We start from the raw sequence: 57,671 nt of genomic DNA on the forward strand, positions 1-57,671 counted from the left end.
TCCCGCGTTCTTGGCCATCGGTTCCGACCGTCTTCCCTGTAAATGAGTATTCGAAGACCCGTCTTTTTTATTCAAAGAAACGATATGTTCTCGGCATTTTTTCCATGGCTACCCTATTTCTCTGATGCCGTTTCGACTCTATGGAGATAACGGCGGAATGCTTCTCGTGAGGAATGTCGTAGAGCAGCCGCAGGGGCTTCTCGGCCGTTCCCATGAGGCTCAAGGTAGCTTCTTTCGTGGAAAAATAAGCCACCAGCCGCTTCTTGGAGTTTGTCAATAATTTATCATAGCTCGAACGACTCTCATAATATTTATACGACACATACGACGGATAATAGGCCTCACCCCGCCGCTCAAATCGGATGCTGGTGTCTATCGTCCAATCCTCATAGCGCAAGCCGACAGCGGCCCTGACCACAGAAAGGACAAGGGAGTTCATCTTCTCGTCAAGGTTACACCGCAAGCCTGTGGAGCGCGAGACTTCGAGGACGGCGCAGCGAGCGGTGTCCATCGTCAGCGTTCCACGATCGTCGCCGTACTTCGGCGACCAGAAGACCAACTGTACGATATTTCTGTCTGCACCTCCGTAGGTCTCGTTCACCCTAAAGACATGCCGCCGAACAAACTTCCGGTCGATGGATGCCGCCGCATTCTCATAGAGCATCAGCTGCATGTCATAGAAATCCACGCCCGCGGTAGTGTCTTTATAGGACACCACATTGCTCTCCGGACACACCTGATACATGCTGTCCCTGTCTAAATTACGGAGCGAAGGCACATACATGATTCCCCTGCTTCGAAAGGCATAGGCCGCGGAGTCGCCGATGTTGCGCTTGTCATAGTCGTAGGCGGCATAGCTGTCTGCCGGCTGATACAGTCGCGATCGGACTTTCAGGAAACGCATAAGCTTTTCCTTTATCCATTCGGGCTCCTCATCCCTTACCGTAACCTCCGACAGAAACTGAACCTTAGGCTCCAGGAAAACGGTGTCCGTAAGGCTTCGCAGCACCACGGAACGATAGCTCAGATGGGATATCGTCAGCCGCTTGAAGGGAAACCGCACCACGGCCACGCCGTTGCTGTCCGACGAAGTGGCAAGAACGCCTTTCCCGTTGATCGTGTAAAGGCTCGCATGAGATACCGGAGTGCCGTTCACCTTGTCCCACACCACGCACCTCTCCTGTGCCGCGCACGAAACCGTGAAAAACAAACAGACCGACAGAATTCGGAAAAAACGCATTTAAATTATTTCTTTGAATACAAAGATAGCACATTCACGGCGATTTTGAAAATTATGAGCCTTATTTTAAAATTTTATCGTGAAATTAATGTATCTTTGCACCTAATTAATAAATAGTGTACAGAAAATCATGGGACAGACTTTGCTTATCTATAATACCCTTACCCGCCAGAAGGAGGTTTTCAAGCCCTTGCACGCACCGAATGTGGGCATGTATGTCTGCGGGCCTACCGTCTATGGCGACCCGCACTTGGGACATGCCCGGCCGGCCATCACCTTCGACATCCTCTTCCGCTACCTGAAGCATCTGGGATACAAGGTGCGCTATGTGCGCAACATCACCGATGTGGGCCATCTGGAGCACGATGCCGATGAGGGCGACGACAAGATAGAGAAGAAGGCGCGGCTGGAACAGCTCGAGCCAATGGAGATCGCGCAGTATTATACCAACCGCTACCACAAGGCGATGGAGCTGCTGAATGTGTTGCCGCCTTCTATCGAGCCACAGGCCACGGGTCATATCATCGAGCAGGAACAACTGGTGAAGCAGATTCTTGCCAACGGCTATGCCTATGAGAGCAACGGCAGCATCTACTTCGATGTGGAGAAGTATAACCGAGACCATACATATGGCATCCTCTCCGGCCGCAACCTGACTGACATCATCAATCATTCACGCAACCTCGCGGGAACGGAAGAAAAGCATAACCAGGCCGATTTCGCCCTCTGGAAAAAGGCGCGGCCGGAGCATATCATGCGCTGGCCCTCGCCCTGGAGCGACGGATTTCCCGGTTGGCACTGCGAATGCACGGCCATGGGAAAGAAATATCTCGGCAGCCATTTCGACATCCACGGCGGTGGCATGGACCTCGTTTTCCCGCATCATGAATGCGAGATAGCCCAGGCCGTGGCCTCACAGGGCGACCAGATGGTGCGCTACTGGATGCACAACAACATGATTACCATCAACGGACAGAAGATGGGAAAGAGTCTCGGCAACTTTATTACGCTGGAACAGTTCTTCACCGGCAACCACGAGAGCCTCGACCAGGCCTATTCGCCGATGACCATACGCTTTTTCATCCTGAGTGCCCACTATCGAGGAACCGTCGATTTCTCCAACGATGCGCTGAAGGCAGCGGAGAAAGGACTTGAGCGCCTGATGAACGGCATCGGCGACATGGAGCGCATACAGCCATCCAAAGAGAGCGATGCGACAACCCAGGCGCTCGTAAAAGACTTCGCCCGGAAATGCTACGAGGCCATGAACGATGACTTGATGACCCCGCTCGTCATCAGTAATCTATTCGAAGCCTGCAAGCTTATCAATACGATCATCGACCACAAGGCCTCGATCAGCGCCGAAGACCTCGACAAATTAAAGTCCACTCTGAATCTCTTCGCCTTCGACCTGCTCGGTTTGAAAAGTGAAAAGGGCGACAACAACGACGCCCGAGAAGAAGCTTTCGGCAAGGTGGTGGACATGGTATTGGAGCTTCGCGATAAGGCCAAGGCCGACAAAGACTGGACGACAAGCGACAAGATACGCGACGAACTCGCTGCCGACGGCTTCGAAGTGAAGGATACCAAGGATGGCGTTACCTGGAAATTGAACAAGTAATCTTATCAAGCTGATAATACGGAACAGAAATGGAATATAACTTCAGAGAAATAGAAAAGAAGTGGCAGAGGAAATGGGAGGAACAGCACACCTATCAAGTAACGGAGGATAAGCAAAAACAGAAATACTATGTGCTCAACATGTTTCCATATCCTTCAGGGGCAGGACTGCATGTTGGTCATCCGTTAGGCTATATCGCCTCGGACATCTACGCACGCTACAAGCGGCTCCAAGGCTTCAATGTGCTCAACCCGATGGGCTATGATGCCTATGGACTGCCCGCCGAGCAGTATGCCATACAAACAGGACAACACCCTGCCATCACCACCGAGCAGAACATCAACCGCTATCGTGAGCAGCTGGACAAAATCGGATTCTCATTCGACTGGAGCCGCGAGGTGCGCACCTGCGACCCTGTCTATTATAAATGGACACAATGGGCATTCCGGAAAATGTTCAATTCCTATTACGACAACGACCTGAAGAAAGCCCAGCCCATAGAAAACCTCATCCATCACTTTGAGGACAACGGCACGCTCGGCATGAATGTGTCGTGCTCTGAAGAACTTGTCTTCTCTGCTCAAGACTGGAGAAGCATGAACGAACACGAGCAGCAAAAGACCCTGATGAACTATCGCATAGCCTATTTGGGCGAGACTATGGTGAACTGGTGTCCAGGTCTTGGAACGGTGCTTGCCAATGATGAGGTCATCGATGGCGTTTCCGAGCGCGGCGGCTATCCGGTAATCCAGAAGAAGATGCGCCAGTGGTGCCTGCGTGTGAGTGCCTATGCGCAGCGCCTGCTCGATGGTCTGGACGAAATAGACTGGACTGATTCCCTGAAAGAGACACAGCGTAACTGGATAGGGCGGTCAGAAGGTACGGAAGTGGAATTTGCGGTAAAGGACAGCAATGTCAAGTTCACCATCTTCACCACCCGTGCAGACACCATGTTCGGCGTAACCTTTATGGTGCTGGCTCCAGAGAGCGAATATGTCGGAAAGGTAACAACGCCGGAGAAAAAGGAAGATGTCGACAAATATCTGGAGTATGTAAAGAAGCGCACCGAACTGGAGCGCATGTCAGACCGAAAGGTTACCGGTGTCTTTACAGGTTCCTATGCCATCAACCCATTTACGGGTGATGCCATCCCCATATATATATCAGAGTATGTGCTTTCAGGCTATGGAACAGGTGCCATCATGGCTGTTCCTGCCCACGATAGCCGCGACTATGCTTTTGCCAAGCATTTCAAGCTTCCCATCCTTCCATTGATTGAGGGGGCTGATGTGTCGGAGGAGAGCTACGATGCGAAAGAAGGCATTGTGATAAACAGTCCCGTTATGGGCAAGCAGACACCGTTCTCACTAAACGGACTTACCGTTCAAGAGGCCATTGCCGCTACCAAAAAGTATGTAACCGAGACCGGTCTTGGTCGTGTGAAGGTGAACTACCGTCTTCGTGACGCCATCTTCTCGCGCCAGCGTTACTGGGGTGAACCGTTCCCAGTATATTACAAAGAAGACATGCCCTACATGATTCCGGAGCAGTGCCTGCCGCTGGAACTACCGGAGATAGACAAGTATGAGCCCACGGAAACCGGAGAACCGCCATTGGGAAGAGCCAAGAAATGGGCATGGGACACCGTCAATAACAAGATTGTAGAGAAGAGCCTCATCAACAACGAGACGATATTTCCGATCGAACTCTACACCATGCCTGGTTTCGCGGGTTCTTCGGCTTATTATCTGCGATACATGGATCCAAAAGACGAGCATGCTCTCGTTGCCAAGAACATCGATGAATACTGGCAGAATGTAGACCTCTATGTAGGTGGAACGGAACATGCCACGGGCCACCTGATTTATTCTCGATTCTGGAATAAGTTCCTCCATGACTACGGCGTAAGCTGTAAGGAAGAACCATTCCAGAAACTCATCAATCAGGGTATGATACAAGGTCGTTCCAACTTCGTGTATCGTGTTAACAGCAATGATCACGATGCAGCTCCTGTATTCGTGTCTCTCGGCCTGAAAGATAAATATGAAACCACCCCCATCCATGTAGATGTCAACATCGTACATGCCGACATCCTCGACATCGAGGCTTTCAAGACATGGCGCCCTGAATACGAAAATGCGGAGTTTATCCTTGAAGATGGCAAGTATATATGCGGATGGGCCGTAGAGAAAATGTCGAAATCGATGTTCAATGTCGTTAATCCCGACATGATTGTAGAACAGTATGGGGCTGATACGCTGCGTCTCTACGAAATGTTTCTCGGCCCTGTAGAGCAGAGCAAACCTTGGGATACCAACGGTATTGACGGTTGCCATCGCTTCCTGCGGAAACTTTGGAACCTCTTTTATGACAACCGCACCGGCGCATTCCTCGTCAAGGAAGAGAATGCTTCGCCGCAAAGCCTGAAGAGCATGCACAGGCTTATCAAGAAAGTTACGGGTGATATTGAGAACTTCTCGTACAATACCGCCATCTCAGCATTTATGATTTGCGTAAATGAAATGGGTCAGCAGAAATGGCATAATCGTGAACTGCTCACCGATTTGATCATCCTCATTGCCCCTTTTGCACCACACATTGCCGAGGAACTCTGGGAAACCTTGAATATGAAAGGCAGCATATGCGATGCCCAGTGGCCTGCATGGAACGAGCAATACCTTGTGGAAGACAAGGTGCAACTTACCATTTCCTTCAACGGAAAGGCCCGGTTTCAGATGAAATTCCCAGCAAATACTTCTCATGAAGACATTCAGAAGGCTGTACTTACTGATGAAAAATCACAGAAGTATATGGACGGAAAGAATGTCGTTAAGGTAATTATTGTTCCTAAGAAAATCGTAAACATCGTGCTTAAATGACATTAGAGAGACAATATCTGTGGAGAGAAGCCAAGGATTATATTTTTATTACCTTGGGATTAATCCTCTATACTTTTGCCTGGACGGTATTTCTCCTACCCTACGAGATTGTAACGGGCGGTGTAACGGGAATGTCGGCCATCATCTTCTATGCTACCGGATTCCCCATTGAGAATACCTATCTCTTCATCAATATCGCCCTGTTGGGCGTAGCCTTGAAAATATTAGGTTTCCGATTTATGATGAAAACCATCTATGCCATCATCGCACTCTATTTCATGCTGATGTTTGCACAGATGCTGATGCCGAAAGACGCAGCGGGACACTTCATCAGAATACTCGGCGAAAATCAAAACTTCATGTCGCTCATCATAGGATGCTGCCTGACCGGAACTGCACTTGCCATTGTCTTCCTGAATAACGGAAGTACCGGAGGGACGGATATCATCGCGGCCTGCGTGAACAAATATCACAACTTCTCAATAGGACAGGTTCTGATTCTCGTGGATTTCCTCATTATTGGAAGCTGTTTCTTTTTCCCACAATTCGGAGAGATATTCGACCGGGCGCATAAAGTGGTGTTCGGCTTCTGCACCATGGTCATCGAGAATTTTATGCTCGATTATGTGATGAACCGCCGTCGCGAGTCTGTCCAATTCATGATTTTCTCAAAGAAATATCAGGAAATAGCCAATGCAATCGGTACTGAAATGGATCACGGAGTTACCATTCTTGACGGACACGGATGGTATACAGGACAAGAGATGAAGGTGCTCTGTATACTTGCCAAGAAAAACGAGAGCGTAAATATCTTTCGCCTCATCAAAATGATAGACCCAAATGCTTTCGTATCACAGAGTTCCGTCATCGGCGTATATGGTGAGGGATTCGATGAAATGAAAGTAAAAGTTCCGAAGCAATATGAAAATAGTTTTCGCGACGAACAACAAGAATAAGCTTCACGAGATTCGTGAGATATTGGGAAACAATTTTGAAATTGTATCCCTAAACGACATTGGATGCCACGAAGATATTCCCGAAACAGGCAATACACTCGAGGAAAATGCTCTTCAGAAGGCCAGATATGTCTATGACAAATATCATATTGACTGCTTTGCTGATGATACGGGACTCGAAGTGGAGGCTCTCGGCGGAGCACCGGGTGTACATAGTGCCCGCTATGCAGAAGGAACCGACCATGATAGTGAGGCCAACATGCGGAAACTACTATATGAACTGCGTTACGATAAAAATCGAAAGGCACAGTTCCGAACAGTTATCGCATTGATACTTCATGGTGAATTACACGAATTTGAAGGCTTGGTAAGAGGAAAAATCGGAACTGAGAAGCATGGCACGGAAGGCTTCGGATACGACCCGCTCTTCATTCCCGAGGGATATGACGAAAGCTTTGCCGAACTGGGAGATGATGTGAAGAATAAAATCTCTCATCGGGCAAGAGCCGTAAGGAAGTTGGCCGACTATCTTGTAAAAAGCCACCTTAAAACATAAAAACCGCAACGCTGAATATGAAGAAAATTATCCTGTCAATAATCCTGACAATCAATGCATCGCTTGCAGGTGCAACCGCCATCGGAACATGGAAGGCTTACATGGCCTATCATGATGTTACGGAGATTGAAAAAGGTGGGAATACGCTATATGTGCTTGCCTCAGGTAATTTATATTCATATAATGAAAACGACCAGAGCGTTCGGACTTATGACAAAATAAACCTCCTTTCCGACTGTGATATTGCGCACATTGCATGGTGTCAAGGTGCCAAACGGCTCGTCATCGCCTATCAGAATCAGAATATTGACTTGCTGGAACAGCAGGATAAAATTATCAATGTATCTGAATTCCATAGTAAAGCGATGACTGAAGATAAAACCATCCACAGCATAGACATTGACGGAGAGTATGCTTATATCAGCACGGGATTCGGAATTCTCAAGCTCAATGTCAGTAATGGTGAAATTTCAGATACCTATAACCTTGGTTTCCGGACAGATTATAGCTATACAGATGGTGGATACCTTTATGCGGCATCATCTACCAATGGTCTTTATCGTGGTAATCAAAGCTCTAATCTACTAGACAGAAACAATTGGAGCAGGGTAGGGGATTACATGGCAAAAAACAAAAATATCGATGCCAAGATGCTCAAGATGGTACAAAGCTTGAAACCCGGAGGCCCTAAATATAACTACTTCGGATTCATGAAATTCACCAATAACCGACTCTATACCTGTGGCGGAGGATATTATGTAACGAGCGATCTTATGCGGCCAGGATGCATTCAGGTGCTTTCAGACAATGACGAATGGACTGTTTATGAAGATGAACTAAAACAGAAGACAGGCGTTTCCTATGTTGACCTTTCCTGTTTAGACATTGATCCGAATGATAACAACCATGTCTTCGCAAGTGGAAGAACCGGACTCTATGAATTCATGAATGGAAAATTCGTAAAGTTCTGGAATAATGAAAATAGCCTTCTTGAATCTGCCATCTCAGCTTCCGATAAGGAATACATTCTTGTTTTGGGACTTGGATTTGACAAATCAGGCAGTCTCTGGTGTCTCAATAGTCAGGCTCCGCACCAGTCGTTACTAGAGTATACGAACGAAGAGAAGTGGATCTCCCACAGCAAGGAGGACCTGATGAAACTAAACGAGAAAAGCCTTGGAAAACTTACAAATATCTTTCAGGATAGTCGGGGGCTCATATGGTTTGGAAACGATCACTGGATAGTACCATCACTCTATGCCTACGAGTCTCTAAGTGATGATCTTAACGCTTTTACCTCTTTTAAAAATCAAGACGGAGAAACTGTCGGTGTAGCTTCCGTTCAATGTATTACTGAAGATAAAGAGCAGAACATATGGATAGGAACAAGTCTCGGTCCTCTCGTATTACAATCTTCCGAAATCACTGCCAAAAACTATATATTTCAACAAGTAAAGGTTCCTCGTAATGATGGAACGAACTTTGCAGACTATCTTCTGGATGGTGTCAACATCTCCGCAATCGTTATTGATAAAGTTGGAAGAAAGTGGTTTGGCACCAAAGGCGACGGCATTTATCTCATCAGTACCGATAATATGGTGCAACTGCAACACTTTACCACCGAAAACAGCAGGATCCTATCTAATAACATAGAGTCGATGGCCATCAATCCAACGACAGGAGAACTGTTTATAGGTACTGATAAAGGACTTTGCTCCTATATGAGCGACGCATCGGTAATGAATGAAATTATGACTACGGAAAATGTCTATGCATATCCTAATCCTGTAAGACCTGAATATACAGGTCCAATTACAATCGTAGGACTCAGTTATGATGCTGATGTAAAGATAGTAACTTCAAATGGAGTACTTATAAATGAAGGCAGGAGTAACGGCGGAACTTATATTTGGAATGGATGCGATCAAAAGGGAAGAAGGGTGGCCAGCGGTGTCTATATGGTTCAGACTGCAACACAAACAGGAGCAAAAGGAACTGTATGCAAAGTAGCTATCGTAAACTAACCATATTGTTTTTCCTATTCCTGGTTGCCATCCTGGCGATTTTCGGATATACTCCAACAAACGATGGTGCTGGATATATAGAATACGCAGAAACCTGTATTGAAACCGGAGAACCTTATCCATGTACCAATCTTATTAAAGGATATCCATTTATCTGGAATATTGGCGTGGTTAACCTTACGGCTTTATTCCTTTGGATATATCATTCCGTGTATCCTATCCTTCTGTTTTTCTGCCTCTTGAAAGCGCTAACAGGTCTTTTGATAGCCAAAATTGCAGAATCTATCTTCAATTCAAAAGTCGCATTAACTGCGTTTATCCTATATATTCTCTATCCGAACAACTGGGGCGAAGTTACTATGTTAAATTCAGAAACCCCGATGATATTCCTTGCCTTATTCGCATTTTATATCATATTGAGGAATTCAGAGAACACTCGATGGCTATTCCTTGGAGGAATGCTCATGGCACTGGCCAATTGGTTTCGTCCCATTGCTCTTATTTTCTTAGGATCAATAATCCTATATTATATTTTTCTTGAAAGAAAGAATATCATCCGAAAGACCACAGGAATCTTATCGGGATATATCCTCATCATTTTCCTTTTCGGTATAGAAAGTTATTCCAGGACCGGGTATTTCATCTACCAGGCAGAGTCATTATGGTTTAACATGGCTGAAGCTACTTATGAAACAAGCGTAAAACCACATTATAATACAGAGATGTATCCTGCGGGAACGGCACGATATATTGATAATATGAAGAACAAGACAGCCATAGAATGCGATAAGATTTGGAAAAAGAGAAGCCTTGATTGGCTTGAAAACAATAAGCTTAACTATCTGAGCAAAGTGCCGGGAAGGCTGGTCTATATGTATTTTAACGACATAGACAACATGACTTTCCTAATAAAGGATAAGTCAAAAGCAGAAAATAACTATATCACCCTGCCTTATAGAAATATTGTTTCTCAAATGAATAAGTTGAATGGTACACAAATAGCAGCGCTTATATGCATGCTTTTATATTACATCATCTTGCTTTTTGCTATATCAGGTACTATTACGCTATTAAGGAAAAAACATCTTAAGGACGCTTTTCTGCCACTTATCATCATTATAGGTGGGTCATTGGCCATTGTACTGGCTATTCATGGAGAGACTCGCTTCAAGGCTCCTTTTATGCCATTTATCTTTATGCTTGCCGCAATAGCTTTGTCGGAAAAAACAAAATTATCATAAAATGAATGCGATAAGATATAGAGATTCGAATATGGAACTGCTCAGAATCACGGCAATGCTTCTCGTGGTTCTCTTCCATATAGACTTTATTAACTTCAATTTTCCGGAAAACCAGCTGGATATCTTCAATCAGCCCCTCTCTGCCTACTTGAAGATATGGGGAGTTTGTGCTACTTATACCTGTGTTGATATCTTCATATTATTGTCCGGATGGTATGGAATACACCCTAAGAAGAGCCGTTTTCTGGAGTTTATCTTTCAGGTTTTATTCTATTCCTCAATATCTTATGCGCTGTTTCTGATATTCGATGAGGATGTAAAGTTTTCCTGGAATTTCTTAATACACATACTCATCACCGACGACTACTGGTTTATACCTATTTATATTATACTGTATTGCTTTGCCCCAGTACTCAATTATTTTGCGGAAAATGCCTCCAAACAGCAATTCGCCATTACGATCATCGCATGTCTTATCCTCCAATCCCTGTATGGATGGATAAGTCCTAAGGAAATGGGATTCTTAGAAGGCAGAAGTCCTTTCTCTTTCTTTATCCTCTATCTCCTTGCCCGTTATATACACCTGCATGCTGAACACCTGCGAAATTTGAACAAAAAACGATGCTCTGTGTTCTTTGTCCTTACTGTGTCAATTACGGCCGCAATCGCCTTCGTCGGCTATTTCAAAGGCATACCCTATATCATTGATACGATATTCAAGTTTTCCTCGCTCCTTACCATTGCCGCATCGGTTCTTGTCGTAGTGTTTTTCTACCAATGGAAAATAAGGTATAGCAAGCTTATCAACTGGATTGGCAGATCCTGTTTTGCGGTATTCCTCATCCATTGTTTCCCGTATTTCAGCGACAACATATTCCATTCCACCATCATGAATCTGTATAATCAGTTCACAGGAATTACATTTGCAGTCTTGGTCGTCCTTTTCGTCATATCCATTTATATACTGTCTATACTGATGGATCAGCTTAGGATTCTGATATGGAATAGCATTTATAGGCCAGATTTGAAGAAACAGGTCGGATAAGCAGCAATATATCACTAAAGTCTGACAGCATTTTTATAAACTTTCTAGTTTTCAATAGCACATCATCTATATATTTTTTATTTTTCTTTTTAAAAAAAAAGATGGATATGATGATAATGCGTGGAAAAGTGCAAAACTTTCTTTTAAAATATTTGGTGTTTCAGTTATTAGACTCTTTTGTGGTTTTATTGACCGGTTCCTCTCATTCTATAGTATTGATAATAACGAATTAAGAGCGGTTATCAACAATTTTTATTATTATGGATAGAGTCGATAATGGAGTTTTATTTTGTTTCTTTGAAACTGTGGAAAATATAAGAACAGCGTGTGGAAATCTCTTTGGATATTCACATTTGAATTTTCTTATCTTACATATTGTGGATATATAAGCAGTTTTCAACCGTGTTTTTCAGAGTTATCAACATAGTTTTTCACAGGTCGATGCCGTCATCCTATATGTTACAAACGGTGTGTAATGTGATTACAAGTTGCGTGTAATGCCATTACACGCTGCTTGTAATTTGTCAGTTTATCTCTTTTCTATGAATCCGGAATAAAAGACTTGGAAGTAGGAAACCATTTATTGGTTTAAGACAGATATCACTCTGTCGCAGATTTGCTTGGGGGGAATATCATTCATGCAGGCATAGTCTCCTCGCATACATGGCTTATTTCCATAGATGGAGCAGGGACGGCATTCCATATCTACCTGCACCGCGTTTTCACTTTTCTGATTCCAACCCATGAATCCGGCATAAGGATGAGTGGCTCCCCAGATGCTAATGACGGGTGTATTCACCAAAGAAGCCAGGTGCATATTGGCGCTGTCCATGGAAATCATGGCATCGAGATGGCTCATCAGCCGTAATTCATTTTCCAATCCCCCAAGCATGGCAGATGCATTCATACATTGCTCATACTTTTCTGCCAATGAGTCGAGTATTTGTTTTTCCTCCTTTCCGCCTCCGAAGAGGAAGATTTTGCAGTTAGGCTGTTTCTTGATGATTAGCTGAATGGCCTCTTCCATCCGGCTGATGGGATATATCTTCCCCTTATGTGCGGCGAACGGGGCGATTCCTAACCACTTGTAACCCTCTTTCTTGCAACCTGTGATATTGTATAAATCGTCTATTTGCGCATATCCTTGCGGATAGATGGATATAAAGTCGGGCTCTACCGGATAGCCGAGTTTCTCTATTACATCGATATAATTTTGGAATGAGGTGGGTTGCTGAACGCATACCTTATTATATTTACGCGCGAGGAGATGCTTTCCACGACGATGCTTATTGATATGGGTAACCTTGTAACCTCCTAAGACAAATCTCAATCGCAGGTATTTCGTTCGCAATACATCATGGCAGTCGGCGACAGCGGTAAAACGCTTGGATACCAGTCGGCGGTAGAGCACATTGAGTCCGTGCAAACCCTTATATTCTTTCTTTAGGTCAGCTTCCATGAATCCTACATTTGGAGCCAGGTTTTCGAAGAAGCAGCGGGCAAACGGACGGCTCAGCACGGTGATGTGCATATCAGGATATTGCCGTGCCAGCGATGCAACCACGGGAACAGTCATGGCCACATCACCCATTGCCGAGAACCGGATGATGAGTAAATGCTCTGTCTTCACCTGAAGTTTTTACTTTTTTCCGTAAAGAATTGGATTTGTAGACGGGTCGTTATACATCTTCATTTGGCGGTAAACCTTCATGTATTTGCGACCCGCCTCAATATCTTCCAACAGCTGGTCGATGGCCGTACTCAAGTCTACTTGCTGTTCCAAGAGTACATTGAGCTTGTTCTGACATTTCTCACGATGCTCTTCAGATGCGTCTTTGCGCTCAACCTGTTCATTCATGTGATAGATTTTAAGGGCAAGTATGCTCAGGCGGTCAATGGCCCATGCGGGACTCTCTGTATTGATTCGAGCGTCTGGAAGAATACTTACCTCGCTGTATTTTTGGCGGAAGAAAGAGTCAATCTGCTCCACAAGGTCGGTGCGGTCTTGGTTAGAGCGGTCAATTCGGCGTTTTAAAGCCAGTGCTTCCACGGGGTCGATATGCGGATCTCGTATGAGATCCTCGAGATGCCACTGTACAGTGTCAATCCAGCATTTTAGGTAAAGCCGATTATCAATGGAGTCCCGATCGTAAGGATTGCTAATGGGTGTGTCCACATCGTTTTTGATGTGATAATCACGAATTACCTGATTGAAAATCTGATTGCATTGTTCTGTGAAAGTCATAATGTATGATTTGTTTTTAAAATGTTTTCAGAGCAAAGATAATTTAAATAATAGAAAAAGCAAAATAAAACTCAACGATTTTTCAATTTGTCTTCAAATAATGGGCAAAAAGGCTATATTTTTAGTTTAATCAGAACTTTAAAAAATGCACAGTTGCAGTGGTTTGTGCAACCAAAAACGCTTTTTTTATTAAAAAATTTGTGCATTTGGTAATTTTTTCGTTCCTTTGCATCCAGATTTTTAATTTGATTCCAATTTAGAAACTATTTATAAACATTTTAAAAGTTACAATTATGTCAGAAATTGAAAGCAAAGTAAAGGCTATTATCGTAGACAAACTTGGTGTTGATGAGGCTGAAGTTAAGCCAGAAGCAAGCTTCACAAACGATCTTGGCGCAGACTCTCTGGATACCGTAGAGCTCATTATGGAGTTTGAAAAGGAATTCGGCATTTCTATCCCAGACGATAAGGCTGAGACCATCCAGACTGTTGGAGACGCTATCAACTATATTGCGGAGAACGCTAAATAAATGGAGTTGAAGAGAGTAGTTGTAACAGGGCTTGGCGCCGTAACGCCATTAGGAAATTCACCGGAGGAAACATGGGAGTCCATGTTGGCTGGTAAGAGCGGCGCTGCTCCTATTACACAATTCGACGCTTCCAAGTTCAAGACACAATTTGCCTGCGAGGTCAAGGATCTTAATGTAAACGATTGGATCGATCGCAAAGAGGCTCGCAAGCTCGATCGTTACACCCAGTTGGCCATGATCAGTGCCATTCAGGGTGTGAAAGATAGTGGTATTGATTTGGAGTCGGAAGACAAGAACCGCATTGGAGTAATCTATGGTGTAGGTATTGGCGGCATTCGTACATTCGAGGATGAGGTAACCTATTATGGGCAGCATATCGATGACGGACCTAAGTTCAGTCCGTTCTTCATTCCCAAAATGATTGCTGACATTGCCTCCGGACATATCTCAATCTATTTCGGATTCCGCGGACCTAACTTTACCACGACCAGTGCCTGCGCATCTTCAAGCAATGCACTCGCCGATGCTTTCAATCTGTTGAGGTTGGGCAAGGCGAATATCATCGTTGCAGGTGGTGCCGAGAGTGCGATCTGTGCTTGCGGCGTAGGTGGTTTCAATGCAATGAAGGCTCTGTCTACCCGTAATGATGATCCCGAGCATGCTTCTCGTCCATTCAGTGCAAGTCGCGACGGCTTTATCATGGCTGAAGGAGCAGGTTGTCTCATTCTCGAGGAACTTGAGCATGCCAAGGCTCGCGGAGCTAAGATCTATGCGGAGATGGTAGGCGAGGGCGAGAGTGCCGACGCATATCATATCACGGCATCTCATCCGGAAGGCCTGGGAGCCAAGCTCGTTATGGAGGCTGCGCTTGAGGATGCAGGCTTGAAGCCAGAGGATATCGACTATATCAATGTGCACGGCACTTCCACTCATGTGGGTGATATCAGCGAGGCCAAGGCTATTAAGGATGTATTCGGTGATGCAGCTTATAAACTGAATATCAGTTCTACAAAGTCAATGACTGGTCATCTTCTCGGTGCGGCTGGTGCCATTGAGGCCATGGCTTGCGTATTGAGCGTAAAGAACGACATCATTCCTCCAACCATCAATCACGAGGAAGGCGATGACGACCCAGAGATTGACTATAACTTGAACTTCACATTCAATAAGGCACAAAAGCGCGAAGTTCGTGCCGCCCTCAGCAATACCTTTGGTTTTGGTGGGCACAACGCATGCGTAGTATTTAAGAAATATGCTGAGTAATATGATTGACAGAATAAGGCTCCCTTTCCGCAAGGATAAGGAGCTTTATTTGTCTTTGTACCCCATTATTGGTTTCTATCCGCACGACATCAGCTACTATAAACTGGCGCTGATGCATAAGAGTGTCATGCATCGTAACAAGAAGGGAAAACCCGTAAACAACGAGCGGCTTGAATTTCTTGGAGATGCCATTCTCGACGCTGCTGTAGGAGACATTGTTTATCATCATTTCCCCGGTAAGAGGGAGGGATTCCTCACTAATACCCGCTCAAAGCTCGTACAGCGTGATACGCTCAATAAGCTTGCACAGGAGTTGGGTCTCAACCAACTCATCCTTTCAAGCGGACGCAATTCCTCTCATAACAGCTATATGGGAGGAAATGCTTTAGAGGCATTGGTAGGAGCCATTTATCTTGACCGTGGATATAATGCATGCATGCGGTTTCTTAAAAACCGTATCCTGGCACAAATGATCAATATTGACAAGGTGGCTTATAAGGAAGTAAACTTCAAGAGCAAACTTATTGAATGGAGCCAGAAGAATCGTGTGAAACTGGAATTCCGCATGCTTGATCAAAAATCTGATAAAGGTGGGTCGCCGGTGTTTAATTTCCAAGTGGTTCTCGAAGGTGTAGAGGGTTGTTCTTCAAGTGGATACAGCAAGAAGGAGGCACAGCAGCAAGCCTGTAAGCTTACGCTTGAGAAACTGAAGAAAAAGCCCCAATACATTGATGCGGTCTTTGCTGCTAAGGCCGACCGTACCAAGATGGAGGAGGAGCCTGTAGAGCAGGTGCCTGATACGGAACTTAAAAATGACTTCATTATTGCACAGAGTGAAAAGAAACCAGTTGTGAAAAAGCATGAAACGCTATTTCATGAGAATGTGTTCGATGAGCATCAGAGTGCCATAAGTGAGTGCCATGAAGACATTATAAGTAATGAAGCCGCCCTCAAAGAGGATGATAATGAGTTCGACCTTAGTGATATCAGTGCCAAGGCACAAAGTCGTGAGGAAATCATCGCTGCCGCTGAAGCTGCTGCCTTCACCGAAGCGCAATGAGGATATTTTTTTTGAATGAGATTAAGGCAGTCTTGATAAGAGACTGCCTTTTGCGTTATCAGGAATAGATGCTTAAGGGAAAAGTGGATGCGGTTGCTGTCTGATGGTTTGCAAACAGCTGCGGGACAGGATGCGGGAGGCAGGATTATCGGGTCAGATGCCAATGAAAGACATTCAGCTTATAGAAGGAAAACAGGTCAAGCTCCTTTTTCAATTGCGCTATAGGTTTAAAGTTTCTTCCCGTGTTGTGCATAAGCCTCGGATAGGGTATAGCCGATATAGTAAACAACAGCCATAAGCATGGTTATATCCGACATTTATTCATTTCGCTTTTCATATTTTTCTTCATATCAACTGGTTGTTTAACTATAAACGAATACTCCCCTTTAATTTTATGTTTTCTGATGAAGAACCTACTAGTATATCAAAATTACCCGGTTCCAAAACCCATTTGTGCAAGGACGCGTCATAATACTCGAAAGCTTCTTTGCTCAAGTGCATCTCGATGGATTTCGTTTCACCGGATTTTAGATATACCTTTTCAAAATCCTTCAATTCTTTATAGGGTCTTTCTACTTTACTTTTAGTGTCATGTACATACAGTTCCACTACTTCGGCACCATCCCTCTGGCCTGTATTGGTAATGTCCATGGTTACCTTTACACATCCGTTTTTCTTATCAATAACTTGAACTTTCAAGTTGGAATAGTCGAAATTAGTGTATGAAAGACCATGCCCAAATGGGAATAAAGGCTTTATCCCCTGATGCTCATAACCCCTATAGCCGACAAATATTCCTTCACGATAGTAAACTTTCCGCTCCTTTCGTGTTTCATCATAATTGCCATAGGCAGGAGAGTCTTTCCATTCCTTCTCTATGGTAAATGGCAGTTTGGCCGAGGGATTTACCTTGCCAGACAAAATGTCGCCGAATGCAGTTCCGCCTTCCTGCCCGGGATAGAGCAAATGAATAACCGCCGCCACATGGCCTATCCAGGGCGTCATTCTAAGACTTCCACCACCATGAAGGGCGACGATTATGTTGGGGTTGACTTTAGCCAGGGAATTAATCAATTCATCCTGCCCATAGGGAAGCTCAAATTGACGATCTGTTCCTTCGAATTCCAGGCTGGCATCGAGGCCGCCACAAAATATGACATAGTCGGCCTTGGAAGCTATCCTGAGTGCTTCGGAGGTGTCTACTGAGGAAGCATAGTCCCATGCGAAACGAATCTCTGCAGGATTGGAATTCTGGTTCCAGTATTCCAGTCTGACAGATATTCTCTCATTTCTTTTAGAAGCAACCCTTACATATTTGTTGGCAAACGACTGCGAGTTCCTCTCGTCGATGACAATCCTGCCGTCGACGGTCAGTCGGTAGCCGCCTTGAGCATCCACGAAGAATATAATGGAATCGTCTTTTTCCGGAGCGATACACCCATCCCACTGTATCTTGTAATTCTTTCCCAAGGCCTTGACCTCGTTAGAGCCCTCTGCCCAATTGAAGTCAATGGCAGCATCCACTCTTTGAATGCTTGGCTTAAGCACCTTTTCAGGACTCTGTTCGTCCAGCATGTAGTAAGATCCCGTAAGTCCACGACGACCTTCTTGTGTCTGGAAAGAAGAGTGTTTGAACAAATTACGCTTATAGGCATTTGAGATACCTTCGTGATATAGGATTCTTGTATTCGGGAAAGCACGGCGAATACCTTCCATGTCATTGACTACATACCAGGGGTTTACCTTAGAGCTTCCCCCTCCGCCATAAGATACTCCTTTTACATCGTATACATTATCATCGGCAATATTCGGATTGGCGTTAGGGCCGATGACGGCAATTGTATTTGGTGAAGCCAAAGGAAGTATATTTCGGTCGTTTTTGAGGAGAATGATTCCCTCGCACGCTTCTTGGTAAGCAGCTTTGTTTGCCTCTTCGTTAAATGTGGGAATCGATGTGTCCTTTATGGTCTTTCGGTCGAAGATACCCAGCTCAAAGCAGGGTCGGAAGATATGAGTTACCATAGAGTCAATCAGGCTTTCTTTTATTTTCCCGGCTTTTATGAGTGGCAGGAGTTTTCCCTTGTTTAAGTAATCAAATGTCCCTAGCTCCATGTCCAATCCCGCTTCGACGGATTCGTATGCAGCATGAGTAGCTCCCCAGTCTGAAATAATCGTTCCTTTGAAGCCCCAGGAATCTCTAAGAATGTCTTTCATCAGATATCTGTTTTGGGCACAATAAATGCCATTCACAAGGTTATATCCCATCATAACAGCCTTTACATCCGCTCTTTGAACAGCTGCCTTAAAGGGAGGGAAATAGATTTCATGCAAAGTCCGTTCATCTACTTCACTGCTCACTTTATACCGATCAAACTCCTGATCATTAGCAGCGAAATGCTTGACGGTTGCGATGACTCCCCCCTGTTGTATGCCTTTAATAAGCGGTACTGCCATTTCTGAGGCAAGATAAGGGTCTTCTCCCATGTACTCAAAATTCCTGGAGTCTTTTGACGATCGGTAGATGTTCACTCCCGGGCCATAGAACACATTGATGCCTCTGGCGCGCCATTCCTTTGCATACAGATTCCCGATATGACGAGCCAGGTTGCGATTCCATGAGGCGGCCAGGGCTAATTGGCATGGAAATGCCGTAGCTCGGCCTTTAAGTCCCCATGACGCAACTCCGGAAGGGCCGTCGGCAGTCTCAATGCGGGGGATTCCCAGTCGTTCGCATCCCCTATAGAAGAAATCACTTTCGAGCATATAAATTTTCTCTTCCAGTGTCATCTGTTTAAGCAAGTCATAGACACGATCCTTAGGACATAAAGTGGCATTATATACCTGGGCTTTCGTGGATATGGGCATAATCGCCAGAAACAAGAAGGGGAGGATTCTCTTTAATCTCTTCATACTGATATCTAAATTATTTAGTTAAAGTTGTAGCGATTACATCATCTACCATATCTATATAGTTACCACTCGCTTCCGTAGGGTAAGCGTCGGTCTCCAAAGCCCATTTCCGTTCCATGGCGAAAAAGTCTACATTCTCTACTTTATCAGACGACAATCTTGACTGAAGGTTCTCGAAGAAAGCTTTCCAGCGTGGAGCATAATAATCTTTCAGAAGCCCCGCCCATTCTTTATTTGCATAGTCATGAACACGGGTAGTACTGTCGTTGGGTCCCCAATAGGTTATCTGCATTCGTGCATTGAGAAGAGATTGCTTTTTGTCAGTATCTGTGTTGCCATATGATGCAGCTTGCTTGAGCCAATTTCCTAAGAGAAAATGACAGTCTGTCTGTAGAAGACGGTCTTGTAGAAGGATAAGGTTAATGAATCTTCTTGATTGAACGGACAATTCTTTTTTATTTTTATCGTTGTAGGCGTCTATTACCTTCCTATAAGCTATGCGACCATAGTTTGCCATGACTTGTCTGGTCAAGTCTACGAGGTCGTATTTATAGGTTTCTGATTCTAGAAAACCATTCGCGGCCTTCCTGAAAAGCAACAGGGCCCGCTCCAGCATCTTAGGGTCGTATTGCATTCTTTTAGGTCCCCATGTCGAAACGCTCGTAACATGAAGGCTTGGTCGAGCACAATAAATGGATTCAAAGGTGCCTTCTCCTTTTATCTTGAATTCTCCGAAGACGGAACTATATAATAATTTCCATGCCTCGTATAAGTCTTTATTCCACTTGCCATACCGATAGAGTATGTAGTTGTGGATAAGCATGTCCAGATTTGGGGTATCTTTATACCATGCTGTTTTTAAAGCAAGGTCATACACGACCGGGTTAGTGAGGATGCCTTCCGGAAGGATTCCTATTCCCTGAAGTAGATGCCCGACGGATTTTTTATAAGCCCGGTGAGGCTCGTTTATTAAAACGGGCAGCTGTCCCCCCATATCAGTTTTGCCTCCGAAATGATTCACGCTGCCCCAAATCCATGGAGTCTTACCGAACTCATCTGAGTTTTCCCAAGACATGGAAATCTCTCCTGACAGGTTGATGAGGAGTACATGCCTCTTGTCAAGTCTGGAGAGAAGAGAGGGTTTAGGATTGTTGTTCCATCCTTGAAGAACCCATTTGGCCTGTGGGAAGAACTCCAGCATCTTCTGCTGGATAAGCTGGGCGGTCTTTGCCAGATCCACACCTTCGGAATTTCCTCCCTCATGAAATAAGTCTCCACCAAAGAACTGGAAATTCTCTCCGTAGAATTTCTTCATGCATCCGTAGTATTCTTTAGCTACCTTATCGAAGATTTCATTTCCAGGAAGTAGTATATGAGGGCGTTGGAATGCACCCCAGAGTCCTTGCGAGACAACTTGTGCAGATGGATATTTGTCCCTGAAGAACGATGGAACGATGCCGGGGAATCCTTGTAAGACAGGTTTAATGCCCAGTTCCTTCATTCTCTGGAGGATTTTCAGTTGCAGTTGGTATCGGTCTTCTATCATTTCTTGGCTCATCGGGCCGCCCCATCCTTCTAGGTTTCCCATCAGCCACCATGCCGTATAGGCGGGTCCTGGGATGAAATTGGCCACCTCTTCTTTGCTAAAGCCTAGCTTCAGTAAGGTTTCTTGCCACACAATCTCTGTGCCAACGGGTGCCAACATGAGGTTGATTCCGTTGAGCGACATCCAGTCTAGTTCTTTTTCGAAGTCTTCCCAGTTATAAAACGGGTAGCTATAGCTATAGGTGCAATAGTTCAGAGCATACCTATATTTGAATGGTGTGGAGACTTTAATGGGCTTCCGGAGCCTTGTAATTTTCTTCAAGGCTCTGATGTTATTGCCACAATGTGAGAGACTCATGTGGCAATAGCGGTTTAGGTAGTAGGTTACGGCCTCTGATGCTGCCGATGGCGAGTTGGCTTGAACTACGACCTTGTCTCCTTTGGTGGAGAGAATAAAGGTTTCGTTGCTTTCGCCTTTTAGCGTTTGGAAAACGATGTGCTCCTTCAGAGCGGGCAACCTTCTGGCCACGAGTTCTTTTATTCCGTTGAGGTCTTGGGCAATACAGCCATAAGGCAGCCCTATCATAGCTACCAAAATCAAGGTTTTAAGCAACTGAGTCATGTCGTCGGAGTTTTATTTTATCTTCATGTCTACATAAACGGGGTAATGATCAGAGATGGTGGAGATGTTCTTTGCCTCTCCGTCTATGAAGAGTCTCTTTACTACATGGGTTTCTGATACGGCCACCTTGTCCTTATGCGCGGTGCTGAGGAGGATGTAGTCGATGGTTGTTCCCGGCTGTTCGGGCAAGCTTCCTTCCGTGGCGCTGATGATGGTGAATGCTTGGGCAAGCTGTGGGAATGCTGATTGCGTGGCCTGCCATGCGGGCGAATCGTTCAGATCTCCGGCGAGGAAGACGGGTACGGTACTTCCGTTCATCTTGTTTTTGATGATTTCTGCGGCATCTTTGCGTTTCTGGTTGTTTAGGTCTAGGTGCGTGGCGAAGAAGGAGAATTTGGGGAAGGTTACCTTAATCAGTTTCCTGCTTTCGTCGCCTGGGAGTTCTACAAACTTCACTTTTACCGTGTTCATGTTTCTTTTCGTCATCACGCCGCATCCAATCGTGCCTCCGTCATATTTGGCTGCTCCCTCGAAGAATATATCGTAGTCTAGTCCGGTAGCGTTCTTTATTTCTTGCAACAGGTATCTATTGCCCCTTCCGATGCAGTTGCTATCCAGTTCTTGAATGGCGATGACATCGGGATTCAGAGACTTTATGACGCTTGCGAAAGCCTTGATGTGTTCATCTGAGAAGGATGGGGTGCCAGTGTTGCTCTTGCAATAGAATGCATTATAGGTCATCAGCCGGATGTCTCCAGCGGCCTTGGTGTACTTATACTCGTTTACTGCGATTGGTGGAGTCCCTCCTCCGTTGCCGTTTCCGGAGCCTCCTCCGCTTCCTCGGTTGTCCTCTTGGCCGCATGTGGTCAGGGTTACCATTGATAGTCCAGCTATGAGGAGCAGGTGGGTAAGTCTATGTTTCATGTTGTTGGATGTTTTAACTTGACGATGCGTCAGCGGTGTCCCCAGAGTCAGCATATAGCTGTTGATGTTGTTACAAACGGCTTGTAACATCGTTACACAGCGTCTGTAATGCTGTTACTCGCCGTTTGTAATATCTCGGGAGGCCGCTTAACGCATCGTCATAGATGAGTTATGAAGTTCTTACCAGTTAGGATTCTGTGTCAAGACACCGCCGTAAAGGGTGATCTGATCTTGTGGAATGGGGTAGAGATAATCTCTGTTCTCGTTCCAGCTTCTTGCCTTAGTCCTAATATCATGTACGATGACGTTGCCTCCTGCGGCTCCATTCTCTAGCGAAAGGTTGTCGTTCAGTTTCAAGAAGACATTAACTCCCGCCAACTCAGGATAGGTGGCAGCATTCGGCGCGGTGTTTCCAGAATAGATGCAGACATCCTTGGAGTCGTTCACGCCATTGCCGTTCAAGTCTAATACGACAAAGTTCTTAACTGGATCTAGCGCCGGAACATACATTCCCTTGAACTGCTTCTCGAAGGTCTTGCCCTCTTTCCATCTCATTAAGTCGTCATAGCGGAAACCTTCATCGAACAATTCGATGGTGCGCTCACGGCGTATCTCGAGGATAACACCCTTGTTTGTGCCGTTCACATTGGGGTATCCGGTCTCCGAACTCATGAGATATGGGTCTGGATTTGCATTTGCCTGTGCCATGTTAAGCGCTGGCATGCCTACACGGGCGCGGATTTTCGTGATCGATTTATCCAAGTCGTTTTGCGTCAAAGTTCCCAATTCGGCCTTAGCCTCTGCAAAGTTGAGGTATACTTCGGCGGTGCGGAATAGGGAGATGTCATTGTCTGATTTATGCCATCCATCTGCATCCTTTCCTTCTAGACCCTTGATGATCTGGTAGCCAGTGGTTGTTGAGGAGAAGTCTGGGGACAGCACTTCAGATGAGCCGATTCTCTTATATCCGGGAGTAACGATTGTTTGGGCGAGTCGTGGGTCTCGGTTCTGCATCTCATCATAGTATCCCAAAGTCTTGTAATTCGGGTTATCCGTGAAGCGAGAACCGTCGTTCATGAGATAACTGTCAACAATCTTCTTATTCATGCCAGGTTTTGTTCCTGCAGTAAGGAAGTATTGGTTCCTGTTATGTATGATGTTGAGGCTTATCTTATGGTTAAGGGCTAGGATTACCTCGCTGTCAATGGCTGATTCCGATGCGAAGAGGTTCAGATAGGGTTCGCTGCCCGTTGCATAGATGCTATATGGAGCAGTGTCTATAAAGGTCTGACTTGCATCTACAGCCTGTTGCAGATAGGTTTCATAACCGGCTATCCCGTGGTATTTCCGATACACTCCCTCAAACAGGAAAATTCTCGACTTGAGAGCCAAAGCCGTCCATTTATTAACCTTGTAGACGCTCTTTGTCGCTGGAAGGTTCTGGATAGCATCGTCTATATCAGCAAGGATGTTTGCCATTAGGGTGTTCCTGTCTGTGCGGGCCTTATACAATAGTCCGTCGGTTGAAGAAAGGGGATGGTCGAACCATGGCACTTCGCCGAAGCGCTTGACCTTGTTGAAGTAGAAATAGGCTCTAAAGAAGTGGGCCAACGCATCGTATTCCTTTCGTGCACTTTCGTCTTTGCACTGTGCGGAATATGTTAGGTATGTATTAATCTCGGACAGAGCGGTCCAAGACCATCCCCCGCCACTCGTGGGAACGGTGCGTATACCTAGGACCTCATCGGTTAGCGAGGTAGGGATAATGATATCCGATGTTTCTCCGTAGAGCTCTTCGGCCTTGGGAAATAGGGAATAGAACTTATTGGTAGCAGTTGCTAATTCCTCTCTGGATCCATAGAAGTTCTCTGGCGCAATAGCGTCTAAAGGAAACCTGTCGAGGTCGCAGGAAGATAGCAATAATATGGGTAGAGCTATATAAATTAACTTTTTCATAATCTATCTTAATCTAATTAAAATGTAACATCGAGTCCAAATGCAAAGGTTTTAGAGTAAGGATACACATTACCGCTTCCTCTTTTTCCAGAGACTTGCTCAGGATCAAGATAGTTGCTATCTAGCTTAGAAGTGGTAAGTAGATTCTCTCCACTAAAATAGATGCGAGCCTTTTCAATCTTCACCTTGTTGGTTAAGAAGCGAGGCAGCGTGTAGCCTATGGTAAGATTCTTAAGGCGGCAATAGGCAAGATTCTGCAAATAGCGGTCGTTAACCTTCGTCAAGACTCCGCCATTTCTAGCAATCTCGCCCGCTGCCCGTGGGAAATACGAATTTGGATTGTCTGTAGACCACACCTTGTTTCCAAAGTCTGCTGGAATAAATGATGTGTAGACTCTAGAGAAGGGACCCCAGAATGCAAAGTTCTCAGTGCTCGGATAGAAGTTTTGCTTGCCAATTCCTTGTAGGAAAATAGAGAAGTCGAATCCATTCCAAGCTGCATTTGCAGAGAGGCCATAGTGGTATCTTGGCAGGCTATTGCCTATTTTTACCAAGTCTCCATGGTCGTCTAATGTTCCTTTTCCATTATTAATTTTCTTATTTCCATCGATATCAGCGAAAATCAGATCACCTGCTGCATTCGTAAAACGAGAACTGATGAAGCTCTGGTCAACGCCGCGATTGGTAACTTCTTGATTGCTTTGATAGATTCCCTCAATGTGGTATCCCCAGATTTCGCCCCATTCCATGCCTTCATAATTGCTTCCAAGAACCTTGGTTTCATTGCCGGCGAATTTTATAAGCTTAGATTTACTGTCGGCCAAAGAGACAGAGACGCCATAGTTGAATGGTTTTCCTTTCAGCATAAACCGGTCGTTCCATGTCAAGGCTATTTCATATCCTCTGGTTCTAAGTTGTCCATTGTTCTCCAGGGGTGCAGCATAGCCGTATACATTTGGCAATGTGAGAGATGCTGCGAGCATATCTTTTGTATTGCGCTGGTATAAGTCAAGGGTAGCGATAAGTTTATTATTGAAGAAACCAAAGTCCAATCCGATGTTTTTGGTTACAACGGTTTCCCATGTGAGGCTTCCTGAAACAGGTGCATTCAGCTGTGCGTAATAGAAATAATTATTATCCATGATATAATTAATCAGGTTAGACTGCTTAATGTCTGCTGTACGAATATATGGATAATAAGGGTTAGAATAACCATCGGTAACCTGATTTCCTAATGAACCGACGGACATTCTTAACTTCAAGTTGCTTATCACAGGCTTGATGGGGTCAAAGAATTTCTCGTCGCTAACTCTCCATCCCAATGCAAGAGACGGGAAGAATCCCCAGCGATTGCTAGAGGGGAAGCGAGAGGTGCCATCGTAACGCATATTGACTTCGGCCAGATATTTGCCTAAGTAATCATAGCTGATACGTCCAAAGTAGCCTAGCAGGGCAAACTCATGCTGTCCTCCTTTCACGCCTCGGTTTCCTGTTCCTAAAGCTAAATCATTTAGAGACATGGTTGGCAGGTCTTTCACATTTCCTTCTACATTCTTGTATAGTTCAGTTTCGTGATTTATACCAGCCACAATATTTAGGTTGTGAGCGTCCAGGAAGGTTTTCTGATAGTTGGCATATAGGTCATATACCCAATATTCATCGGTCGTCCTTATTTCTTTTAATCTATTTTGGAAGAAAATAGTAGTAGCTTTCTGGAAGACATTAGGCTTTTCTGAGTAAGTCATATTAGCCTGACGCGTCATCTTTTCTTTAATATAATAACGGTAGCTAACATTTCCTATAATATCTAGACCGTCCATTATATGAAGACTAGCGTTAACGGAATATGTTGTTTGAGTCTTCTTATACTGTCCCAAACCATTTCCTTCGCGCAGCATGGCTATAAATCCATTAGTGGGGGCATGAGATGATGGCGCATAAGTATATACGTTGCTGCCGTCTGGATTGTAAGGCAATACATAAGGCATGGCGTGCTGCCATAGGTTATCGAAGTTACCTCCGTCCTCATAATCATAGCCAGGGCAGGTATAGTCTGACTTAAACAGCATGGCCGAAGCACCTAATTTAAACCAAGGCTTTACCTGAGTCGTGATCTTCGCTGTAAAGTTTCCTTTCTTATATTTATCAGGATTTACGGCAAAAATACCTGTTCTCTGGTTATAGTTTGTGCTTACAACATAGTTGAGCTTCTCTGTTCCGCCGATGATGCTGAGGTTATGATCCCAGGTTGGTTGCTTCAAATCGTAGATATAATTGTACCAGTCGAAGTTGCCATAGTAACGGTATTTGCCATCGCTCCCAGTGGTAACCCAAGGGCGACTAGGGTCTTCCACAGCATCGTTCCTGCGCGCTTTTAGTTCTGCATAGTCTGCTTGAGAGAAGTTGGTATAGCTACTGTTGTTCATTGCCATATTGAAAGAATCCACCAGTCGTGCTGCTTCGTAGCCATTCGTGATAAAGTCGGTGTTTGTGGTAGAGGCTGACCAACTGAAGCGGCCATTATAATTAATGTGTGTTTCGCCGTCTTTATTGTTCTTTGTAGTTACCAGAATCACTCCAAATCCGGCACGAGCACCATAGATGGCAGCGGAAGCCGCGTCCTTCAGAACGGAGATAGACTCGATGTCGTTGGGGTTAACGAGGTCGATATTACCTTCTACGCCGTCGATCAACACTAGTGGTGCGCCACTATTAACGATAGAGGTTGCACCGCGGATGTTTAATTTCGTGGATTCACCTGGTGTGCCTGATGCGAAGGTGATGTTCAAGTTAGGAACCTGTCCTTGCAGCATCTGTCCGACACTACTTACTGGTCGGTCTTTTATTTCATTAGCTGTTACCATACTCACGGCACCGATTAGGTTAGCCTTTCTCTTGGTTCCATAGCCAATCACGACGACTTCATCCAGAGCTTCCGTGTCTTCGATTAAGTTCACGGAAACTTGCTTGCCGGGCGACTTGACGACTTGCGTCTGAAAGCCCACATAAGATATTTCAAGGTCGGACCTGTCGGGCACATCCATGGAGAAGTTTCCGTCAAGATCCGTTACCGTTCCGAGGGTTGTGCCTCTAACCTTTACGGATGCTCCGATGATGGGTTCTCCGTTTTTGTCGGTGATTTTCCCGACCACGGTATGCTCTTTACCATTAGAAGCGGAAGGGCTTTTCGAGGCTTTATGAGATACTATGATATTCTTTCCTTGTATTCTGTAGTCCACATTTTGCCCTGCCAGAATTTGTTCTATAGCCTTTTCCAAGCTGGTCGCGTTAACGGTTACTTCCCTGGATGTATTAAGATCGGCGGCTTCATAGACAAAAGAGTATCCCGTCTTTTGATACAATTCCGTCATGGCTTTCTTAACCGAAACATTCTTCAGGTTCAGATGAAGGCTTTGGCCTAATGACACCATGCCATAGCTAAAGACGACAGCCAATAGAATGATTTTCTTTAGATTCATGTTAAAACTGTAATTAATGTTATTAATTTAAGATTAAGTTGTGCCTATCAAAGAAAAACATTAATTTTGTAGAAATTCTCAATAGACAATACTGTACACGGTTGTTTAGGGAGATTACTACGGCAGAAAGAACTTCTACTTCTTTCTGCTTTTTTCATCTCCGGATCAGGTTACTGCTCTTATCAGTTTCATATCTGCGGTTTTAAGATTAACATAATGATAGAGTTATTAATAGATTTAGTAGAGGATTACATTTTTCCCGTTTATCTTGTAATGGAGTTTCCCTGTTCCTTTCAGGGCCTCAAGGATATCGGTGAGTGATTGTTCCTGCCGGATAAAGTCGCCATAGAAATGGTATTGTTCCAGTGTCTTCGAAGAAACCGTAACCTTTACGCCGTAGAATCTTTCCAGTTTCTTGGCAATGGTATAGATGGATTCCCCGTCCAGAATCAAGAATCCTTGTGTCCACATGCGCGATTTCCTGGCATCGTATTCGTCAAGTTCAAATTTTCCGGTCTTTTTGTTGAGCACTGCTCGTTGCCCGGGAATCAAGGTTTTGGACTCGTGGTTGCCTGCCATCAGGCTCTTCAGGAATACGAAGCCTTCCGATAAGACAACCTCAGCTTCGGAATCGTCCGGGTAGTCGCGGAAGTTGAACTTAGTTCCCAATACATTTACCTGCAGGATTCCCGATTTGACCGAGAAGGGGAGGTTCTTGTTCTTGGTAACTTCAAAGAACCCCTCGCCCTCCAAGGATACTTGCCTGTCTGTCAGGCCGAACCCTTGTGAGTAAGTGAGCTTTGAGCCGGAGTTGAGCCAGACGGATGTCCCGTCGGGCAATATGGCTTTTGTCCTTGACCCGAGGGCGGGTTCGATTACGATTTCGGCAAACTCCTCGCTTAGCTGCCTTTGTCCATGTTGGTATGCAAAGAATGAAACCAGGCCGACAGCTGCGATCATTGCCGCATAGCGGAGCAGACGGTGAATCCTGTTGGAGAACTTCTCCTGCTTGTCGGCCCGCGCTTCAGCTATGTGGCTAAGGAAAGATTCAAATGCTTTGGAGGCGTCATATTTCGCAAGTTCCCCTTTGTTTATGGAAGAAAACCAGATTTCTTCCTGGGCTTGGACATAGTTTCTGTTCTTGTCAGAAATCGCAATCCAGTTACGAAGTTCTTCTTGTCCTTCGTGGTCCAACTCGCCGCAAAGCGACAGAATGATCAGGTCGTCGATGTGGTTAATAGTCTCTTTCATATAAGATTTCTTCCCGTAAGACGAAAAAAAAACTCCTTGGGGTAGTCGCAGGAGCTTGTTTTTTCTTAGTTTTGAATAAATGTGAAGAATAATATCACTAGGTATTTTTGCAGATTGGAGCGCAGAAGTGCTAGTGCATGCTTGATATGATACTTCACGGTATTGATGGAAATGCCTAGCTCGGAGGCAATCTCTTCGTTCTTCTTGCCTTCGAATCGGCTGAGCCAGAACACCTTGCGACATTCATTCGGGAGCCGGTTGATGGCATTCATGATCTGTTCTTCTAGCTCTTTCTCTAGCAGTTTGCCTAGAGGATAGTCGTCGTGGCTGATATATTGAACAAAGGGTAATTGGGAAATTCCCACTTCTCCGGTAACCTTTTCTTTCTGCGACAACTGCGATTTCAGGTAGTCAAGGCATCTGTTCCTAATGCTTTTGACAAGATAGCTTCGCAGCGAGGTCGTAATTTGGAGGTTGGAGCGAATCTCCCAAAGGTGGAATATGACATCGTTGACGATCGTTTCTGCAAGGAAATCGTCTTTTACATATTGGTTGGCAATGTGGCAGAGGACGGCATAATGCTTTTCATACAGCATCCTGTATGCCTTTTCGTTGCCCTCCATGAGTTGCTGAATGATTAATTCCTCTGTCCGTTCCACAACCAATGACTATTTGGATTTTATACTGAGTAGGTTTTTAATGGTTTTCTGCAATCGTTTGCCTTGAAGAAGGCGTTGGCTCTTGTTCTCTGGCACTCTTGTCTTTTTTTAACCATATATATTACAAAGATATTAAAAAATAGTGCTCTCTCCATTCCTTTTAAAGGATTTTAACACGCAGACGCTTTGAATATCAGTTGGATTCCTGTACTTTTATGCTGAATGATCATCTTCCTGCAGGAACATTCTTACATGCGAATGGAGGAAGAGTAAGAATTGGATAGAGTGGCAAATTCTGTGGTCTGACCATAGCGTCGACCTCTTTCTAGGAAGCTTTGAGCTAGAGGAGCGAGAAGTGGAGTGGGCCTAATAAAAAGGCAGCAGCCATCTTTCGTCGCATTACACGCCGTTTGTAATCACATTACACACCGTGTGTAATGCCGTTACACGCCGTTTGTAACAAGACTGGATGATGACTGCCGCCTTTCTGTTGGCAGTAGCAGGCTTTCCTGTTTTATAGGTTTCCGATCTTTGGGAGCTTCTTTAGTGCGTCAGCAATGGCCTCGTCGCTAGGCGTAATGTCGGCCATTGTGCCTTCGTTGTACTGTTCGTAGGCTTTCAGATCGAAGTATCCGGTACCGGTGAGGTTGAAGACGATGGTCTTCTCTTCTCCACTAAGCTTGCACTTCAGAGCCTCGTCGATGGCTACGCGAATTGCGTGGCTCGATTCAGGAGCGGGCAGGATGCCCTCGGTGCGGGCAAATTGCTGAGCCGCTTCAAAGACCGGTGTCTGTTCTACGGTGCAGGCTTCGAAGAGTCCGTCGTGATAGAGTTGTGCGAGGACTGGGCTGATTCCATGGAAGCGGAGTCCTCCGGCATGGTTGGCCGAGGGGATGAACTGGCTTCCCAGGGTGTACATCTTGGCGAGGGGGCAGATCATGCCTGTGTCGCAGAAATCGTAGGCAAACTTACCACGAGTGAAACTCGGACATGATGCAGGCTCCACGCCGATGATGCGATAGTCAGCCTCTCCGCGGAGCATTTCACCAAGGAATGGGGCTGCGAAGCCTCCGAGGTTAGAGCCTCCACCTGCACAGCCGATGAGGATATCGGGCTTTATGTCGTATTTCTTCAGCGCTGCTTGTGTCTCTAGACCAATGATGCTCTGGTGGAGCACCACTTGGTTGAGTACTGAGCCGAGCACATAGCGGTAGCCGGGAGTCTTCAAGGCCGTTTCCACAGCCTCTGAGATGGCACAGCCGAGCGACCCGCTGGTTCCTGGGTGATCGGCAAGAATCTTGCGCCCCACCTCTGTGCTTAGGCTTGGAGACGGCGTTACGGTGGCTCCGTAGGTGCGCATCACCTCGCGGCGAAAGGGTTTCTGCTCATACGACACCTTCACCATGAACACCTTGCAGTCGAGTCCGAAGTAGGCGCAGGCCATACTTAGGGCGGTGCCCCACTGTCCGGCACCCGTCTCGGTGGTTACTCCCTTCAATCCTTGAGCCTTTGCGTAGTAGGCCTGAGCAATGGAGGAGTTGAGCTTATGGGAACCACTGGTGTTGTTTCCCTCAAACTTATAGTATATTTTTGCTGGCGTACCGAGAGCTCTTTCGAGGAAATAAGCTCTGACCAGAGGCGACGGACGATACATTTTATAGAACTCCTGTACCGGCTCTGGAATGTCAAACCAAGCGGTGTCGTTGTCCAATTCCTGACGGTTGAGCTCTTCGCAGAAGATGGGGTTCATGTCTTCCGCGGTAAGAGGATGGCCGTCGGATGGACTGATGAGTGGTGCCGGCTTGGTCTTCATGTCGGCTCTTACATTATACCATTGCGTCGGAATCTCATCCTCGTGCAGGTAAATCTTGTAGGGAATTTTCTTTTCCATGATTCTTGCTTCTATATTCTTTTATGGTTAAGGTATGTCGGTCGCGCGGTTTGCGTGGCTTGCTTATATCTTTTTCAGGGCTTGTTCGAGGTCCTCGATGATGTCGTCTACGTTCTCAATACCTATCGACAGGCGTATGAGATCGGCTGCGATGCCTGCCTCGCGGAGTTGTTCTTCGCTCAATTGCCGATGGGTATGGCTGGCTGGATGCAGCACGCAGGTGCGGGCATCGGCCACATGAGTGGCGATAGAGATGAACTCCAGGCCGTCCATGAAGCGGTTGGCTTCTTCTCGAGTGCCCTTCAGACCAAAGGCGATGACGCCGCACGAGCCGTCAGGCAGGTATTTCTGTCCAAGCAGGTAGTATTTGTTGGAGGGTAGTCCGCAGTAGTTCACCCATTCCACCTTGGGGTTTTTCTCAAGCCATTCGGCCACTTTCTGGGCGTTCGCACAATGTTGCCTCATGCGCAGGGCGAGCGTTTCAAGGCCTAGGTTGAGGATATAGGCGTTCATCGGAGCTGACATGCTGCCGAGGTCGCGCATCAGTTGGCTCACAAGCTTAGTGCTGTAGGCCAACTTCCCGAACGCCTTGGTATAGGTGAGTCCGTGGTAGCTAGCATCGGGAGTGGTGAGTCCTGGGAACTTTTCTGCATGGGTATCCCAATCAAAATTGCCGGAATCTACAATCACGCCACCTACCTGCGCGGAGTGTCCATCCATATATTTTGTGGTGGAATGGGTAACGATGTCGCATCCCCATTCAAATGGGCGACAGTTGATAGGAGTAGCAAAGGTGTTGTCAACAATTAGCGGAACGCCGTGCTTATGGGCCATCTTGGCAAACCGTTCGATGTCGAGGACTTGGCAACCGGGGTTTGAAATCGTCTCACCAAAGAAGCATTTTGTGTTGGGGCGGAAGGCTGCTTCTATTTGATCGTCGTCCCATTCTGGGTCTATGAACGTGCATTCGATGCCCAACTTCTTCATGGTTACACCGAAGAGGTTGAAGGTTCCGCCATAGATATTGTTGGAAGTGATGAAGTGGTCGCCGGCTTCGCAGATGTTGAATACGGCATAGAAATTGGCAGCCTGTCCGCTCGAAGTAAGCAATCCACCGATTCCGCCTTCAAGGGCGGCGATCTTTTTAGCTACGTTATCACAGGAGGGATTGGCCAAGCGGGTGTAGAAGTAGCCGCTATCTTGTAAGTCGAAGAGGCGTGCCATTTGCTCGCTGGTATCGTATTTGAACGTGGTGCTTTGGATGATGGGCATCTGCTGTGGCTCTCCCTTTTGCGGCTTATAACCTCCGTGGATGCATAGAGTCTCGAGATTCTTTTTCATTTATTTTCCTGTTTGTTGATACGTTCTTGATGACAAAGGTGTTCTAGAATCCATCGTTGTAGTATGACGGCATGGTTGCAGACAGGGCTCTTGGCACCAAAGACGAGGGTTACGTTGCCCTCTTTCAGCAACTCGCCTATATGTTGGGCAAAGAGCGGGGCTGCGGGATTGGCATCCAGCTCCCTTGTATAGCCTTCGGAAAATCTACTGAAGTTTTCTTCCTTGTGCCCAAACCATTTTCGGAGATCCGATGTTGGGGCGATTTCTCTGTGCCATTCGTCTACTGCAGCCTTGTCTTTGCTGAGACCTCGCGGCCAAAGCCGGTCTATGAGGATGCGATATCCATCGGTATTCCCAGCGGCAGAGTAAGCTCGTTTGATAAGTAATTGATTCATCTAAAATACATGCGTCTACCTGTCGAATTCATGCAAAAGTACATAGATTAATTGAAATGGGCAATTTTTGGGGAGGGAATATGTGTCTCAGATCTTGTCCTTTCCTGTTTTTATTTATTTATGAGGAGACTTCCCTTTGCTAGGAACTCATCATCTCATTGGTCTTTGAAGTGAAAACGGGCTGAAATTGGGCTCTCATTGTAGGCTTTGCCAGAGGTTATACTTGTGCCTTGTCGTCAATGTTGTCTGCGGCAATCTCTTCTACGCCTCGCTTGACATCTCCCTCATAAGTAACGAAATAAAATCCTTTGCGAGGTGTCCATTCCATGCAGAACAGGTCAGCGGGACTCTCGAAGCCGTTGCGTTTGATCGTACGTAGCACCCATGCTTGCGATCGGTTGCATTGGGCGAGGCTGCTCTCTATGATTTCACCATTGTTTACAAGCAGGAAAGAGTTCGTCGCTTCTCCAGGTGAAAGTACCGTAACGGCTCCGTTCGCCTCAAACAGAACATCTTCTACATCAAACATGGAGAATACCCCTTTCTGCCTTAGAAGCAACCGAAACTGCTCCATTTCAAGGCTGTTTCGCTTGAAGTTATTGAAGTTAATGACACCGCCTTTTACAAGGAATACGCTCTCTCCCTTGATAAGATGGCGCAGTCGGGCAGATCGCATGGCAAAGCGTACAAGCATATTGAAGGCTGTCCAAACTGCCAAAGCAAAAAGAAGGTGTCCTGTGGACATGTCCGGATTATAAAGCACGCCACCGACCAAAGCACCAATCACGAACGCGCTTACGGTGTCGAGCGGCGAAATCTGCCCCATTTGTGCCTTACCTGTTATGCGCAGGAAGGCCAGGATGCCAATCATACCCGTGATAAGTTTCAGGGCAATGCCGAAATAAGGCTCTAATGAAGCTATTACCATCTTTATCAAAGATTTATATTCTGTGCTGCAAAAATAGTGCTTTTTTCTGATATATACTAAGGTTTAAACAGAAAATAACTATTGATCTGTTATCTTTCATTCGCTAAGAATCCTTTTTCGAAATAGATAAAAAAAGAATGAAGTTTCTTTGCTCTTTATAAAATAATGTATAAATTTGCAGCGGATTATCGTTTGAACGAAGACGGAAGAGTCCATTTTCTAGGTACGGGCTCGCGGTTTCCGCTGAAGTGCAAAACTTGTTTGGTAGGAGGAAGAGCCCTTGGTGTGAATCTTGAAAAAAAGAATTGCTCGTATTATAGAAAAAGATTGTATATATTTTCATTATTAATTAAATTAGTAGAAGTATGAAAAGATTGTTCTTAATTGGAATGATGGTATTATCGGCCGCTGCTGCTTTCTCTCAGAATGCAGCTACGGTTAGCAACCTGAAGGAACGGCAGAAGGCGCTGGCCTTAGCCTCTAAGTTGAATAAACTGCAGCTCGATTATGAGAAAAAGAAAGCAGAACACAATGCACTCATTGAAAAAGTTGCCGCTCTCAACGCTGAGGCAGACATAACCGCGACGAATTTCAACACATCGGATGCGGCCGGAACGGTGAAAGATGTGAAGAGTACTGTTAAGAAGCTAAAGGCTGCTAAGGCTGCCAATAAGAAGCTGGCTAAGAGTCAGAAGACTCTGAACAAGATGGAAAAGGGCATCGTTAAGCTTCAGGATCAGATCGGTGATTTAGACAAGAAAGTTCGCTTCGTTGACCAATAATACTCAATAGACAGCTTAAAAAATATCGGGGGCATATCATCGTATGCCCCCGATATTTTAGCAATTCTTTATCTAAGCGTGCTTCATATACCTTTTAAGAAATCGAAATACAATGGCAAAGAAGATACTTTTTTTATTATTAGCCTTTTCGTTTCATCTCTCGATACATTCGCAAATGCTTTTTTCTGAGAATCTTACGATGGATATAGACAGTACGAAAACGATACAAGGATCTCTGCTGCCCGTATTAGATTTCAAGACAGAGAAGGAGAATATACTCACGCTTAAGAATACAACCAATCTAAATTTGTTGATTAAACGCAGAAGGGTTATCAACCTAATTAACAAATTGGAGTTCTCTACCTATGGCAAGAAGATAACTGTGAGTGGAGGATATGTACATGCCGAATACCGATACTTGTTGCATCAGGTCTTTGAAATTTACCCTTATGCAGAGTCGCAATGGGCAGAGAGTCGAGGCATGGAGTATAAGATTTCTGCCGGATTGCAATCGCGTTATCGGATCATAAACAAAGAAAAGCTCCTCATGTTTGCGGCAGTTGGATTGTTCTATGAATTTGAGAAGTGGGAAGATCCCACACCCAGCCCGGTTGATTTACATGCTTATAGTCGTAGTATCAAGAGTCATTTTTCGGTTAGTATGAAGCATCACATCGGCGATCATTGGGCATTAACAACGACCGCCATTCATCAAGCGAAGCCCGACAGCTACTTTAAGAAGGCGCGATTCGGGGGCGCTGTCGACCTAAAATATAACATCACGCCTACAATTGGTGTAAATGGAGCCTATCGTCTAGTCTATGATACCGATCCAATAGTTCCCATAAGGAAAACATATACCACGATCGAAGCAGGTCTTGCAGTCTCTTTTTAAATAGCTCTAGGCCTTCTCGCGTAGCTAGGAATATATATGCAGGCCAGACCTTCGAGCTAACTTTTTATCGGCATTTTTACTGCATCGACCGGCGAGATATAAGAGTTGAGTCTCTTGAAAGTTTTTTAATGGATTGCATTGAGTTTCGGAAAGGAATTCTGTCAGCGATCCCCTCAAAGTAAGAAGGTATTAGAGCGATTGAATGTGAGGATGTCTAGGAGAAGATGCGTGCTGCCAATAGGTTTATGGCAAACGATTTCTCCAGTATTTGTAAATGTGATCATATAGAGACAAGCACATCATCCGTCTGCCTTTGTGCTTCTTGCTCTCTTTTAATTCTATTAAAATTAGTAAATTTCCCCTTTTTGTTGAAAGATTAGGTTACCTTTGCAATCTGAAGTGATAGACTGATAAAATGAGTTTGACAAGCATAGCGGGCAGGTTTTTCCGGCCCAGGCAGAAAGAGTTGGAACGACATATCGACCATGCAGAGGAAATGCAAGGGGAGGTGTTGAGATACCTTCTTAACAGAGCCGAGGGAACGGAATACGGGCGAAACCATCTTTTCGGAGCGATGAAAGGATATGAGGATTTCGTGCGCAACGTGCCCGTGAACACCTACGAGGAGCTAAAGAGCGACATCGATCGCATGCGCCATGGCGAGCGTGATGTGCTTTGGCCAGGACAGGTAACCTGGTTTGCTAAGAGCTCGGGCACTACCAACGACAAGTCGAAGTTCATCCCCGTATCGCGCGAGGGGCTTCAGAACATCCATTATCAGGGCGGAAAGGATGTAGTAGCCCTGTATTTGAGAAACCACCCAGCAAGTCGTATCTTCGACGGAAAGAGCCTCATTTTAGGCGGAAGCCATTCGCCGAACTACAACCTGCATGGCTCGTTGGTGGGAGACTTGAGTGCCATTCTCATCGAGAACATCAATCCGCTGGCCAACTTGGCCCGTGTCCCCAAGAAGTCGACGGCCCTGCTTTCCGACTTTGAGGTGAAGCGCGACCGCATCGCACAAGAGACGATGGGCAAAAATGTTACCACCCTGTCGGGCGTTCCTTCGTGGATGCTCAGCGTGCTGGTGCGTGTGCTGGAGCTTTCCGGCAAGCAGCGTCTGGAGGAAGTGTGGCCCAACCTGGAGGTGTTCTGGCACGGCGGCATCGCTTTCACGCCCTACCGCCGGCAGTATGAGCAGCTCATCACCTCGCCACACATGCACTATATGGAGACCTACAATGCCTCGGAGGGATTCTTCGGCATACAAAGCGACCCGGCGGACAAGAGTATGCTCTTGATGCTTGACTATGGCGTCTTCTATGAATTCATCCCGATGGACGAATACGGGACGGATAACCCCACTGTCATTCCTATCTCTGGCGTGGAAATAGGGAGGAATTACGCCATGCTCATATCCACCTCTTGTGGTCTCTGGCGCTATCTGATCGGCGACACAGTGCAGTTCACTTCCGTCAATCCTTATAAGTTCATCATTACGGGTCGTACCAAATACTTCATCAATGCCTTTGGAGAAGAGCTGATCATGGACAATGCCGAGAAGGCGCTGGCCTATGCCTGTGAGCAAACAGGAGCAGAGGTGAGGGAATACACGGCCGCTCCCGTGTATATGGATGCCGATGCTAAGTGCCGCCACCAATGGCTCGTGGAGTTTGCCAAGGAACCTGCCGACCTGCAGGAATTCTCTGATCTGCTCGACCGGAAGCTGCAGGAAATCAACAGCGACTATGAGGCCAAGCGATCGCACGACATCACTCTGCAGCCTCTGGAACTCATCAAGGCGCGGCCAGGACTCTTCGACGACTGGCTCAAATCGAAAGGAAAGCTTGGCGGACAGCATAAGGTTCCGCGCCTCGGCAACTCTCGGAAGAATATCGAAGAGCTGTTGGCAATGAACAAATAATGCCTTTCACAAGAACAAGATGCTCATGAAAAGAAAGAAAACGATATGTGCAGCCCTGTGGAGTCTCTGCCAAAACATTCTTCCAGGAATGTTAATTCTCTGTCTGACAGTCACCTCCTGTGCCCGTATGGGCCAGCCCGATGGCGGTTGGTATGATGAGACACCGCCACGAGTGATCAGTGCTTCGCCCGCAGAGCGCTCTGTTCAGGTGAAGAGCAAGAAGATCTATATCAATTTCAATGAGTATATCAAGATAGAAAACGCGACCGAGAATGTGGTGGTCTCACCTACCCAACTTGAAGAACCGGAGATCAAAAGTCAGGGAAAGCGTATCGTTGTAGAGTTAAAAGACTCGTTGAAGCCGAATACTACCTATACCGTCGATTTCTCAGATGCCATCACCGATAACAACGAGGGCAACCCTCTGGGAAACTATACCTACACGTTCTCCACCGGCGAGGTCATCGATACCATGGAGGTTTCAGGCTATGTGCTCGAAAGTGAGAATCTAGAACCTGTGAAAGGAATCCATGTGGGCCTCTATGCCAATCTCTCAGATTCCGTCTTTAAGAAAGAAGCCTTGCTGCGAGTGTCGAAGACCGACTCCCGTGGACGCTTCGTCATCAAGGGCGTGGCACCGGGAAAATATCGGGTCTATGCCCTTCAAGATGCTGATGGAAACTTCTTCTACTCGCAGAAAAGCGAGAAGATAGCCTTTCAGCACGATATCATCGTGCCCTCGTCGAAGCCCGATATCCGACAGGATACTGTGTGGAGAGACTCGTTGCACATCGACTCCATAGCACGCGTTCCTTACACCCACTTCCTCCCAGACGATATTATGCTGCGAGCTTTCACCGCTACGCTCACCGATCGCTACCTCGTGAAGAACGATCGCAGAGAAGCTGAGCGATTCACGCTCTATTTCAGTTATGGCAGCGACAGGCTCCCGGAGATACGCGGACTGAACTTTAATGCCGCGGGCGCATTCCTCGTCGAGCCATCGGAAAGGAAAGATACCATCACCTATTGGCTCCGAGACACGGCACTGGTGAACCAGGATACGCTCCGCATGGAGGTCAGATACGAGATGACGGACTCGCTGGGAAAGCTGCAGCCGCAGACAGATACCCTCGAGATTCTCTCCAAACAGCCTTACGAAAAACGGCAGAAGGCTCTGGCCAAGAGGCTAAAGGACTGGCAGAAGAAACAGGAAAAGCGGAAAGATAAGGGTGAGCCTTACGACAGCGTCATGCCCCGTGAGACCTTGATGCCTAAGTTAAGCGTAACCTCACAGCTGGATCCCGACCGGAATGTGCGGCTTTCCTTCGATACTCCCCTTGACCGTGCGGACACCGCGATGATACATCTCTACTCGAAGATAGACACCCTCTGGTATCAGGCTTCCTGTGAAGTGAGGAAAGCGGAGAAGGTTCCCCGCACCTATGAGATTGCTGCCGAATGGCGTCCCGGCGTAGAATACAGCCTCGAAATAGACTCTGTCGCCTTCCGGGATATATACGGGAAGGTTTCCGGGAAGCTCAAACAGGGCTTCAAGGTGCGCTCGCTTGATGATTACAGCTCACTCTTCATTACCTTGCAGGGCATGTCCGGTCGGCCTGTCGTATGCCAGTTGCTCAACGGACAGGATCATCCGGTAAAGGAGGTGAGGACCACGAGCGGAACGGCAGAGTTCTTCTATGTGAGTCCGCAGACCTATTATCTTCGCATGTTTGTTGATGAGAATGAGAATGGAAAGTGGGATACGGGCGACTATGACAAGGATTTACAGCCGGAGCCGGTGTATTATTTCTCGGAGGAAATAGAATGCAAGGCCAAGTGGGATGTGTCGAAAACATGGAATCCGACGGCAAGACCTCTCAACGAACAGAAGCCTGCGAAGATCATGAAGCAGAAGGCCGACCGGAAAAAGACCGTTACCCGCCGCAATGCGGAGCGTGCAAAGCAGTTAGGAATACCCTATAATCTACAAAGATGATGAAGCGATTAAGATATTTTATGGCAGCTGCCATGTTCACCATAGGCCTCAATGCCACGGCTCAATGCTCGTTCCACAACGACGCGTTCAAGTCGGGAGAGTTTCTTTCCTACAACCTTTATTACAACTGGCAGTTTGTTTGGGTGAAAGCCGGAACGGCTTCCATGTACACCGTGCAAAGCAACTATAAGGGCAAGCAGGCCTATCGGGCAAGCCTGACCACAAGAGGCAACAGCAAGGTGGATAACATGTTCGTGCTCCGCGACACGCTGCTGTGCTATTCCTCACTCGACATGGAGCCTCTTTATTTCCGCAAGGGAGCCCGTGAAGGCAAGCGGTATACGGTGGATGAAGTGTTCTATAGCTATTCAGGAGGCAAGAGCAACATCAGCCAGCATCGGATAAACAACGACGGGGAGCATAGCTGGGAAAAGCACAGTTTCAGCTATTGTGTCTACGATATGCTGAATATCTTCCTCCGCGCGCGCTCTTTCAACCCGGAAGGATGGAAGAACGGATACGACATCGACATTCCTATCGCCGACGGAAACAGCGTGAATCCTGCCAAGCTTCGTTACCTGGGCAAGGAGAAAATCAAGGCAGATAACGGAAAGAAGTATCGTTGCTTGAGGCTTGCTTATATGGAGAAGGATGGAAACAGGTATAAGCATATCGTCGATTTCTATGTGAGCGATGACCAGAATCACATTCCCGTGCGCCTGGATATGTTCCTGAAATTCGGCTCGGCAAAGGCCTTTCTCGTAGGGATGAAAGGCATCCGGAACCCCATTACGGCGCTGGTAAACTGAAGTCTTCCGCTATCTTTCCGTGCGGGAAGATAGCGGAAGGATGATTCCTATTCGGCGATTTCCTTGATTTCCTTTAGCGTCAGGCTGCCAAGAATATTCACGATGGTGAGCTCGTCCTTCTCGGTAGTGAGGATTACGAACTCGTTCTGCTTGCCTCGCTGCTTCTGATAGATATAGGTAACCTCGCCGTCGTCGGTGGTGCGCATAATCTGTTCATACTTGTCTTTCTTGAAAATGCCCAGCGCATAGTCGCGGATAGCCGGCATGAGAGAAGGCCGCTCGCATTCCAGCACCTGTATCCGGTCTATCTTCTTGGCAACTTTGCTCACATTCAGGTCGCCTATGTCGGCCACTCCCGCCATAGAGAGCAGGCTTTTCGAGATGTATACGGTCTCTACGCCTTTCGTGTTCTCGTACTTTTTAAACAGCTCGTCCTGCGCACGGAGCGCACCGCAAGCCGCGAGGATCATCGTTAATAATATCAGTCGTTTCATTGTTTTATTTCTTTTCTTTACGGTTTAATGTGTTTAATCCTTTGTTCAGGTTCTCCGAGAAGAGCATGAGCACCTTGCGCGTTTTCTTGTAGGCATCCTCCGGATTGGTATAGGTGTCCTCCTGGAGGGCGAAAGAATTGGCATCTTCCTGCTGATTCAGGAACACTCCGAGGGATAAGATGAGAAGCAGCGAGGCGGCAATGCCCACGGCCCAGCGCAGCGACTTGCCGACCGCCTTTCTGGCGGAACTCTTCTCCACGATGTTCCATGCGTCGATTCGCGACTCCAGTCCGAGGGCACGGGGCATGGCTTCGTCGAGGCGGAAGTATTGCGTGAAGAAGTCTTTCTCTTCCTGCAGGCTCTCGGGGATGTCGCTCCCGGAGAAGAAGTCCATCAGCCGGAGTTCTTCTTCCTCGGTCGCCTTGCCGTCGTAGAATTTATCGATGAGCGTTTGAATGTCCATTTCCTTTATGTTTTATGATTTTCCGAATTGCGCCCGGATGGTCTTTCGGGCTCTGCTCAGGATGACCCTGATGTTTGCTTCTGAGAGGTTCGTGAGCCGTGCTATCTCGTCGAACGGCCGGTCTTCCACATCCCGCAGCGTGATGATGAGACGCTGACTCTCAGGAAGTTGCTTGATTCTCTCCCTCACTTTGTCCGACAATCGTGAGGTGTCTATGCGTCTCACGATGTCTTCCTGCGAGGCGATGGGAAGCTCTTCCGCCGCGATGCTTACCGTTTTGAGATGTCTGGCACGATACTTGTCGTAGTAGAGACGCCTCACGAGGGTAACGCAATAGGCTTCTGCCGACTCCATCTTGGGGAGTTCCGAGCGGCGGGTCCACAGTTTCAGGAAAGCCTCCTGCACCATGTCTTCCGCCTCCTCGGCGTTTCCCGAGAGCCTCCATGCCGTCCAGTACATGGGTCGCTGGAGGGGCAGGAACCGTTGCTTGAATTCAGCGGCGTCCATATACCTTATTCTATTAGTGGTTTCCCTCTATGAGTTCTTTCAGTTCTTTCTTCTTGATGGAGCCCTTGAATTGCACCAAGGCACAGTCGTTGTCCTCCTTGTCGAACCCGTAGATGAGCACCTCCACGATGTTATCACCCTCCGCACGACTTAGGATCAGGGCGCGGGAATCCTTCTCTATTGTCGAGACGAGCGTCTCGTAGCCTTGGTCTTTCAGGCTGTTGGCACGGTTAAAGACAGCCCTCTGCACTTTCTTGCTACATTTTTCGAGGTTAAGTGCCTTAATCGAGGAGATGTTTTTAAAAATATCTCCGCCCAGCTGAATTTTACCGTCCATGATATTCAGGCCTTTTTCCTGACCGGCATTGAGAATGCTCTGGTCTACAAGGATATATTCTGCGGACTTGGCGGACTTGAACTTGTTGAAAATGAAATCCGACTGCTGTGCCTGCGTGGTGAGGCATGCGATGATGGCGATCATCGCCAGGATGAGTTTCTTCATTGTCATATTGTTTTAAAAGTTATAGTTTCCTTGAGCATTTATGAGCTTGCTGAGATCGCTGGTTCGTATTTTTCCCTTGATCTCCACGATAGTACAGTCGTCATTGCCACCGTTCAGAATGAGCAGTTCGCATATTGTTTCGCCTTTCATCTTGGTGAGAATCCTCGTCTTCTCACCGTTGTCGTTCACACGGACAAGTTCTTCGTATCCTTTGGTATTGAGGTTTCCGAGCGCGCTCTGGAAGCGTTGCTTGGTATCGGGAGAGCAGCATCCGAGGTCAAGCATGCGCATGCTGCTTATCTTTTTTATGATGTCGTTGCCCGTCGGATCATCCTTGTCGTAGATTCCGCTCTTGGGAGTTATCTTGCCCATAGCCATCATGAGGCGCGGAATATGTACGAATTCTGCCTTAGGCTCGTTCTTGAATTGGTCTATCAGGTTGTCTGCAGTCTGTGCGAATGCCGTGTGGGCCACGATGACCAGACACATTGTGAGAAATAGTTTCTTCATAATCGTTGGGTTTTGATGGGTTATGTTTCGAAGCGCTTACAATAGTTCAGACGCAATTCGGCTACATTCTGTTACAAGTTTTTTTCCTTTTCTCGGAAATGCGAGTTGCAAGTCGCATCGCAAGATAATTATAAAAATATATCTGTCTGAAAATAAAGAAGTTACCTTGTTTGTACAACTAAACTGGTAACGATTTGGAAACGAGCGAACTACTTGGCTTCGCTGTTTTCTGCCTAACAAAGAACGCTTGTTATTCTGTTTGCAAAGATAATACTTTGTTACCGAATAGCAAGCGTTTTTGATGAGATATTCTTTATTATGCACTTTTTGTATGCTATGTTTATATTCCCCTTCCACGTTTCTTCTTTCTGTTAGCTTGGTATCTGAGTTTGCGCTGCCATGCAGCTTCGGTTAAGTCATTGCCTTGTGTACTTGGTGTAATTAAATCGCCTAACCCTTCCACCACTTCATCGGCTGCGCTAACGATGGTGTCTGCCACTGCACCAATGGGATTCTGCACTTGTGAGGTATCATTGTCTCGTGAGATAGAGGAGCGGCTTGGAGGTACAAGTTGGTAGCCTGTATCAGATTGTTCTTTCTTTTCTGTAGGCTCTTGTACTGTTAGATGTGGTTTCCTTGATTCTTCCTTGTTGGTTGTTTCAAAGTTCTTCTGCAAGGAATGGTAGCCGAACTCCCTGCCGATTTCGGAAGCCTTGAAGGATTGCCCTGCGTATGAGAACTTCAAGCCATATACCTTGCCCTGCTTGTTCTTCATACGCTTTATGGTAATGCCGTTTTTGTTCAATTCATAAAGGAACATGGAATGCCCCGTGACGCCTGTTCCTTTGTACTTGTCAAGCAAGGTGTAGCAAATCTTCTGCACCTGCTGCTTTGTTTGCTCTCTTGTAGGGCTGGCTTTTTCCTTTTGGTGTTTCCTTTCTGCCTTGACCTCTTTTGCAATGGTCAAGCCTTTCTCCCTGCTGATTTCCTCTGCCACCCTTGCAGCCCTATTGCTCACAAAGGTGGTATCATAGACTTCTCCATACAGACTGATACGGTTAGCAATTATGTGAATGTGTCTATTATCGGTGTCCTTGTGCGTTACTGCCACCCATTGGTGGTTGTCAAGTCCCATTTGCTTGGCAAACAAATGTGCTATCCACATATATTCGGACACAGACAGCTTTTTCTCGTCCTGCGGTGCGATGCCAATTTCGATACGGAGAAACTTGTTCCTGCAACGGCTGTTGTAGTTACTGACCACTTTCATTTCCTCATAGATAGTCTTTGGATCTCTGCTGCAAAGATTGTGGAATGCAAGCCGACTACCGAGTTTGCCTTCCCTGAAAATATAGTCCAAAGCTGTGCTTCCGTGCGCTATCGCCTTGCATTTACCTATCATTTCTTGTTAGATTTAAGACCTTATATATTTCATCATCCACCCGAAAATGCGGGTCGTAAAACCGCTTAAATGCCTCTTTGGCACATAGCGAAAGGTTCTTGGTGATATGTAGCCAATCCTCGTCCTTGAGCTTGATGAGATTGGAAATCTGCCCATAGAACCTTCCTGTATGTTGGAGAATGGCAATGGCTTCCCTCTCATTGTCTGTCATCTTGGGAACGGCTGTTACTTCTCCGTTAAGGAGTATTTCCCGACAATAATCGGAGAATTTCCGTCCCGTGCTTTCCGCCCTTGATTTGATACGTTTCTTCTCTTCACTGGTACATCTTACCTTGATGAACTCCGTTTTGTTCATCCGCTGTTCTTCTTTATCCTGTTGCTGCCATCGGGCAGCTTTTCCTTTATATCTGTTCATATAAGTTTCCTTGAAAGTTTATCATTGTAGATGATTTATTACCTTAATTCCTAAATACTGACCGATGAGAACGGAGTGATTACGGTCTTATCTCCCCGATAGTCTGACGAGGGGAGCAAGGGCAGTTTGTGGGTACAAACTGACGTCTTGCAATATCAGCTAACGAAACGTTTACGCACAAGGCGTTTTGCTGCTTGAAAGTGAATGCTGTGCATTCCGTGTTTAACTGTGTTCGTGGTGTTCTCATCATTCAGTATGTTTGACAAATTTCTGTTGCTATGTTCTCTAAAAAAGGGTTGAGAGTTTTGAGTGGAATAATAGCCCCTTTTCCCAAAAGTCCTCGACCCTTTTCCTGTGATTTATAATCTCCTCCATTTATCTATGTCCTCACCGTACTCTTCCAAATGGAGACGCACGATGTTCTCCACGAAACTTGAAAGGTTGCTGCCCCTGTCGCCTAACCTGCGCACGATGAAGTCGGCATGCTCCTGCGTTTCTCGGCTCAGATAGACCGCCTTTCGGTTGCACAGTTTGGTTGGCACAAGATAGGCTTGCTTGTAGGCTTCGAGTGTTTTCTTCCTCATTTTGGAGCTGATGCGTTTTTGAACGGTTGCATGCTCTGTATGCTGTGCAGGCTCGGCTGGCGTAACATACTTTATGACATGTTCTGTTCCTTGTTGTTTTTGCTCTTGAATATTTTTCATTCCCTTTGCTCGAAATTCAGCGACGGTTTGTTCACTTGAACTTTCAGCTTGGCTCATACTAAAAGATTTCCTGATGGTATTTTCCATTTCCTCTTTGCTGACTGTTTTCTTTTCCATACCTCTATCTTATTTTAAGTTTGACTTGTTTTCTTTTGTTGCTTGTATTGGGAGTTTTCTCCAACTTTTTCTGTTGCTCACGGACACGACTGACATGAAAATCGTTGAGATCCTTGAAGTCTTTGTAATGTATGTTCATGTCCTCAACATGGAAGCCTGCCTTTATGAAATCTTGAACAGCCCTCCGCCCAGCATCGTCATTATCAAGGAAGGTACGAATGGAAGATATTCCCTGCGCATTCATATACCGAATTGCTTTGGCGGTATTGCTCACGGAGTTTAGCACAAGGCAGGCACTTGTTACTTCTTCTTTCATTGAAAGAAAAGAAAGAAAATCCATAAATCCCTCGAACACACAAGTTGGCTGTATTTGGTTTATTATCTTGTCGGTGAATATAGGAGTAATGTCCTTCGGAGCTATCGTTCCCTTGAACGTGCCATTGTCCCGAAGTTCATGCCCTCCTGATTGATTGGCAAAGCCGATGGATTGATAGCGCCTGCCCCTTACCTCATAGCTGATACATTTAAGGAAAGGCTTTGCCTTTTCCAAATCAATGCAGCGTACCTTTGTAAGATACTCCTGCAAATGTGGCGGTAGGGTGTCTGATATACTTATCAGTTTCCTTGTCTCGTTTGCAGCCATCGTTGGTTGGAGATTGTTTTGTGAGAAGTCTTTGTGAGAACTATATACTGTATTATCGGGAGCGTTCTGCCCCAAGTGGTGGATGGCTTCCGATAGCGTGCAGCCCTCCAAACGCATACAGAGGTCGATGATACTTCCGCCCCTGCATTCGGCATAGTCTATCCAAAGGTTCTTCTCTGTGTCCACTTTGAAACTCGGATGTGTTTCTGCACGCAGCGGTGAGCGGTACAACGCATAGACTGATGTTCTGCGTACAGGCTTGATGCCTTTACTTTCAAGATACTCCACGATGGGGTATTGCTTGATGCGTGATAAATCTTCTTCTTTCATTGTGATATGTTTTAATTGAATGGATTGAATAATTTGTGTTTGAATGACAATGGTGTATTTGAATGATATTTGAATGGTAGGTGAATGCTTATTGAAAGAAAATCTTTTTTCAGAAGTTTTTCCCCTCCAAACTTTTTCATCTTTCTTCTTACTACATACTATTTTGACATAAGTAGTTGATTTCCAATATTATTTTTTAGTCCCAAGTTATACTACCAACCTACTACATGTGCCTACTACATCTGATAGTTGCAACTGCCTAATAAAGGACAAGGCAATATCTTCTTTACCTTATATACATAGATGGGACTGCCACCCTCTCGCCTCTTGCTCACTTTCTCAAAGCCTGCCCTTTTCAGGGCTTCGCCCATGTGCTTTAAGGACAAGGGATGATGCGTGTAAAGTCCCAAGTAGGTGATTATCTCTGTGGTAGTCATATAGGTACAGTTGGGACTATCCTCCGTAGGTTTCTCAAAACAGCGCAACAGTAGTTCCATTTCTGCCGTCTGTACTTGGAAATCCTCACTCTCCCTGTATAGTTCCGTTATCTCTTCATCGTCAAACCAATAGCGGAAACCTATGCTCAGCAAGGCTTTCGCTTCCGCATAGACATTATCCATAGAAACAGCCTTTGCTCTCTCAATATCTATGGAAAGCACTTCAAAGGGCAGAAACCGTCTGCTGCCTGTGGGGTCGGTAAGGAAATCGTTACCATTTACCGATGCAACGAAACTCGCCAAGTGTGGGTGTTCCTCCACATACTTGTCGTAAGGCATACGGTACTTGACCATCGGACAGGTGATGAGGTTTTTCAGTTCGTTCTCGTCACGCTTGTTGAGGGCTTTGAGCTGGTCGTCAATGTTTACGATGAGGTTTTGCCCTATATAGGTAAGCGTGTCCTTCTCTTGCGGATATATCTTTCCCGTGTAGCTGTAACCATGCAGGGCAGGTGGGCAGAGCAAGTCAAGGAAAGTTGTCTTGAACTTGCCCTGCTCGCCTGTCAGTACAAGACAGGTATGGTTACGGCATTCACGGTCGTCCATGGCGTTGGCGACCACTGCCACGAGCCATTTGGTAAGGTATGGCAGCCACTTGTCAGAGTTGCGCACAACTACGCAACTTGCCAATTCGGGAATGGCTTTCAGTGAAAGGGAAGAAATATCACAATGGTTATTGTGTTCATTATTACCATTACCACTACTGCCATGACTACAACTATCGCTATTGCCACTATAATTACCTCTGCTATTACCAATATCCACCAAGGGCAATCCATTGAAATACTCCTGTATGGGATTGACACGTGGAGAGAAGCTGCTCTCTATAATGGAATAGAGGTTGTCGGAAGATGTGATAATCCCCACATCGTTGTCAAGTTCCCTGCGGAGCGTGTTGCTTTCATAGCGACCCACTTTTGAGAAGTGAGCATCTTCCTTACTTCGGTATTCGGTTCGCCCCAACACCGTGTTGTACCTAAACTCATAATAAGAGGAGAGATAGGTTTCTATCTCACCATTTTTGGAGGAAGTCTTCCTTTGCTTGGGCGTATTATTTTCGTCCACTGAATTGCCTTTATCTGCATTCCTTTTCATTATATGCTTGGTTTGGTTTCCGAGAGTGAAGTTATGAAGAGAACTGGAAAGTTCCAAGCATTCGGAGAGTGCTTGCATAATGTTGCGTTCATTCGCAATAAAGTTCGCACGGATTTTTGAAGAGACAGGAAAAGAAATAACTGATTTAAGCCCGAATTAAATCAAAACAGGGGATAAAATAGCAAGGAAAGATAGAGGTAGAAGTGTACCCTTTTGCACACGTTTGCGGTATTCTGCACCGATATTGCAAACAATAAGAATCAGCACAGAAATAGGGTAGCTTTTGTCCACACCAAGAGTGCTACAAGGTGCCACTTAAAAGAAGTATGATAGAATAGGACATGCACCGCCCTATCTTTGCGCCAAACAGACGGCGAAAGAAGAAAACAGGGAAAGAATGCGCAAACGGCTGCCGATAAAATGCGTTAGTTTTTCCTTGAAGTTCCCGATATTTCCCTGCTGTTCCCTGCTGCTTTGAAGTGTGACAAACTCATCATACCTTTGCAGGCATAAACGTGCAGTGAAACGTAGAACAGACAAAGGTGTTGTCAATACCAATAAGACAGAATTACAAACAAAATAACAATAAAACTATGGGATATTTTATCATTACGGATTCAAATTGGGCAAGGTTGAGAAACGAGATACTCAGTCTTGCCGAGACCTGCCACAAGGCATTCGGAGAACAGAGCAGACACACCGATTGGCTGCACAACGGCGATGTATGCAGGTTGCTTAATATCAGCAAGCGTACATTGCAGCACTATCGGGATACAGGTGTGCTGCCGTTTACGCAAATAGGGCATAAGTGCTATTACAGGCGTGAGGACGTGGACCGATTATTGGAAACCAAATCCGTGAAATCAAACACAAACAAATCCAAGAACAACAAATAAGACAAGAGAACTATGGAACAGGTAAGAGATTTGAACATGGAGGCTGACGATATGCAGGTGGTGCTGTCCGCTATCAGCAGTGTAAGTAGAAGGATAAAGGAAGTAGCACAGACCCACAAACCGCTGTTTGGCGGTGAGCATTTCCTGACAGGCAAGGAAGTATGCGAACGGCTGTATATCAGCCCTCGTACCTTGCAGGACTATCGGGACAGGAAAGTTATCCCCTACACGCAATTCGCAGGGAAAATACTATACAAGGCTTCGGATTTGGAGAAGTTATTAGAAGAAAATTCCATTGCGTAGATGTTATGAAATATTTAAGGGAAAGATACAGCCTTAATTATAGAAATATTTTGTAACATAATGTTTGGGTCAGGAGGTATTTCTCCTTGACCTTTTCTTTTTTTTATAGGAATGAAACACAGTGCCATCAAACGCATTAACAAACTTCTTTCTTCGTAATTCTGTTTATATGTACCTAAAACGCAGTATTTTTCTCAGAAATCATACTAAAAACTTGAAAATGTCACACAAATTCCCTAAATTTACACCGTCTAATTTAGTATAAACCCTTTTAATAAAGAACTTATGAAAAAAGGTATTACTACATTGTTAATTTTATTTGCAACAACAGTTGCTGCTTTCTCACAAAGTGTGGAGAGCATTAGTTATTACGAGAAGAATCCAAGCTTAGGTGGCGATGTGAAGATTCTCAAGTGTACAAAATCAATTACAGAGGCTCAGACTTTCACCACCTTTGAAGTCGAAGCTCCAGTTTCGGGGCTTCATTATGCCAACTTCTGGGTGTTAGGGACGAAGAAAGCAGATGGCACACTATCTGTTTACAAAGTAATGGTAAACAACGAGTTGCAAGATGATGTCTTAGCCCCTGTGTCAAACGACTGGCAGGCGATAGGCTTGAAGAAGTCTTCAAAGGTGTTCCTGAGAAAAGGCAAGAACACCATCTCTATTGTTGGGACTGCTCCTGACGTTCCAGAGGTTGAATTTGTCAGACTTTCTAAGGATTTGGGAAATTCTACCATTTCGTCTCAAAATTACAATGACTATAAGGTAGAACTTAAGACCTTATCTCATGAGAATGCACTCAGTAATGCAGAACCGTCTTTGAATTTCTGTGGCAGAGACACATTGGCTATACCTTTGTTTGCAAAAGCAAGAAGTGTTTCCTACGACTCTCCTTTGTATGATTTTGAATACATTAGAAATTGCAAAATAAAGTACTCTTTTTTCAAGACAGTTTCTTTCCAGAGAGGACAGCAAATATTTATAGCGACAAACGGAATTGACAACTATGACCATGTTCTTGAGTTGTTCAGTGCAAACAATCCTGAGCGATACACATGGAATGCACATTCCAACAATCAATGCCTTGCTTCCTTGAATGTCAACATTCCTGAGACGGGACTTTACTACGTCAGAGTACGTTCATGGCTCAATGCCACAAGCGGACTTGCTAATGTCAATATCAACGGAGAAAATTATTACAGCAATGTCCCTTTGTTTAGTTTGGGAATAGTATGTAATCAAGGAACAGATCAAGTATATAACACTTTTGTATGCTCCAAGGGAGGTGATCCGATGGTTTGGATAGAATCTTACGGAAATCCATCTGGAATTATCGCTTACAATGATGATTATCAAGGGAATGGAGACTTTGATTGGGGAAGATGGGCGCGAATTAACAAAAAGTACTCAGTAGCAGGCAATGCCGTTTTGTTGTCGCAGTACAGCTCTTATCAGCCAGAAGTTCTTTGCAATGTTTACATAAAATGTAAAAAAAGCAGCGTAAATAACGTTACATATGCTGGCTCTTTTCCTTACTTGAAGGAAGACGATGCGATTATGTCCGCTCCCGAGTCTCGAACCTATAACTGTATAAGCTGGTCTGGAGGAATAACATCCTATTGGGAATGGCCTCCTTCGACGCATTCTAACTTCTACGACCCTGACCCGTTGAGGGCTTTTGACAAATTCTATGCGTCAAGAGGACTTACAAGGGTTGGTGCAAATGCTGAAAACGGGACAGTTGCTTTATGGGCTATCGTGCGGAATGGAAAAAGAGAATATACACATGCTTCTGTTCGGGATGGGGCTGATGGCAATTTGCATGGATATGACTGGGAAAGTAAGCCTGGTGCTTTGGCACGAACTTTCCATCCTAGAAACGGAGTGAGAGGTAATTCCTATGGGGAAATCGTAGAATATTACCGTAAAGACACTTCGTTGGGAACAAAACCACAGTTAAGTGCCGATGCAAAAGTAGCACAGGTTTCGTTTACCGATTTGGAGCAAGGTCTCATTGAAAGCAGAATTGCCTTGCTGCCTGCTGGAACAGAAAGCAAGTTCAAGAGTTTAGTTGCACTTTGGGATAAGGATATAAACCAATCTCCTTATAGCAGTTTTGAACAATTAGGAGAATATGACAGTTATCGTCAGCTTAAATCTTATTGCGCATCTGTTCCGTCCAGTCAATTCTTGGTATATAAGGAACTGGGAGAAGGCAACATCTTTATGACTAAACTGTTGGAAGATTTGGTACCACAAATTCCAACAATCAAAAAAGAGACAAAATTTGGGGCTAAGCCTGTGCTGACCGCTCCTGTGGTCATTACGGAAAGCGAGCTGGTTTCTCCTTATGCAAACACGATGCTATATGTGAAAGGATTGCTCAGCGGTATGGATTTAACTCCTGTGGTTCAAGAGGATTCAGCCAATCCTACAAAAAATGGCAGCAGCTTTGGTGTAGAAGTCTCAGGGAACACTCTTAGCATAAGCTACACCCTTGAGAATGATTGTCAATTCTCGATGACTATAACAGATGTTTATGGGCATGTTGTTACCTCTTATAAACAGAATAAGTACAAGGGTTCTTATTCATACAAGGCGACATTGCCTCATAGCGGTACATACGTTATAAGTTATAGTGAAAATAACAAGACAAAACAGCAAAAGATAATCGTTGAATAATTCTTTTTCTCCGCATACCAAGTTAACTTGGTATGCGGAGAATACTATAAACATAATCAATGTATAACGTTTTAGACTATCTCGTAACTGGAGGTGCATTTGTAAAAAACATAACAGTACCTACAGATAAGACTTTATCATCCTTGATGATTTATTCCACATCACTTTGTCAGTCACGGTGTAAACATTGCTCTATTTGGAAAAAGCCAATAGAGCATTTGTCATTATCGGACATCATTCGGATAATGTCGAGCAAGTGCGTAACAAAACGGACAACCGTCGGTCTGGAGGGGGGGGAATTTATTTTACATCCTGAAGCTGATGCAATACTGAACTGGTTTCACAACAACCATACAAACTACACCCTGCTATCAAATTGCCTTGCACCCTCTAAAGTTATCGAAGCTGTAAAGAAATACAAGCCCAAACATCTGTATGTTTCCTTAGATGGGAACAAGGAAACATATAAAACTCTAAGAGGGCGTGACGGATATGACAAGGTCATTCAGGTGGTGGAAAGCTGTAAGGACTTTGTTCCCATATCGTTCATGTTCTGCCTTACTCCATGGAACACGTTTGAGGACATGGACTATGTTATTCAGCTTGCCAAACACTATAACATTGATGTCAGAATAGGCATTTACAATACGATGGATTTCTTTGATACCACCGAGGACCTAATGGAGGTCGGAAATGACTACATAAAAAAGATTCCGCAATCTATCCATAAAACACAGGAAAATTTTGACTTTGTGGCTCTGTACGATGAATGGAAAAAAGGAAATCTGCGCCTAAGATGCCACAGTATATACAATGAACTGGTAATCCATTCCAATGGGAATGTTCCCCTGTGCCAAAATCTGGATGTGATTCTCGGCAATGTTCACAACAATACTCTTGACGAAATCTTCAATTCACAAAGGACTGCTAAGATTCAATGTGAGTATTCCCATGACTGCAACAAATGCTGGATTAACTACCATCGTAAATTTGACATAATACTTCTCCGTGCAGCCGAGAGGTTTTTCCCTAAAAAACTTATCGAAGCGTTTTACGGGAAATATCAGTGGACTGCTGATGAAAAATGCACGTACCGCAAATATTTCAAAGGATTAATATAGCCTAAATGACAGACATTCAGAAAATCATCAGACTTTACAAGCGCAGAAGGGATAATAAATATCTCTCCGACTGTTATGAGAAGAACTATGCTATAATTGGTTTTGGAAACCACACCATCCACAACCTTTTCCCCGTCATCCAATTTCTACAAGTCAACGTGAAGTATGTGTGCTGTTCTTCCACGAAAAAGGCAGAACTGATAGGGAAAAAATTCAAGGGCATAATAGGGACAACATCTATAAAGGATATTCTCAATGACGAGACAGTCGCAGGAGTGTTTGTGTCAGCCACACCTGCGTCACATTTTGAAATTGCATCAGAAGTTATAAAATCGGGGAAATCTCTTTTTATAGAAAAACCTCCCTGTATGTGTTTAAAGGAACTAAACAGCCTTATTGACAAGCAAAGGTTATTTGGATTTAATACCACAGTTGTCGGAATGCAAAAAAGACATTCTCCGCTTGTTTCCAGATTGAGAAAGGAAATAAAAGGCAGGGAATTAAATAGTTACAGCCTACGTTACCAAACGGGATTGTACCCCGAAGGCAATGAGATATACGATTTGTTTATACACCCTATCGACTTGGTCGTTTTTCTTTTTGGAGGGGCTAAGATACTGGCGATGCATAAAGTCAAAAGTACAAAAAAAGGTGGTGTGACCTACCTGCTGATGCTGGAACATGACAATATTATTGGTACTTTGGAATTATCCACACTTTATTCTTGGAAAGATGCTAGTGAAAATGTCAGAGTGAACACGCAGGACGGAACGTATGAAATAGACCAGATGGAGCGACTGTCATTTGTGCCATCAGTATGTACCATAGGTGGAGTACCAATCGAAAAAGTGCTCCCCACCAAATTATCCAACGAGTGTCTTTTATCAAGAAACAACTTCAATCCCATTTTGGCAAACAATCAGATTTACACACAGGGATATTTTAACGAGATAAAGATGTTCGTGGAAATGACGGAAATGAAAAATGGTACAGCAGAAGAATATACGGATTTCATGACGCTGCGTTCCACATACGCTATATTAGAAGAATTAAACAATATAAGATAAAAAGATGAGACATTTATTTACATCGGAGTCCGTTTCAGAAGGACATCCCGATAAGATTTCAGACCAGATTTCAGATGCGTTGCTTGACTATTTCCTTGCTTATGACAGAAATGCTCACTGTGCAATAGAAACATTCGTAACGACGGGGCAGGTGGTCATTATGGGTGAAGTGCGTTCCAGTACATACATCGACCTTCAGAATGTTGCCCGCGAAACAATAAACAAGGCTGGTTACACAAAAGCTGAATATCAGTTTGACGGTGATTCATGCGGTATCCTCACGGCTATTCACGAGCAGAGCGATGATATAAACAGAGGCGTTTCCAATAAAGATACGGACGAACAGGGTGCAGGAGACCAAGGTATGATGTTCGGCTATGCTACCAATGAAACCGAAAATTATATGCCAGTTTCTCTTGATTTGGCACATCTCATTATGAGAACACTCTCCGACATACGCAAGGAGGGCAAGGAAATGACTTATTTACGCCCCGATGCAAAAAGTCAGGTAACAATAGAATACACCGAGAACAAAAAACCTCTGCGCATTGACACAATAGTGGTAAGTACTCAGCATGACGATTTTGACGTGGACGACAAGAAGATGCTGGACAAGATTAAGAACGATGTGATTAACATTCTTATGCCTCGTGTCATTTCCCAATGTGATTCCAAAATACAAAAGCTGTTCAACAGTAACATAAAGTATCTTGTAAATCCAACAGGAAAATTTGTTATAGGAGGTCCGCATGGGGATACGGGGCTTACTGGGCGAAAAATAATTGTGGATACATATGGGGGACGAGGAGCACATGGCGGAGGTGCTTTCTCTGGAAAGGATCCAAGCAAGGTAGATCGCAGTGCTGCTTATATGGCACGATATATTGCCAAAAATATGGTAGCAGCAGGGGTTGCGGACGAAATTCTTGTGCAGCTGGCTTATGCCATCGGTGTGGCTGCTCCTGTCAGCGTATCGGTTGATACATATGGACACAATAATGTCGGAATGTCGGACGGAGAAATTGCACAGAAGATTTTTGAAATGTTCGACCTGCGCCCTAAAGCCATTGAAAGGCAGCTTAAACTAAACCAGCCGATGTACACGGAAACGGCAGCCTATGGTCACATGGGACGGAAAAATGAAGTTGTGAACAAAACATTTACAAGCAGGTATCATGGAACAAAAAACATTCAGGTGGAATTGTTTACATGGGAGAAATTAGACATGGTGGATACGATAAAAGATAGTTTCCGCATAAAATAATTAGGGACGATGATAAGGACTAAGGGACTCTCTGTCATGTTGCTTATTTTGGAATTGCTTTTGGGACTCGTGGAATTTCTTTGTCTCTCCGGGTGTGGAAACGACAGGGAAGAATATGAGTACATCTATTACCCTGAAGGCACTTCATGGAAAGAAATAGTGACAGACCCTTTCCGTCCTTTTTTCTATCAGATTTATCTATATACTGTCAGGGAAGACACCATCATTAAGGGAGACGAATACAGGAAAGTTTATGTAAATGGCAAGAAAAATGCCGTTTTCTACCTCCACGAGCAGGGAAAACAAATTTTTTATTACGACAAGTTCATTCCCAAACCCTTACTTGTCTATGATTTTGAATGGAAAATAGGCAAGCCTGTTTCAGCATTTTTGGTTGATGACAGAAGTTTCCATATAATTGATACCATCAGGCAAATCAGCAGAGAAAAGTTGTCGCTTCATCAGGAATACAAATACATAGACACTCCGCTGGGCAGATATGTAAACTCTATAGGATTTGTTGACCAATCTCTCTTTCCGTATTCGATGTCCAAAGCAAGGGAAGGTTTCATTATTAAGACAATATATTTTGAGCGAGGGGAAAATGAGATGTTTAGTAACCATAATTACGACTATTTGTGGCAATAGAATTGTTGCCTTCAAGGAATATGCACGACAGCTAAGAAAAACCTTCTTGTATTTGTCAATCTTATCTACATAGCCATATCCGAAAGTTCACAATCCTCTCTGACCGCATTCCACGGCTAAAAAACATATCCTTTCCGTTCATGGATTGGTAGTATGTAGTCATACCGTAGTTGCACATATAGTCATCTACCAACTACAACGTAATACCTTCTCTTTCACTGTGTTACCTTGTTTTGTAGTAATGTAGTAAGATAACAGTGAAAGAAAAAGGATTGGTACATATTCAGCTATTGACACCCCTGTCATATATGATGATAGGAATGACAGAACTCCTTGGATGCATCAACTCACTGCACACATGCTTTCTGAACAGGTGGGCTTCTACGCTGTCAAGCAAGAAGGAAAGGGCGATAATTGTAGGTAATGGGTAGAGCGGTGCGTAGCCCCTTACCTCCTTATCCGTGACTATTTTCCTTTCGTCTGCGTCCCTTTCTTCTGGATGCAGGACGGATTCTTCGGTTATCGTCCGAAGTCTGCCATTGACTTTTCTCCATGTAACTCCGAAGAACCTTGCAAGCTCGCCCTCGGTCATGGCTACTTCGCCTTTTCCCCTGCGGATAACCTGCATACCATTTCCCCACTCGAAGTAGCTGCGCCCCGTGTCCAGACGGATTGCAGCCTTGGTCTTTATTCCATCTTCCGTATTCATGCCGTTTCCTCCATGCTTTTGTTTCTGCCTGTGTTGGCAATAGCCATTGTACCTATGGTAATAGTTTCCTTTACCGTTACCTTATCATCCTCTTTGTTCTTTTCCTGATGTTTGGCGATGAGTCTGTCCATATCCTCTGATATCTTTTTGTCCGTCACCTGCGCATAAACTTGAGTGCTTGATATGGAGGCATGCCCCATCATCTTGGCTATGCTCTCAATGGGAATACCTGCGCTTAGGCTCATCGTGCCGAATGTATGTCTTGCCATGTGGAAGGAAAGTCTTTGGCAGATACCGCAAGCCTTTCCCACAATACTCAGTTTGGCATC

Annotated in this window: 49 protein-coding genes (1 of these 49 cut by a window edge); 22 read left to right on the forward strand and 27 right to left on the reverse strand. The window is 45.2% G+C overall.

The features are described from left to right. Nucleotides 1–67: 67 nt before the first annotated feature. Nucleotides 68–1,240 (reverse strand): hypothetical protein, encoded by a 1,173-nt coding sequence (locus C7120_RS03520; RefSeq protein ID WP_107620374.1) that lies wholly within the window; start codon nucleotides 1,238–1,240, stop codon nucleotides 68–70. A 130-nt stretch (nucleotides 1,241–1,370) separates the two neighbouring features. On the opposite strand from C7120_RS03520, the gene cysS reads away from it, so the two are divergent. The 7 genes from cysS to C7120_RS03555 are packed head-to-tail and all read left to right on the forward strand — an operon-like array spanning nucleotide 1,371 to nucleotide 11,562. Continuing rightward, nucleotides 1,371–2,861: a cysteine--tRNA ligase gene (cysS, locus tag C7120_RS03525; RefSeq protein WP_107620375.1), complete on the forward strand. Its 1,491-nt coding sequence runs from the start codon at nucleotides 1,371–1,373 to the stop codon at nucleotides 2,859–2,861. Nucleotides 2,862–2,890: 29 nt separating this feature from the next. Continuing rightward, entirely contained in the window at nucleotides 2,891–5,740 is a 2,850-nt protein-coding gene (gene leuS / locus C7120_RS03530) for a leucine--tRNA ligase (protein WP_107620376.1), read from the forward strand. Beyond that, complete coding sequence (locus C7120_RS03535) at nucleotides 5,737–6,696, forward strand: YitT family protein (RefSeq protein ID WP_107620377.1); 960 nt, start codon at nucleotides 5,737–5,739, stop codon at nucleotides 6,694–6,696. Before leuS ends, C7120_RS03535 begins: the two co-directional genes overlap by 4 nt. Continuing rightward, nucleotides 6,662–7,252 carry a non-canonical purine NTP diphosphatase gene (locus tag C7120_RS03540; RefSeq protein WP_107620378.1) on the forward strand — a complete coding sequence of 197 codons (591 nt, stop codon included), beginning with the start codon at nucleotides 6,662–6,664 and terminating at the stop codon, nucleotides 7,250–7,252. Before C7120_RS03535 ends, C7120_RS03540 begins: the two co-directional genes overlap by 35 nt. 17 nt (nucleotides 7,253–7,269) lie before the next feature. Beyond that, the gene (locus tag C7120_RS03545; RefSeq protein WP_199220666.1) at nucleotides 7,270–9,276 is read left to right on the forward strand and encodes a two-component regulator propeller domain-containing protein; all 2,007 of its coding nucleotides are present in this window, start codon (nucleotides 7,270–7,272) and stop codon (nucleotides 9,274–9,276) included. Then, nucleotides 9,252–10,517 carry a glycosyltransferase family 39 protein gene (locus C7120_RS03550; protein ID WP_107621370.1) on the forward strand — a complete coding sequence of 422 codons (1,266 nt, stop codon included), beginning with the start codon at nucleotides 9,252–9,254 and terminating at the stop codon, nucleotides 10,515–10,517. The genes C7120_RS03545 and C7120_RS03550 overlap by 25 nt, the downstream gene beginning before the upstream one ends. A 31-nt stretch (nucleotides 10,518–10,548) precedes the next feature. Next, nucleotides 10,549–11,562 (forward strand): acyltransferase, encoded by a 1,014-nt coding sequence (locus tag C7120_RS03555; protein WP_158267342.1) that lies wholly within the window; start codon nucleotides 10,549–10,551, stop codon nucleotides 11,560–11,562. A 580-nt stretch (nucleotides 11,563–12,142) separates the two neighbouring features. On the opposite strand, the gene C7120_RS03560 is transcribed toward C7120_RS03555, so the two are convergent. After that, nucleotides 12,143–13,192: a glycosyltransferase family 9 protein gene (locus tag C7120_RS03560; RefSeq protein ID WP_107620381.1), complete on the reverse strand. Its 1,050-nt coding sequence runs from the start codon at nucleotides 13,190–13,192 to the stop codon at nucleotides 12,143–12,145. Between the two features lie 9 nt (nucleotides 13,193–13,201). Then, a complete protein-coding gene (locus tag C7120_RS03565) occupies nucleotides 13,202–13,807 on the reverse strand; it encodes a DUF4254 domain-containing protein (protein ID WP_107620382.1) in 606 nt (201 codons plus the stop codon). Between the two features lie 293 nt (nucleotides 13,808–14,100). On the opposite strand from C7120_RS03565, the gene C7120_RS03570 reads away from it, so the two are divergent. The 3 genes from C7120_RS03570 to rnc are packed head-to-tail and all read left to right on the forward strand — an operon-like array spanning nucleotide 14,101 to nucleotide 16,660. Further along, nucleotides 14,101–14,337: an acyl carrier protein gene (locus C7120_RS03570; RefSeq protein WP_092109717.1), complete on the forward strand. Its 237-nt coding sequence runs from the start codon at nucleotides 14,101–14,103 to the stop codon at nucleotides 14,335–14,337. Further along, nucleotides 14,338–15,600, forward strand: coding sequence for a beta-ketoacyl-ACP synthase II (fabF, locus tag C7120_RS03575; protein WP_107620383.1), 1,263 nt, complete (start codon nucleotides 14,338–14,340; stop codon nucleotides 15,598–15,600). Beyond that, entirely contained in the window at nucleotides 15,590–16,660 is a 1,071-nt protein-coding gene (rnc, locus tag C7120_RS03580) for a ribonuclease III (RefSeq protein ID WP_107620384.1), read from the forward strand. Before fabF ends, rnc begins: the two co-directional genes overlap by 11 nt. 145 nt (nucleotides 16,661–16,805) lie before the next feature. On the opposite strand, the gene C7120_RS14325 is transcribed toward rnc, so the two are convergent. From C7120_RS14325 to C7120_RS03640, 12 genes are all read right to left on the reverse strand, one after another. Then, nucleotides 16,806–16,913 carry a family 20 glycosylhydrolase gene (locus tag C7120_RS14325; RefSeq protein WP_107620385.1) on the reverse strand — a complete coding sequence of 36 codons (108 nt, stop codon included), beginning with the start codon at nucleotides 16,911–16,913 and terminating at the stop codon, nucleotides 16,806–16,808. Nucleotides 16,914–17,026: 113 nt separating this feature from the next. After that, on the reverse strand, nucleotides 17,027–19,570 hold the full coding sequence (locus C7120_RS03590) for a glycoside hydrolase family 3 C-terminal domain-containing protein (protein WP_107620386.1): 2,544 nt from the start codon (nucleotides 19,568–19,570) through the stop codon (nucleotides 17,027–17,029). 13 nt (nucleotides 19,571–19,583) lie between these two features. Then, nucleotides 19,584–21,737: an alpha-N-acetylglucosaminidase gene (locus C7120_RS03595; RefSeq protein WP_107620387.1), complete on the reverse strand. Its 2,154-nt coding sequence runs from the start codon at nucleotides 21,735–21,737 to the stop codon at nucleotides 19,584–19,586. A gap of 12 nt (nucleotides 21,738–21,749) precedes the next feature. After that, the gene (locus C7120_RS03600; protein WP_107621371.1) at nucleotides 21,750–22,661 is read right to left on the reverse strand and encodes an endonuclease/exonuclease/phosphatase family protein; all 912 of its coding nucleotides are present in this window, start codon (nucleotides 22,659–22,661) and stop codon (nucleotides 21,750–21,752) included. Nucleotides 22,662–22,841: 180 nt separating this feature from the next. Beyond that, nucleotides 22,842–24,617 (reverse strand): RagB/SusD family nutrient uptake outer membrane protein, encoded by a 1,776-nt coding sequence (locus C7120_RS03605; protein ID WP_107620388.1) that lies wholly within the window; start codon nucleotides 24,615–24,617, stop codon nucleotides 22,842–22,844. Between the two features lie 17 nt (nucleotides 24,618–24,634). After that, the gene (locus tag C7120_RS03610) at nucleotides 24,635–28,096 is read right to left on the reverse strand and encodes a TonB-dependent receptor (RefSeq protein WP_233247012.1); all 3,462 of its coding nucleotides are present in this window, start codon (nucleotides 28,094–28,096) and stop codon (nucleotides 24,635–24,637) included. Nucleotides 28,097–28,333: 237 nt separating this feature from the next. After that, on the reverse strand, nucleotides 28,334–29,347 hold the full coding sequence (locus C7120_RS03615; RefSeq protein WP_107620390.1) for a FecR family protein: 1,014 nt from the start codon (nucleotides 29,345–29,347) through the stop codon (nucleotides 28,334–28,336). Between the two features lie 65 nt (nucleotides 29,348–29,412). After that, the gene (locus tag C7120_RS03620; RefSeq protein WP_107621372.1) at nucleotides 29,413–30,006 is read right to left on the reverse strand and encodes an RNA polymerase sigma-70 factor; all 594 of its coding nucleotides are present in this window, start codon (nucleotides 30,004–30,006) and stop codon (nucleotides 29,413–29,415) included. Between the two features lie 514 nt (nucleotides 30,007–30,520). Beyond that, nucleotides 30,521–31,900, reverse strand: a complete 1,380-nt coding sequence (locus C7120_RS03625) for a TrpB-like pyridoxal phosphate-dependent enzyme (protein WP_107620391.1) — start codon at nucleotides 31,898–31,900, stop codon at nucleotides 30,521–30,523. A 60-nt stretch (nucleotides 31,901–31,960) separates the two neighbouring features. Beyond that, the gene (locus tag C7120_RS03630) at nucleotides 31,961–33,238 is read right to left on the reverse strand and encodes an O-acetylhomoserine aminocarboxypropyltransferase/cysteine synthase family protein (RefSeq protein WP_107620392.1); all 1,278 of its coding nucleotides are present in this window, start codon (nucleotides 33,236–33,238) and stop codon (nucleotides 31,961–31,963) included. Continuing rightward, the gene (locus tag C7120_RS03635) at nucleotides 33,235–33,633 is read right to left on the reverse strand and encodes a DUF488 domain-containing protein (protein WP_107620393.1); all 399 of its coding nucleotides are present in this window, start codon (nucleotides 33,631–33,633) and stop codon (nucleotides 33,235–33,237) included. Before C7120_RS03635 ends, C7120_RS03630 begins: the two co-directional genes overlap by 4 nt. A 217-nt stretch (nucleotides 33,634–33,850) precedes the next feature. Beyond that, entirely contained in the window at nucleotides 33,851–34,561 is a 711-nt protein-coding gene (locus C7120_RS03640; protein WP_107620394.1) for a DUF421 domain-containing protein, read from the reverse strand. A 365-nt stretch (nucleotides 34,562–34,926) separates the two neighbouring features. Between C7120_RS03640 and C7120_RS03650 the strand changes: the two genes are divergently transcribed. From C7120_RS03650 to C7120_RS03670, 5 genes are all read left to right on the forward strand, one after another. Continuing rightward, nucleotides 34,927–35,343 (forward strand): hypothetical protein, encoded by a 417-nt coding sequence (locus tag C7120_RS03650; protein ID WP_107620396.1) that lies wholly within the window; start codon nucleotides 34,927–34,929, stop codon nucleotides 35,341–35,343. A gap of 112 nt (nucleotides 35,344–35,455) precedes the next feature. After that, on the forward strand, nucleotides 35,456–36,238 hold the full coding sequence (locus C7120_RS03655) for a DUF481 domain-containing protein (protein ID WP_107620397.1): 783 nt from the start codon (nucleotides 35,456–35,458) through the stop codon (nucleotides 36,236–36,238). 415 nt (nucleotides 36,239–36,653) lie between these two features. Continuing rightward, on the forward strand, nucleotides 36,654–38,162 hold the full coding sequence (locus C7120_RS03660; protein ID WP_107620398.1) for a GH3 auxin-responsive promoter family protein: 1,509 nt from the start codon (nucleotides 36,654–36,656) through the stop codon (nucleotides 38,160–38,162). A 25-nt stretch (nucleotides 38,163–38,187) separates the two neighbouring features. Beyond that, nucleotides 38,188–40,161 carry an Ig-like domain-containing protein gene (locus tag C7120_RS03665; RefSeq protein WP_369916835.1) on the forward strand — a complete coding sequence of 658 codons (1,974 nt, stop codon included), beginning with the start codon at nucleotides 38,188–38,190 and terminating at the stop codon, nucleotides 40,159–40,161. Beyond that, nucleotides 40,161–40,970 (forward strand): DUF3108 domain-containing protein, encoded by an 810-nt coding sequence (locus C7120_RS03670; RefSeq protein WP_107621373.1) that lies wholly within the window; start codon nucleotides 40,161–40,163, stop codon nucleotides 40,968–40,970. Before C7120_RS03665 ends, C7120_RS03670 begins: the two co-directional genes overlap by 1 nt. A gap of 47 nt (nucleotides 40,971–41,017) precedes the next feature. Here the strand turns inward: C7120_RS03670 and C7120_RS03675 are convergent, their stop codons facing one another. The 10 genes from C7120_RS03675 to C7120_RS03725 all read right to left on the reverse strand — a co-directional run bounded on the left by C7120_RS03675 (nucleotide 41,018) and on the right by C7120_RS03725 (nucleotide 48,727). Continuing rightward, nucleotides 41,018–41,464: a DUF4252 domain-containing protein gene (locus tag C7120_RS03675; protein ID WP_107620400.1), complete on the reverse strand. Its 447-nt coding sequence runs from the start codon at nucleotides 41,462–41,464 to the stop codon at nucleotides 41,018–41,020. 4 nt (nucleotides 41,465–41,468) lie between these two features. Beyond that, the gene (locus C7120_RS03680; RefSeq protein ID WP_107620401.1) at nucleotides 41,469–41,927 is read right to left on the reverse strand and encodes a hypothetical protein; all 459 of its coding nucleotides are present in this window, start codon (nucleotides 41,925–41,927) and stop codon (nucleotides 41,469–41,471) included. 12 nt (nucleotides 41,928–41,939) lie between these two features. Further along, complete coding sequence (locus C7120_RS03685; protein WP_107620402.1) at nucleotides 41,940–42,434, reverse strand: RNA polymerase sigma factor; 495 nt, start codon at nucleotides 42,432–42,434, stop codon at nucleotides 41,940–41,942. Between the two features lie 13 nt (nucleotides 42,435–42,447). Further along, the gene (locus tag C7120_RS03690; protein ID WP_107620403.1) at nucleotides 42,448–42,942 is read right to left on the reverse strand and encodes a DUF4252 domain-containing protein; all 495 of its coding nucleotides are present in this window, start codon (nucleotides 42,940–42,942) and stop codon (nucleotides 42,448–42,450) included. Nucleotides 42,943–42,948: 6 nt separating this feature from the next. After that, nucleotides 42,949–43,446 carry a DUF4252 domain-containing protein gene (locus C7120_RS03695; RefSeq protein ID WP_107620404.1) on the reverse strand — a complete coding sequence of 166 codons (498 nt, stop codon included), beginning with the start codon at nucleotides 43,444–43,446 and terminating at the stop codon, nucleotides 42,949–42,951. A gap of 340 nt (nucleotides 43,447–43,786) precedes the next feature. Continuing rightward, entirely contained in the window at nucleotides 43,787–44,848 is a 1,062-nt protein-coding gene (locus tag C7120_RS03705; RefSeq protein WP_009752276.1) for a relaxase/mobilization nuclease domain-containing protein, read from the reverse strand. Continuing rightward, the gene (locus C7120_RS03710; RefSeq protein WP_009752275.1) at nucleotides 44,838–45,263 is read right to left on the reverse strand and encodes a hypothetical protein; all 426 of its coding nucleotides are present in this window, start codon (nucleotides 45,261–45,263) and stop codon (nucleotides 44,838–44,840) included. Before C7120_RS03710 ends, C7120_RS03705 begins: the two co-directional genes overlap by 11 nt. Before the next feature lie 359 nt (nucleotides 45,264–45,622). Further along, entirely contained in the window at nucleotides 45,623–46,084 is a 462-nt protein-coding gene (locus tag C7120_RS03715) for a DUF3408 domain-containing protein (protein ID WP_074452173.1), read from the reverse strand. Nucleotides 46,085–46,088: 4 nt separating this feature from the next. Next, complete coding sequence (locus tag C7120_RS03720) at nucleotides 46,089–47,057, reverse strand: toprim domain-containing protein (RefSeq protein ID WP_074452174.1); 969 nt, start codon at nucleotides 47,055–47,057, stop codon at nucleotides 46,089–46,091. A 236-nt stretch (nucleotides 47,058–47,293) separates the two neighbouring features. Next, nucleotides 47,294–48,727, reverse strand: a complete 1,434-nt coding sequence (locus C7120_RS03725; RefSeq protein ID WP_074452175.1) for a VapE domain-containing protein — start codon at nucleotides 48,725–48,727, stop codon at nucleotides 47,294–47,296. 515 nt (nucleotides 48,728–49,242) lie between these two features. Here C7120_RS03725 and C7120_RS03735 point away from each other — a divergent pair. The 7 genes from C7120_RS03735 (at nucleotide 49,243) to C7120_RS03765 (ending at nucleotide 56,633) form a co-directional block, all read left to right on the forward strand. After that, nucleotides 49,243–49,545 (forward strand): helix-turn-helix domain-containing protein, encoded by a 303-nt coding sequence (locus C7120_RS03735; protein ID WP_074452176.1) that lies wholly within the window; start codon nucleotides 49,243–49,245, stop codon nucleotides 49,543–49,545. 12 nt (nucleotides 49,546–49,557) lie between these two features. Then, nucleotides 49,558–49,848 carry a helix-turn-helix domain-containing protein gene (locus C7120_RS03740; protein ID WP_074452177.1) on the forward strand — a complete coding sequence of 97 codons (291 nt, stop codon included), beginning with the start codon at nucleotides 49,558–49,560 and terminating at the stop codon, nucleotides 49,846–49,848. Between the two features lie 285 nt (nucleotides 49,849–50,133). Then, nucleotides 50,134–52,533, forward strand: coding sequence for a T9SS type A sorting domain-containing protein (locus C7120_RS03745; RefSeq protein ID WP_004344877.1), 2,400 nt, complete (start codon nucleotides 50,134–50,136; stop codon nucleotides 52,531–52,533). Between the two features lie 59 nt (nucleotides 52,534–52,592). After that, a complete protein-coding gene (locus C7120_RS03750; RefSeq protein ID WP_074452178.1) occupies nucleotides 52,593–53,654 on the forward strand; it encodes a radical SAM protein in 1,062 nt (353 codons plus the stop codon). A 5-nt stretch (nucleotides 53,655–53,659) separates the two neighbouring features. Then, on the forward strand, nucleotides 53,660–54,721 hold the full coding sequence (locus C7120_RS03755) for a Gfo/Idh/MocA family protein (protein ID WP_004344873.1): 1,062 nt from the start codon (nucleotides 53,660–53,662) through the stop codon (nucleotides 54,719–54,721). A 4-nt stretch (nucleotides 54,722–54,725) separates the two neighbouring features. Further along, the gene (gene metK / locus C7120_RS03760) at nucleotides 54,726–55,985 is read left to right on the forward strand and encodes a methionine adenosyltransferase (protein WP_004344871.1); all 1,260 of its coding nucleotides are present in this window, start codon (nucleotides 54,726–54,728) and stop codon (nucleotides 55,983–55,985) included. Nucleotides 55,986–55,994: 9 nt separating this feature from the next. Continuing rightward, nucleotides 55,995–56,633: a hypothetical protein gene (locus C7120_RS03765; RefSeq protein ID WP_025078137.1), complete on the forward strand. Its 639-nt coding sequence runs from the start codon at nucleotides 55,995–55,997 to the stop codon at nucleotides 56,631–56,633. Nucleotides 56,634–56,916: 283 nt separating this feature from the next. On the opposite strand, the gene C7120_RS03770 is transcribed toward C7120_RS03765, so the two are convergent. Together C7120_RS03770 and C7120_RS03775 are read right to left on the reverse strand one after the other, a co-directional pair. Further along, complete coding sequence (locus tag C7120_RS03770; RefSeq protein ID WP_004344869.1) at nucleotides 56,917–57,342, reverse strand: hypothetical protein; 426 nt, start codon at nucleotides 57,340–57,342, stop codon at nucleotides 56,917–56,919. Continuing rightward, nucleotides 57,339–57,671, reverse strand: the 3' portion of a protein-coding gene (locus tag C7120_RS03775; protein WP_176729573.1) for a site-specific integrase. It continues 990 nt past the right edge of the window; 333 of the gene's 1,323 nt are visible here — the last part of the coding sequence; its start codon lies beyond the right edge, outside the window; it ends in the stop codon at nucleotides 57,339–57,341. Before C7120_RS03775 ends, C7120_RS03770 begins: the two co-directional genes overlap by 4 nt.

This window comes from Prevotella sp. oral taxon 376 (assembly GCF_003043945.1).
GTDB lineage: Bacteria > Bacteroidota > Bacteroidia > Bacteroidales > Bacteroidaceae > Prevotella.

What these genes read in the sequence shown, in the direction of transcription:
- C7120_RS03705 (WP_009752276.1), bottom strand. Translation starts at nt 44,848, where the DNA reads ATGATAGGTAAATGCAAGGCGATAGCGCACGGAAGCACAGCTTTGGAC.
- C7120_RS03660 (WP_107620398.1), top strand. Translation starts at nt 36,654, where the DNA reads ATGAGTTTGACAAGCATAGCGGGCAGGTTTTTCCGGCCCAGGCAGAAA.
- C7120_RS03665 (WP_369916835.1), top strand. Translation starts at nt 38,188, where the DNA reads ATGAAAAGAAAGAAAACGATATGTGCAGCCCTGTGGAGTCTCTGCCAA.
- C7120_RS03750 (WP_074452178.1), top strand. Translation starts at nt 52,593, where the DNA reads ATGTATAACGTTTTAGACTATCTCGTAACTGGAGGTGCATTTGTAAAA.
- C7120_RS03735 (WP_074452176.1), top strand. Translation starts at nt 49,243, where the DNA reads ATGGGATATTTTATCATTACGGATTCAAATTGGGCAAGGTTGAGAAAC.
- C7120_RS03740 (WP_074452177.1), top strand. Translation starts at nt 49,558, where the DNA reads ATGGAACAGGTAAGAGATTTGAACATGGAGGCTGACGATATGCAGGTG.
- leuS (WP_107620376.1), top strand. Translation starts at nt 2,891, where the DNA reads ATGGAATATAACTTCAGAGAAATAGAAAAGAAGTGGCAGAGGAAATGG.
- C7120_RS03590 (WP_107620386.1), bottom strand. Translation starts at nt 19,570, where the DNA reads ATGAAGAGATTAAAGAGAATCCTCCCCTTCTTGTTTCTGGCGATTATG.
- fabF (WP_107620383.1), top strand. Translation starts at nt 14,338, where the DNA reads ATGGAGTTGAAGAGAGTAGTTGTAACAGGGCTTGGCGCCGTAACGCCA.
- C7120_RS03655 (WP_107620397.1), top strand. Translation starts at nt 35,456, where the DNA reads ATGGCAAAGAAGATACTTTTTTTATTATTAGCCTTTTCGTTTCATCTC.
- C7120_RS03630 (WP_107620392.1), bottom strand. Translation starts at nt 33,238, where the DNA reads ATGAAAAAGAATCTCGAGACTCTATGCATCCACGGAGGTTATAAGCCG.
- C7120_RS03520 (WP_107620374.1), bottom strand. Translation starts at nt 1,240, where the DNA reads ATGCGTTTTTTCCGAATTCTGTCGGTCTGTTTGTTTTTCACGGTTTCG.
- C7120_RS03765 (WP_025078137.1), top strand. Translation starts at nt 55,995, where the DNA reads ATGATAAGGACTAAGGGACTCTCTGTCATGTTGCTTATTTTGGAATTG.
- C7120_RS03695 (WP_107620404.1), bottom strand. Translation starts at nt 43,446, where the DNA reads ATGAAGAAACTATTTCTCACAATGTGTCTGGTCATCGTGGCCCACACG.
- C7120_RS03670 (WP_107621373.1), top strand. Translation starts at nt 40,161, where the DNA reads ATGAAGCGATTAAGATATTTTATGGCAGCTGCCATGTTCACCATAGGC.
- C7120_RS03720 (WP_074452174.1), bottom strand. Translation starts at nt 47,057, where the DNA reads ATGAAAGAAGAAGATTTATCACGCATCAAGCAATACCCCATCGTGGAG.
- C7120_RS03535 (WP_107620377.1), top strand. Translation starts at nt 5,737, where the DNA reads ATGACATTAGAGAGACAATATCTGTGGAGAGAAGCCAAGGATTATATT.
- C7120_RS03715 (WP_074452173.1), bottom strand. Translation starts at nt 46,084, where the DNA reads ATGGAAAAGAAAACAGTCAGCAAAGAGGAAATGGAAAATACCATCAGG.
- metK (WP_004344871.1), top strand. Translation starts at nt 54,726, where the DNA reads ATGAGACATTTATTTACATCGGAGTCCGTTTCAGAAGGACATCCCGAT.
- C7120_RS03770 (WP_004344869.1), bottom strand. Translation starts at nt 57,342, where the DNA reads ATGAATACGGAAGATGGAATAAAGACCAAGGCTGCAATCCGTCTGGAC.
- C7120_RS03605 (WP_107620388.1), bottom strand. Translation starts at nt 24,617, where the DNA reads ATGAAAAAGTTAATTTATATAGCTCTACCCATATTATTGCTATCTTCC.
- C7120_RS03550 (WP_107621370.1), top strand. Translation starts at nt 9,252, where the DNA reads ATGCAAAGTAGCTATCGTAAACTAACCATATTGTTTTTCCTATTCCTG.
- C7120_RS03570 (WP_092109717.1), top strand. Translation starts at nt 14,101, where the DNA reads ATGTCAGAAATTGAAAGCAAAGTAAAGGCTATTATCGTAGACAAACTT.
- C7120_RS03710 (WP_009752275.1), bottom strand. Translation starts at nt 45,263, where the DNA reads ATGAACAGATATAAAGGAAAAGCTGCCCGATGGCAGCAACAGGATAAA.
- rnc (WP_107620384.1), top strand. Translation starts at nt 15,590, where the DNA reads ATGCTGAGTAATATGATTGACAGAATAAGGCTCCCTTTCCGCAAGGAT.
- C7120_RS03595 (WP_107620387.1), bottom strand. Translation starts at nt 21,737, where the DNA reads ATGACTCAGTTGCTTAAAACCTTGATTTTGGTAGCTATGATAGGGCTG.
- C7120_RS03565 (WP_107620382.1), bottom strand. Translation starts at nt 13,807, where the DNA reads ATGACTTTCACAGAACAATGCAATCAGATTTTCAATCAGGTAATTCGT.
- C7120_RS03725 (WP_074452175.1), bottom strand. Translation starts at nt 48,727, where the DNA reads ATGCAAGCACTCTCCGAATGCTTGGAACTTTCCAGTTCTCTTCATAAC.
- C7120_RS03745 (WP_004344877.1), top strand. Translation starts at nt 50,134, where the DNA reads ATGAAAAAAGGTATTACTACATTGTTAATTTTATTTGCAACAACAGTT.
- C7120_RS03755 (WP_004344873.1), top strand. Translation starts at nt 53,660, where the DNA reads ATGACAGACATTCAGAAAATCATCAGACTTTACAAGCGCAGAAGGGAT.
- C7120_RS03555 (WP_158267342.1), top strand. Translation starts at nt 10,549, where the DNA reads ATGGAACTGCTCAGAATCACGGCAATGCTTCTCGTGGTTCTCTTCCAT.
- C7120_RS03610 (WP_233247012.1), bottom strand. Translation starts at nt 28,096, where the DNA reads ATGAATCTAAAGAAAATCATTCTATTGGCTGTCGTCTTTAGCTATGGC.
- C7120_RS03690 (WP_107620403.1), bottom strand. Translation starts at nt 42,942, where the DNA reads ATGACAATGAAGAAACTCATCCTGGCGATGATCGCCATCATCGCATGC.
- C7120_RS03650 (WP_107620396.1), top strand. Translation starts at nt 34,927, where the DNA reads ATGAAAAGATTGTTCTTAATTGGAATGATGGTATTATCGGCCGCTGCT.
- C7120_RS03675 (WP_107620400.1), bottom strand. Translation starts at nt 41,464, where the DNA reads ATGAAACGACTGATATTATTAACGATGATCCTCGCGGCTTGCGGTGCG.
- C7120_RS03635 (WP_107620393.1), bottom strand. Translation starts at nt 33,633, where the DNA reads ATGAATCAATTACTTATCAAACGAGCTTACTCTGCCGCTGGGAATACC.
- C7120_RS03685 (WP_107620402.1), bottom strand. Translation starts at nt 42,434, where the DNA reads ATGGACGCCGCTGAATTCAAGCAACGGTTCCTGCCCCTCCAGCGACCC.
- C7120_RS14325 (WP_107620385.1), bottom strand. Translation starts at nt 16,913, where the DNA reads ATGCACAACACGGGAAGAAACTTTAAACCTATAGCGCAATTGAAAAAG.
- C7120_RS03545 (WP_199220666.1), top strand. Translation starts at nt 7,270, where the DNA reads ATGAAGAAAATTATCCTGTCAATAATCCTGACAATCAATGCATCGCTT.
- C7120_RS03680 (WP_107620401.1), bottom strand. Translation starts at nt 41,927, where the DNA reads ATGGACATTCAAACGCTCATCGATAAATTCTACGACGGCAAGGCGACC.
- C7120_RS03540 (WP_107620378.1), top strand. Translation starts at nt 6,662, where the DNA reads ATGAAAATAGTTTTCGCGACGAACAACAAGAATAAGCTTCACGAGATT.
- cysS (WP_107620375.1), top strand. Translation starts at nt 1,371, where the DNA reads ATGGGACAGACTTTGCTTATCTATAATACCCTTACCCGCCAGAAGGAG.
- C7120_RS03615 (WP_107620390.1), bottom strand. Translation starts at nt 29,347, where the DNA reads ATGAAAGAGACTATTAACCACATCGACGACCTGATCATTCTGTCGCTT.
- C7120_RS03600 (WP_107621371.1), bottom strand. Translation starts at nt 22,661, where the DNA reads ATGAAACATAGACTTACCCACCTGCTCCTCATAGCTGGACTATCAATG.
- C7120_RS03640 (WP_107620394.1), bottom strand. Translation starts at nt 34,561, where the DNA reads ATGGTAATAGCTTCATTAGAGCCTTATTTCGGCATTGCCCTGAAACTT.